Below are 54358 nucleotides of genomic sequence, written 5' to 3'. Positions count from 1 at the left end.
TCGAATGCTCCGCGATGAGCTTTGAGTTGCTGGGAGCGAGCTTCGACATTCATGGCGGCGGGATCGACCTTCAGTTTCCGCATCATGAGAACGAGATCGCCCAGAGCTGCTGTGCCCATCCGGAGGGTAGCTTTGCGCGTTACTGGCTTCACAACGAGATGCTTCAGGTGGAAGGCAAGAAGATGTCGAAATCCCTCGGCAACTTCTTCACGGTGCGCGACCTTCTGGAACAGGGCTGGCCCGGCGAAGTGATCCGTTTCGTCTACCTCGGAACCCATTACGGCAAGCCGATGGACTGGACGGCGGAGAAGGCGGAGCAGGCGCGGGCGACCCTGTCGCGCTGGCGTACGCTGACGCGGGGGGTGACCGCTGCGGCGGAACCGGCGCCAGAATTGCTGGCGGCGCTCGGAGACGATCTGAACACGGCGGGCGCGATCGCAGTGCTGCACGGATTGGCGACCGCAGGTGATGCGGCGGGGCTGAAGGCTTCGGCCGCGCTGATGGGTCTCCTTGAGGATAAGCACGACTGGACGCAGCGTGAGGTCGGCGCGGAAGTCTCGGCGCGGATTGATGCGTTGCTCCTGGAGCGGGCGGCCGCCCGGAAGGCGCGTGATTTCGCCCGCGCCGATGCGCTTCGCGATGGATTTCAGCGGGCCGGGCTCATCGTTCGCGACACCCCCCAGGGCGCAGAGTGGGAGGCGGGCCCGGATTTCGACCCCGCGGAGATACTGCGGCTGGAATGAAAGGCTCAGCCGGGCGGCGTCTGGTCGCCTGGCCCCAGCGGACGCTGCATCAGCACCGAGTCGAGCCAGCGACCGTGTTTGAACCCGATGGAGTGGAAGGTACCCGTGAGGGTGAAACCGAATCGCCGGTGCAGCGCGATGGATCCCGCATTCCCGCTGTCGCCGATGACCGCGATCATCTGCCGCCACGGGCCTTTCTCACAGTCCGAGATAAGGCGGGACAGGAGGGCGCTACCAACGCCCCGGCCCGCCAGACCCGGTGCGACATAGATCGAATCTTCAACCGTGTAGCGATAGGCGGGGCGTGGCCGATAAGTGCCGGCATAGGCGTAGCCAAGCACGCCGTCCGTCCCCTCTGCCACAAGATGCGGCAGACCGAGCATCAGAACACTTTCCCGCCGCCGCGCCATCTCCGTCAGGTCCGGCGGCTCCTCCTCAAAGCTCGCGACGCCATGCAGGACGTGGTGGGCATAGATACGCTGGATCGCGGAAAGGTCGCTCTCCGCGGAGGGGCGGATAAGGAGATCGTCTGTCATCGTCGTCAGCCGTTCCGGCGGAAGGACGCCGGGGATTTTCCTGTGCGCTGATAAAAGGCGCGGGTGAAGTAGGCGGGGGAACTGAAGCCGAGCGCCCGGGCAACCTCTACGACCGGCAGATGCTGTTCGGCAAGCAATCGGCGCGCTTCCACGATCAGCCTGTCCTGAAGCAGCGTATGCGCGGATCGCCCCGCCGCCGCCCGGCAGGCCCGTGACAGATGCGTCGGCGTCACGCCGAGATCATGCGCGAACTCAGCCACGTCGTGACGGGTATAGAGCATGCGGTCCAGAAGTTGCACGTAGTGCGACACGAGCCGCTTCTCGGGATCGTCACCATTCTGCTCCTGGCGGAGCGCCTGCCGCTCCATCCAGACGCAGATCAGGCCGAGCCAGCATTGCGCCGCCTGCTCCCGACCCGGGCGGAGGCCATCCAGCTCGCGAGCAAGATGGTCAATGAGCTGATTCAGCTCCATCTGTACGGGTGTCTCGCGCGCGCGGATATGCAGCGGCTCGAATGGCAGCGGAAGGCCATGGTTGCGCCCGAAAAAAACCGCAGAGCCGAAAACCTGGGGATGCGCTTCAAAACCGTGGACGGTTTCGGCGGGCAAAAAGATCGCATTGTGAGGCCCGTAGCCCCGGATCTCGCCGCCTGCCGACAAACGCCCCTGACCCCGTGTGAACCAGTAGAGGACCGGCTCCCCCCATGATCGCCGGGCGTCCGTATGCCACTTGCCCGCCTGAACGATGCGGGAGATGGGGGCGACGCGGAGAGTGGGAAGCACGGGCAGGCTGTTCATCGGCGCTCCTCCTGTAGCACCGATCTTACTCCGGCCCCGCCGCATACAAAGCGGCTTCGCATGCTACTGTCGTCAAGGTTGTCCTGCGTTGCCGCGCCGCTACGGTTGCTGGAGACGGTGCCAACCGCCCATCCGACGGCGGAACCAGGTACGTTGCCGCTTGGCATATTGGCGGGTCGCGGCCTTGGCCAACTCCCTGGCGGCATCCAGGGACATTTCTCCCTTGAGATATGCCAGCAATTCGGGGGCTCCGATCGCGCGAGAGGACGGGCGGCCGGGATCCCAGTACGGAAGCTCCGCCCGCACCTCCTCCAATGCCCCCGCGTCGATCATCATGTCGAAGCGTCTGTCGATCCGCTCGGCCAGCCAGTCCCGTTCTGCGTCGAGATGAAGCAGCGTTGCCGCACCGGGCGGGAGGAGGGGCGGGCCTGTCTCCGCCTGCCAAGCGGCAATGCCGCGCCCCGTCGCACGCCGAACCTCCCAAGCCCGCTGAACCCTTGCGCGATTCTGTAAATCGATCTTTTCAGCGCTTTCCGGGTCCAGTTGCCGGATCAGGGTCTCCAATGGCAGGCCATCTGCCTCCTCACGGACGTCGCCCGGGATGGGAGGTATCTCCGCAAGCCCCTCCGTCAGTGCTGTGAGATACAATCCGGTTCCACCGACGATGATCGGGCGCGCCTCCCCCTGCAGCAAGGGGGCCACGTCCCGCAGCCAATGGCCTACGGAATACTCCTCTTCGCGATCGATGTGGCCGTACAGGAGGTGGGGAATCCCTGCCTGCTCAGCTTCGCTCGGGCGGGCTGTAAGGACGCGCCAGTTGGCGTAAACCTGCAACGCATCGGCATTTACGATGATCCCGCCAAAGCTCTGCGCAAGCTCAATCGCCAGCGCCGACTTGCCGGAAGCGGTGCATCCTGCAATAAGAACCGGATTATTGTTTTTTATATCAATATATTGTGAGTGTTTATTCATCTTTTTTATCAGGAATGAGGGGTTTTTGCCTGTCGATGCGCTTCGGCGTTGAACCTTTCCGGCTTTTGAGACATTTTCCCCACTCGGGGAATAGTAGAAGTCGAAAGGAACCGCCGCATGAGCGATGCGCCGAACCCGTCGTCACAGGTCAAGTACAAGCGCGTCCTGCTCAAGATCTCCGGCGAGGCCCTGATGGGCGATCAGGGATATGGGCTTCACCCTCCCACTGTTGCGCGGATCGCCGCAGAGGTGAAGGCCGTCCACGATCTCGGGGTCGAGATATGCATGGTCATCGGCGGGGGCAATATCTTCCGCGGTCTTCAAGGTTCCGCCCAGGGAATGGAACGGACGACGGCGGACTACATGGGTATGCTCGCGACCGTAATGAACGCGCTCGCCATGCAGGCCGCGCTGGAGGCGCTCCGCATTCATACCCGTGTCATCTCCGCCATTCCGATGGATCAGGTCTGCGAGCCCTATATCCGCCGCCGGGCCGTCCGCCATCTGGAGAAGATGCGTGTTTGCATCTTTGCCGCAGGCACCGGCAATCCGTTCTTCACCACGGATACGGCGGGCGCGCTCCGCGCCGTGGAGATGGGCTGCGAGGCGATCTTCAAGGGCACGAAGGTGGACGGGATCTATGACAAGGATCCCAAGAAATTCGATGACGCAAAGCGCTACGATACAATTACTTACGATGAAGCGCTCATCAAGAACCTGAAAGTCATGGATGCCTCGGCGCTGGCTCTCGCCCGCGACAATGACCTGCCGATCATCGTGTTTTCACTGGATGAGCCGGGCGGTCTGGTGGGTATTCTCCGCGGTGAGGGGCGCTTTACCCTCGTACACGGCTGACGAAGGCTCTCGATGGCGGCTGGGCGCGGCATTCTCTCCGCGGCCGGCGCCGCGATCTTCTCTGTGCAATTCGCCTCGTTATCGCTATACCGGGCCAAAATGGCTGCGTCTTGAGCGGCGTGGCACGGAACTGGAGACCAATTTATCATGGCGGATGACATCACCGAAATCGATCTTGCGGACTTGGAGCGGCGCATGGATGGCGCCATGGCCTCGCTTCGCACCGAATTCGCCTCGCTTCGCACCGGACGCGCCTCGGCGACCATCGTGGAGCCGATTCAGGTCGATGCCTACGGGTCGATGACGCCGGTCAATCAGCTTGGCACGGTTAACGTACCGGAACCCCGCATGATCACGATCAACGTCTGGGACAAGGGGCTCGTCTCCAAGGTGGAGCGGGCGATCCGCGATTCCGGTCTTGGCATCAATCCGGTGGTGGACGGCACGATCATCCGTCTGCCGATCCCCGAACTGAACGAAGAGCGTCGTCGTGACCTGACCCGTGTCGCCGCGCAATATGCGGAACATGCGCGTGTCGCGATCCGCAACGTTCGCCGGGACGGCATGGATCAGATCAAGAAGGCCAAGGGCATGTCCGAGGATGACCAGAAGATGTGGTCGGACGAGGTGCAGGACCTGACGGACAAGTCCATTGCCGCGGTGGACAAGGCTCTGGAATCGAAACAGCAAGAGATCATGCAGGTCTGACCGATCTGAGAAGGCCAATGCAGAGCCATTCCGGGGACAGGATCGTGGCGGAAAGACCCAGCACAGACGCGCTTCACGTGGCGATCATCATGGATGGCAACGGCCGTTGGGCCGTGCGCAAGGGCTGGCCCCGGCTGATGGGGCACCGGCGCGGCGCAGAGCGGGTGAAGGAGATCGTGGCGGCTTGCCCCGATCTCGGCATCCGCTACCTCACCGTCTATGCCTTCTCCACCGAGAACTGGAAACGTTCGACGGAGGAAGTGCTGGGCCTGATGTCCATCTTCTCCCGCTATATCGAGAATGAGGCGGAGCGCATGAACGCGGGGGGAGTGCGCCTGCGGTTCATCGGCGATCGGTCGCGGCTGGACAGACGGTTGCAGCGGCTCATGGCCCGGATCGAGGAGCATACCTCAGACAACGACCAGCTCCATCTGACTGTCGCGATCAACTATGGCGGGCGCAATGAGTTGGCGCGCGCCACGCGCAAGGTCGCGGAGAAAGTCGCGCGGGGCGAACTCCGGGCGGAGGATGTCACGGAAGCCACGCTCGGGGCGGAGCTTGACACGGCGTTCCTTCCTGAACCAGACCTCGTGATCCGGACCAGCGGGGAGACGCGGGTTTCGAATTTTCTGCTGTGGCAGGCGGCTTACGCGGAATACGAATTCACCCCGACGCTCTGGCCGGATTTCACACCGCAGGAGCTTGGCTGCATCCTTGACCGCTATTCGCTGCGCGAGCGGCGGTTCGGCGCGCAGGCGGTCTGATGGCGGCGCAGTTCCAGGATCTCGCGCCCCGATTCATCTCGGGCGCGGTTCTCGCCCTTGTCGGGCTGATCGCCATGTGGATCGGCGGCTGGGTGTTCCTGCTTCTCGTGACGGTCCTGATCGGCCTGATGGTCTGGGAGCTGCAGCGCATCTGCACGCTTCCTGAAACAACACCGGTCGGCGTTCTGCTGGCCGTGCTTGCAGCGCTTGCGGTGTTCCTCTGGGGCGTACTGCCGATAGGCTTTGTCCTGCCCTTCGCGTTGCTTCCCGCGATGCTCGGCATCGGGAACCTGCCGCGGAACCGGACGATTTTCGCGGTCTATTCCTCCTTCATGATTGTCGCCGGTTTCGGGCTTCTGCATCTGCGGCAGGACTACGGCTTTGTCTGGATGTCATGGCTCGTGCTGGTGGTCGTGGGAACGGATGTCTTCGGATACTTTGCCGGCCGCATCATTGGCGGGCCGAAGTTCTGGCCCAAGGTCAGCCCGAAAAAGACATGGTCCGGCACGCTTGCGGGCTGGGCGGCTGCCGCGGCAATAGGCGCGATCTACGTTCTGGCAACCGGGGCGCGGTGGGAGCTCGTGGGCGTTTCGATCGCCATTTCGATGGCGTCTCAGCTTGGGGATGTCGCGGAAAGCGCAGTGAAGCGACGGATGGGGGTGAAGGATGCGTCCAACATCATCCCCGGCCACGGCGGCGTCATGGACCGGTTCGACGCTATGCTCGGCGCTTCGGTCTTTCTCATGCTGGTGGAGCGGCTGGCGGATTTCAATCTGATCGTCTGGGGCCTCTGAATGCGGCGCGTCACGGTCTTCGGCTCGACCGGGTCCATCGGGGAGAGCACGCTCGATCTGCTGTCGCGGGAGCAGGATGTGCAGGTCATAGCCCTGACCGGCGGTCGCAACGTCGAGCGGCTGGCCGAACAGGCCCGCACTTTCCGTGCAGGGATTGCAGTGACCGCTTTCGATGATTGTCTGCCCGCCCTCCGGGACGCACTGCAGGGAAGTGGCGTCGAAGCTGCTTCGGGAAGCGCTGCGCTGCTCGAGGCGGCGGATCGTCCCGCCGATTGGGTGATGTCCGCCATTGTCGGAGCCGCGGGGCTCGCGCCAGGGTTGCATGCGCTTGGGCAGGGTAAGGTGCTTGCGCTGGCAAACAAGGAAAGCCTCGTATCCGCCGGTCCGCTGCTGTTGGGTAGCGCCGTCCGACACGGAGCGACGGTTCTGCCGGTGGACAGTGAGCATTCCGCGATCTTTCAGGCGCTCCGCGGTGAGGACCAGGCGACGGTGGAGCGCGTCATCATCACCGCCTCCGGCGGGCCGTTCCGTACCTGGAGCCGTGAGGCGATGGCTCGCGCCACCCCGGCGGAGGCAGGCCGCCATCCCAACTGGGACATGGGCCAGCGCATCACCATCGACAGCGCATCGCTCTTCAACAAGGCGATGGAAGTCATCGAAACCCGTGAGTTCTTCGGGTTTTCCCCCCATCAGATCGAAGTTCTCGTTCACCCGCAATCCGCCGTTCATGCGCTGGTCGGTTTCGTCGATGGCGCGCTCATGGCGCATCTCGGTGCGCCCGACATGCGCCATGCCATAGGCCATGCGCTGCACTGGCCGGAGCGGCGGGTGCTGCCGGTCGAGCGGCTTGATCTGGCGCGCCTCGGGCGGCTCGACTTCGAGGCGCCGGATGAAGGCCGGTTTCCGGCGCTGCGTCTCGCCCGCGATGTGATGAGGGCGGGCGGTTTGGCGGGCGCCGTGTTCACGGCGGCCAAGGAAACCGCTCTCGATCATTTCATCGCCGGGCGGATCGGCTTTCTCGACATGGCGGGCGTGGTGGAGGAAAGTCTGACACGCCTCGCCGCTCAGCCGGACTTCGGGCGGCCCGCCGACAATCTGGACGCCGTTCTGGCGATGGACGGTCTCGCGCGCCGCACAGCGGCAGAGATCGCCGCGATGCGCGGCCTGACCACGACGGGAGCTTGAGGCTTGGAGACTATCGGACTGATCCCCTCCTTCGGGAGTTTCGCGGCAACGATCATCGCCTTTGTCGTGGCATTGTCGATCATCGTCGCGGTGCATGAATATGGCCACTACATCGTCGGCCGCTGGACGGGGATCAAGGCGGATGTGTTTTCGCTGGGATTTGGCCCGGTGCTGTTCTCCCGCGTGGACAAGCACGGCACGCGCTGGCAGGTCGCGGCGTTGCCGCTCGGGGGCTATGTGAAATTTCGGGGCGACGCCGACCCGGCTTCCGCTGGCGTGGATCAACGCGCTCTGGCCGGGCTAAGTTCAAAGGAGCGTCGCGCGACCATGCATGGTGCCCCGCTCTGGGCACGGGCGATGACGGTTGCCGCCGGGCCGGTGTTCAACTTCGTGCTCTCCATCGCGATCTTTGCCGGGTTCTTCATGTTCCAGGGCATTGCGGCGGAGCAGCCGGTGGTTGGCCAGCTGCGCAGTCTCCCGGGGCCAAGCCAGCAGATTCGTGAAGGCGACGTCATCCTGTCGGTGGGCGGCGTCCGGACGCCGGACACCTCCGCCTTCGTGCTGGCTGCGGAGTCGCTGCAACCTGCGGAGCGGGTGCCCTATCTCGTCCGTCGCGGCGGCGAGGAGATGACGGTGCAGGGGCCGTTTCCCTTTCCGCCGGTCGTTGACGGGGTACAGCCGCAATCCGCCGCGGATGCCGCCGGATTGCAGCCCGGGGACGTGATCCTTTCTGTCGACGGCACGCCGATAAACGCTTTCCGGCAGCTTCGTGAAGCGGCCGGTGCTTCCGAAGGAAAGCCGATGACGCTGGGGGTCTGGCGCAACGGCGAGGTTTCAGATGTCACGCTTACCCCGCGCAGCGCCGATCTTCCCGCAGCGGGCGGCGGGTTCGAGACGCGGTGGATGATCGGCCTGACCGGCGGGCCGGGCTTCATGCCCGACATGCGCCACCCCGGGCCTTTCGAGGCGATGAGCCTTGGCGCACAACAGACATGGTCGGTCGTCGCCACCAGCCTCTCCGGTCTGTGGCACATGCTGACGGGGGCGATCAGCTCCTGCAACCTGCGCGGCCCCATCGGAATCGCCGAAACATCAGGCGCGGCGGCGAGTCAGGGCCTGGCAAGTTTCATCTGGTTCATCGCTGTCCTCTCCACGGCGGTTGGCATGATGAACCTCTTCCCGGTCCCGGTGCTGGACGGCGGGCATCTGGTTTTCCACGCATGGGAGGCAGTGACGGGACGTCCGCCTTCGGACCGGGCGCTCAGGATGCTCATGTCGCTGGGTCTGGCGATGCTGCTGACGCTCATGGTCTTTGCGCTCACCAACGACATCTTCTGCCCCTGAGGGAGCCCGGCACGATCCATGGGCCTTTTCTGCCACGCGCGGGGCGTCTGGGCGCGCGAGTGTTTTGACACGGACGCGCTTTCGGGCTAGTCAAAGTCAAACACAAAAAAGGGCAGAGCGGGGGCTTGCACATGGCGGAACGGAACGGGGCCCTCGGGGTGCGCCGCGATCGCTTGGGCGACCGGGCGCGAAGTGCGGCGATTTCGCTGTTTCTGGGGACGGCTGCGGCTTCGGCGCTGATGGTGCCGGCGGTCTATGCGCAGAGCTACAGCTTCTCCACCATCCGCGTGGTCGGCAATCAGTATGTCGATACGGCGACGATCTCTACCTATGCGGGCATCTCGCAGGGGCGTGCGGTTTCTGCCGGGCAGCTGAACGATGCCTATCAGCGGATCATGAATTCCGGGTTGTTCGAATCCGTCGATCTGGAGCCGCAGGGCTCCACGCTTGTCGTGCGGGTCACGGAATACCCGATGATCAACAGGATCGCCTTCGAGGGGAACCAGCGGATCAAGGATGAGCAGATCGCCGCCGCCGTACAGTCCAAGGCGCGGCATGTGTACTCACCCAGCCAGGCGGAGCAGGATGCCGCCGCCATCACCGACCTCTACCGCAACGCCGGGCGCGTCGCCGCGATTGTCGAGCCGAAGATCATCCGGCGGAGCGACAACCGCGTCGATCTCGTGTTCGAAGTCCGCGAAGGCGGCGTGGTGGAGATCGAGCGGATCAGCTTCAGCGGCAACCGTTCGTTCTCCGAAGGGCGGCTCCGGCAGGTTCTGGCCACGAAACAGGCCGGGCTGCTGCGGCGGCTCATCTCGTCCGACAGCTATGTCGAAGACCGGGTGGAGTTCGACAAGCAGCTCCTTACCGACTTCTATCGGTCGAGGGGCTTTGCCGATTTTCAGGTTCTCTCCGCGACATCGGAATTCTCCCGCGACCGGAACGCCTTCTTCCTGAACTTCAACCTGCGGGAGGGGCCGCGCTACACGGTGGGCCGCGTCTCCGTGGGGACCGATCTGCCTGATATCTCCGTGCCGGAGTTTCAGGAGGCGCTGCGCATGTCCTCCGGCGGTTACTACAACCCGACGGAGATCGACGCGAACATCACCCGGCTGGAGCGGCTCGCGCTGCAGAAGGGCATGAATTTCGTTCGGGTTGAGCCTCGGCTGACCCGCGATCCGCAGAACGGCATCGTGAATGTCGAGTTCTTCGTGAACCGCGGCCCACGGGTGTTCGTCGAGCGGATCGACATCGAGGGCAATCAGACGACGCTGGATCGCGTGGTCCGGCGGCAGTTCCGCGTGGTGGAAGGCGACCCCTACAACCCGCGTGAGATCCGCCAGACCGCGGAGCGTATCCGGGCGCTCGGCTACTTCTCCGATGTGCAGGCGAACGCGCGGCCGGGCAGCACGCCTGAGCAGGTGATCGTCGATGTCGATGTGGAGGAGCAGCCGACCGGCTCCCTCTCCTTTGGCGTGAGCTACGGCGTCGATTCCGGTGCTGGATTCTCCGTCGGCCTTTCGGAGTCGAACTTCCTCGGACGCGGGCAGACGGTCGCGCTCAACCTCAGCTCGGGAACGGAGGATACCAATACCTCCTTCACCTTCATCGAGCCGTTCTTCCTCGACCGCGATCTGCGGCTGCGGTTCAATCTCTATTACAACCGCGGCTCTACCTCGAACCGGATCCACTACAACACGCAGCGCGCCGGCATCGTGCCGTCGATCGAATTCCCGATCAGCGAGCAGGGGCGGCTCGAACTGCGCTACCGGCTCTCGCGCGACAAGCTGACGAACGTGCCTTATGGCGATCCGGCGGCGAATGGCGATCCGACGATCAACAACACCGGTTCGTCCATGATCCTCCACCGGGAGGAAGCCGAAGGTGCGCTCATCACCAGCGCGGTCGGCTATACCTATAAGTTCGACAACCGCACCACCGGCCTCACGCCGAACCGCGGTGTCTATTTTCAGTTCGGGCAGGATTTCCTGGGCGTCGGCGGCGATGTAAAGGCGATCACGACCACGGCGTTGCTCGGCGCGGAAATGAAGGTGATGAACGAGGATGTGACCCTCCGCGCGGAAGTGGAAGGCGGCAATATCCACATGCTCAGCGGGCAGGACAGCCGGGTGACGGATCGCTTCTTCCTGCGCGGGAAGATGCGGGGCTTCGAATCCTCCGGTCTCGGGCCGCGCGACCTCAGCGTCTCGAATGAGGACGCGCTTGGCGGGAATATCTTCGCCGTCGCGCGGCTGGAGGCGGAGTTCCCGCTTGGCCTGCCGCAGGAATATGGCATCTCCGGTGGCCTGTTCTGGGATGTCGGCTCGGTCTGGAGCCTCGACGACACACAGGGTGGCCCCTACTACGGCTCTTGCCCGATCGCGAGTTGCGAGGTGGATGACAGCCTGAACTGGCGCTCCGCTGTTGGCTTCTCCGTGTTCTGGACGAGCCCGCTTGGCCCGCTGCGGTTCAACTTCTCCAAGGCGCTGCTCAAGGAGGATTACGACCGGGAGCAGAACTTCGACTTCACGGTTTCCACCCGGTTCTGACAGGAAATGCGCGCGCGGCCGATCGTCTGCCTGATTTCCGCCATGCTCTGGGGCGGTGGTGCGGCAGGGCAGGAGGCCGTGCCCGCTCCGCTCGTTCCGAACGTCTGGCCCGTGCCGCATCCGCCGGCCGCCGTCACCCCGATCCTGACCGTGGATCAGGAGCGGCTGTTTTCCGACAGCGCCTTTGGAAAAGCCGGGCAGCAGGCCCTGGAGAACGAGTCGCGCGCACTCGCGGCCGAGAATCGCCGGATCGAAACCGAACTGGTGGGGGAGGAGCGCGCCCTGACCGACCTGCGCAATACGCTTCCCGTAGATGATTTTCGCAAACGCGCTCAAGCTTTCGACGAGAAGGTTGTCCGGATCCGGCAGGAACAGGATGCCAAATCGCGCGAGCTTGGCCGTCGGACCGAGGAGGACCGGAAGCGCCTTCTGCAGACAGCCGTGCCGATCCTCGCACAGCTTGTCGCGGAGCGGGGGGCGGTCGCTGTTCTCGATGTGCGGGCGGTTCTCATTGCCTCGAGCCAGATCGATATTACCGATGACGCGATCACGCGGCTGGACAAGGTGCTGGGCGAGGATAACGACGCGGCGGGGGCGCCGCCGGCAGCCGTGGACGGCACGCCTGCAACGCCCTGATCTGGCAGTCCCGGCGGCTTGTCAGCGCCGGGGGGAGTTGCTAGTCAGGCACCGACAGCCCGAGGAGGTTTCCGATGCCCGACACCGAGGCCGCCGAGGCCAAGACCCCTGCGCCCAAGACTCGCCCCGTCATTCTGGAGGGGCCGGCTCCCGACGCGGATATCCAGCTTGTTCAGCGGCTGATCCCGCACCGCTATCCCTTCCTGCTCATCGACAAGGTGGTGCAGATCGAGCTTAACCGCCGCGCCGTAGGCGTACGGAACGTGTCGATCAGCGAGCCGGTGTTTCAGGGACACTTCCCGGGCGTTCCGGTATTTCCCGGCGTGATGATCGTGGAGGCGATGGCGCAGACATCCTGCGTGCTGGTGAGCCTGACGATGGACCTGCTGGACAAGAACGCGCTGGTCTACTTCATGTCCGTGGAGCAGGCGAAATTCCGTCGCAAGGTGGTTCCGGGCGACGTGATGGAGCTGGAAGTCGTCGTGAAGCGCGGCGGCGGCAAGGTATGGAAGTTCGATGGCACCGCGCGCGTCGATGGAGAAATTGCCGCACAGGCCGAATTCACCGCGATGATCGACCTCAGCCGGGCTCCCGCATGAGCATCGCCGCCTCCGCCATCATTCATCCGAGCGCGGTTGTGGAAGAGGGGGCCGTCATCGGCCCCGATTGCCACATCGGCCCGTTCTGCACCGTGGGTGCGGAGGTGACACTGGGCCGGGGCGTCGTGCTGAAGAGCCATGCCGTGCTTACCGGCTGGACGGAGATCGGCGATGAGACCGTCGTTTTCCCCTTTGCCTGCATCGGGGAGATTCCGCAGGATCTGAAGTTCCGGGGCGAGCGGACGCGGCTGATCGTAGGCCGGCGCAATCGCATTCGCGAAGGTGTGACGATGAACACCGGAACGGCGGGTGGCGGCGGCGTGACGCGCGTCGGCGATGACAACCTGTTCATGACAGGGGCGCATATCGGCCACGATTGTGAGATCGGACACCGCACCGTGATGGCGAATCAGGTGGCCATCGCCGGTCATTGCCATATCGGCGACGACGTCATCATCGGCGGGCTTTCCGGCGTGCATCAGTGGGTTCGGGTCGGGCAGGGCGCCATCATCGGCGCGGTGACCATGGTGACCAATGACGTCATCCCCTACGGTCTGGTTCAGGGTCCGCGGGGGGAGCTTGACGGGCTGAACCTCGTGGGGCTGAAGCGGCGCGGCGTGGAGCGGGCGGAGATTTCCGCGCTCCGGTCCGCCTATCAGGTGCTGGCGTCCGGCGAAGGCGCCTTTCTGGACCGCGCCCGGAAGCTCGCTGCGGAAACAGAGAGCAATCATGTGCGGGAGGTGGTGGATTTCATCCTCGGCCAGACTGACCGTTCCTTCCTGACGCCGCGATGAGCAGGGTCGCGATCATCGCGGGCACCGGTCGTCTGCCGGCGCTTCTCGCCGACACGCTGGAGGCGCGGGAGGCCGAGTTTGTGCTTGCCGGCCTGCCTGGCGTCAGCGTGGAGGGGCGGGCGGTGGAACCCTTCCGGTTCGAGCGCCTCGTGCCCTTCATGGACCGTCTGCACGAACTTGACGTTGACCGGCTTATCTTCGCGGGCGGGCTTCGCCGTCCCAAGCTGGAACCCGATCAGTTTGATAGCCGCACGATGCAGCTCATTCCCCGCGTGGCCGCCGCGATGCAGGGGGGAGATGATACCATCCTGCGCGAGGTGCTGGCGATCTTTGAGGAGGATGGGTTCAGGGTCGTCGGCGCGGATGAGATCGCGCCCGAACTGGTGCCTGAAGCGGGCGTCCTGACAGCCGCGCGGCCCTCGCAAGGCGATGAACGGGATGTCGTCCGCGCGGCGGAAATCGTTCGTGCCATCGGGGCGGCGGATGTAGGGCAGGGTGCCGTTGTCGCGCAGGGCCTGTGCCTCGCGGCGGAGTCACTTCCCGGAACCGATGCGATGCTCGACTGGGTTGCCGGGATGCAGGGTCTTCGCCCCGATCCGGGCGGCGCGCGCGGTGTGCTCTACAAGGCGCCGAAGCCGGGGCAGGAGCGGCGCATGGACCTGCCCGCCATTGGCCCGCGCACGGTGGAAAAGGCAGTCGCGGCAGGGCTTGCCGGCGTCGCCTTCGAGGCAGGCGGCGTCCTGCTTGTTGACCGGGCGGAGATGGTGTCCATCGCCGACGCCGCCGGCCTGTTCCTTTGGGCGCGGCAGCCGTGAAAGCCTATCTCGTCGCCGGGGAGCCGTCGGGAGATAGGCTCGGCGCGGCGCTGATGGGGGGGCTGAGAACCCTTGTTCCCGACATCGAATTCATGGGGGTCGGCGGCCCCGGAATGGCGGCGGAGGGATTGGAGAGCCTCTTTCCCATGGAGGAACTCTCCGTCATGGGGCTGATGGAAGTTCTGCCGAAGTATCGTCACCTCGTCCGCCGCAAGGATCAGGTCGTGGCCGATGTTCTGCAGCATCGGCCGGACGTCCTCATCACCATTGATGCGCCGGATTTCTGCCTCCGCGTTGCCGCAGGAGTGAAGGAAGTTCGGCCAGAGCTGCGCACGGTGCATTACGTGGCGCCTTCCGTCTGGGCCTGGCGTCCGGGGCGGGCGGCACGGATGGCGCGGATGATAGATCATGTCCTTGCCATCCTGCCCTTCGAGCCGCCCTATATGGAAGCCGCCGGGATGAGCTGCGATTTCGTCGGGCATCCGGTCGTGGCAGAGCCGCAGGCCACGCCGGAGGAGGCGTTGCGCTTCCGCCTTGCTCACGATATCGCGCCGGAGGAGCCGCTGCTCCTTGTCCTGCCGGGGTCCCGGAGGGGGGAAGTGGAGCGCCTTGCCCCGATTTTCGGCGCGACGATCGCTGCCTTGCCGCAGCGACCGCGCGTCGTGCTGCCCACCGTCCGGGGCGTGGTCGATCTGGTGGCCGAGGCAACCGCCGCTTGGCCCGTCAAGCCATTGATCGTGCCTCCCGATGCGCCGGAGATGAAGCGGGCGGCCTTTGGCGCGGCGGATGCGGCCCTTGCGGCCTCGGGTACCGTGTCGCTCGAACTGGCGGCAGCGGGCGTGCCCATGGTCATCGCCTATCGGTTCAATGCGCTCACATGGATGCTGATCCGCAGGCTGGTAAGGATAGATACCGCGACGCTGGTCAATCTGGTAAGCGATACGCGCGCCGTCCCCGAGTTCATCGGCGAGAACTGCCGGCCCGAGAAGATAGCGCCTGCACTGGCCGAACTGCTTTCAGGCGGGCCGCTTCGCGCGGCGGAGGCGGCGGCGATGGCCAAGACGATGGACCGTCTCGGCCGCGGGGGCGAGCCACCGGGCTTGCGCGCCGCCAGATCGGTCCTCCGCGTGACGCCGGCCTTGCTGACAAGAGCCTAGCGGCCGCGCCAGATCCAACCGCCGCCCAGCACTCGGCTGCCTTCCGGCGCGTAGAACACGCAGGCCTGCCCGGGGGAGACACCTTCTTCGGGGTTCAGAAGCTCGACTTCCGCTTCCGTCTCCGACAGCGGACGCAGGATCGCTTCGCGCGGCGGACGGGTCGACCGGACCTTCACCGCCACATGCCATTCGGGCTGAGAGGTAAAGGGCGCGTCACCCAGCCAGTTGATCTCCCGAAGCGGAACACGGCGAGTCGCCAGAGCGGCACGGGGGCCGACAATCACGCGACGGTTGTTCGGATCGAGCCGAATGACGTACAGCGGCTCACCCGTGCCGCCGATGCCCAGCCCACGCCGTTGCCCGACCGTATAGTGGATCACCCCGCGATGTTCGCCCAGCACATTACCGTCGGCATCCACCACCTCTCCCGGATCGGCGGCACCCGGGCGCAGCTTTTCGATGACCGCGGCATAGTTCCCGTCGGGCACGAAACAGATGTCCTGGCTATCGGGCTTGTCTGCCACCGGCAGGCCATAGCGTGCGGCAAGCGCCCTCGTCTCCGCCTTCGACGCCAGATGGCCGAGCGGGAAACGCAGGTAGTCGAGCTGTTCCGCTGTCGTGGAGAACAGAAAGTAGGACTGGTCGCGGGCCGGATCCGCCGCACGGTGCAGCTCTGCACCCCGAAGGCCCATCTTGCGCTGGATATAGTGGCCGGTCGCCATGCAATCGGCCTCAAGGTCCTTCGCGGTTTCGAGCAAGTCCTTGAACTTCACCCGCTCATTGCAACGGATACAGGGGACCGGCGTTGCACCGCCCAGATATGCATCGGCGAATTCGTCGATGACGGCTTCCCGGAAGGTGTTCTCATAATCGAGGACGTAATGGGGGAAACCCATTTCCTCTGCCACGCGACGCGCATCATGAATGTCGCGGCCCGCACAACAGGCCCCTTTCTTCGCAAGCGCCGCACCGTGGTCGTAAAGCTGAAGCGTCACGCCGACCACGTCATACCCTTCGGTCTTGAGCTGTGCCGCAACCACGGAACTGTCGACGCCGCCGGACATGGCGACGACGACGCGCGTTTCGGAAGGCGGCTTCGCAAAGCCGAGCGAGTTGACGGCAGTGTCTCTGGGCATGACTGACCTCTGGGATTGCGAAGCAATATAGGAAAATTCGACAAACTCACAACCCACTGCTTCACCTGTCCTTAAGACCCCTACTTCTAAATGGTCTCGCCGGCAGCAACGTCGGTGGAGAGGAAGTCGAGCATGTATCTTAAAAAAGTGGGCGGACGGCGTACCGTAACCCTTCCCGATGGCACCATTCTGTCACGCGCGGACCTGCCGCCTCCCGATACCCGGCGCTGGGTTGCAAGCCGGAAAGCCCTCGTGGTGCGCGCCGTCACATATGGGCTGCTGTCCCGGGAAGAAGCTATGGATCGCTACGCGCTGTCGGAGGAGGAACTGGATCTGTGGTCAAATGCAGTTGCCACCTACGGGGAAAGTGGCCTGAAAGTCACGACAATTCAGCGGTATAGACAACCATCGGTTGAATGATATCTATATTCATCCACGGTAACGTGTAATTAACCCTTCTACCGCAGGGTGAAACCGTTAAGCTAACCGGAGGGATGATAATGCGAATTCTGCTGGTGGAAGATGATCCCACCACTGCGCGCAGCATCGAACTGATGCTGAACCACGCGAACCTCAACGTCTATTGCACGGATATGGGGGAGGAGGGCATCGATCTCGCGAAGCTGTACGACTACGACCTGATTCTGCTGGATCTCAACCTGCCGGACATGAACGGTCATGAAGTCCTTCGCCAGCTTCGCATGGCAAGGATCTCCACGCCGATCCTGATCCTCTCCGGGTCTGACGACACGGATTCCAAGATCAAGGGTTTCGGCTTCGGCGCGGACGACTACATGACCAAGCCGTTTCATCGCGACGAGCTTATCGCCCGCATCCATGCGATCGTCCGCCGGTCCAAGGGGCACTCGCAACCGGTCATTCCGACCGGCAAGCTCAGCGTCAATCTGGACGCCAAGACGGTGGATGTCGCTGGCCGTCCGGTTCATCTTACCGGCAAGGAATATCAGATGCTGGAACTTCTGAGCCTGCGTAAAGGGACGACGCTGACCAAGGAGATGTTTCTCAATCACCTCTATGGAGGGATGGACGAACCGGAGCTGAAGATCATCGACGTCTTCATCTGCAAGCTGCGCAAGAAGCTGTCGGAGGCAACCGGCGGAGAGAACTACATCGAAACGGTGTGGGGACGGGGATATGTGCTGCGCGATCCCTTGGAAGACGCAATGCCGGCGAAGGCCAAAGCAGCGCTCAGCGCCTGAACCACGGTTTCATTCCTCCCTTTCCCGCCCCACATAGGAAGGGAAAGGGGAAGACCATGCAATATTCACTCCTCGACCTCGCGCCTATTGGCGAGGGGCAGAGTATCTCCCAAGCCTTTGCGAACAGCCGGGATCTTGCCCAGCACGCCGAGAAATGGGGCTACCACCGGTTCTGGCTTGCCGAGCACCACGGCATGCCGGGTATCGCCTCGGCCGCGACTGCCGTCGTCATCGGGAACGTCGCCGAAGCAACAGAGAGGATCCGTGTTGGAGCAGGCGGCATCATGCTGCCCAACCACTCGCCACTTGTGATCGCCGAGCAGTTCGGAACGCTGGCGGAGCTTTATCCAGGCCGCATTGATCTCGGCCTTGGACGGGCGCCCGGCACCGACATGGCGACTGCGCATGCCCTTCGGCGCAGTCACGACAATGGTGACGGTTTTCCGCAGGACGTGGTTGACCTCATCCGCTTCATGGGGGATGCGGATCCTGCAGCCCGTATCCGCGCGGTTCCGGGCGAGGGAACGCATGTCCCGGTTTGGATTCTTGGGTCTAGCCTCTTCGGCGCGCAACTGGCGGCATACTTGGGGTTGCCATATGCCTTCGCCTCGCATTTCGCCCCTGCGATGCTGGCCCAGGCTGCCGAGACATACCGCAGCAGTTTTCGCCCCTCTCCGCAGTTGGAGAAGCCGCATTTCATGATGGCGATAGGGGTCTTTGCGGCGGATACGGATGCGGCGGCGAAGTACCTGCGGACGTCGATGATACTGTCATTCGCCCGTCTGCGCACCGGTCAACCCGGTAAATTTCCGCCCCCGGTCAAGGATATCGAAAGTCTCGTGCCGGCATCTTTGCGGGCCTCCGTTGAAGAGGCGCTGTCCTGCTCCGCGACCGGTTCACCTGAGACCATCCGCCGGGAATTGAGCGCGCTGATAGAGCGCTATCGCCCCGATGAGGTCATGCTGACCGGACAGATACATGACCATGCCGCGCGTCTGCATTCTTTCGACCTGGCAGCAAAGGCCATGCAGGAGATAGGCGCAGAGGCTATGGTGTAGAGCCGTACGAAAAAGGGCCGGTCGTAACGACCGGCCCCCTTGCCTTGTGAGCGGCCCGCTTATTCGCGGTTGCCCATGAACTGCAGCAGGAACATGAACATGTTCAGGAAGTTCAGATAAAGGCTCAGCGCACCCATGATCGCGGATTTGCCCAGCCATTCGGTGTCGCCGGTGCTCGCCATCTGCACATAGGTGCTTTTGATGTTCTGCGTGTCATACGCCGTCAGACCAGCGAAGATCAGAACACCGATCACGGAGATCGCAAACATTACCGCGGGCGAGCCAAGGAAAATGTTCACGATGGACGCGACGATCAGGCCGATCAGACCCATCACCAGGAAAGTGCCCATGCCCGACAAGTCGCGCTTGGTCGTATAGCCGTAGAGGCTCAGGCCCGCAAAGGCGATCGCGGTGACAAGGAAGGTCTGCGCAATCGAAATGCCGGTATAGGCAGCAAAGATATAGCTGATCGACAGGCCCATGAGCGCCGCAAAGAGGAAGAACACCCCCTGCGCGGCGGATTGGCTAAGCCGGTTGATCATGGCGCTGAAGCCGAAAACGACGATCAGCGGGGCAAACATCACCACCCATTTCAGCGGCGAGCCGAAGATCTGTGCCAGCAGCGCCGGGTTGGAGCCGACGAACCAGGCCACGAGCGCCGTCACGCCGAGACCGGCGGACATAAGTCCGTAGACCTTGTTCATATGAGCGCGAAGACCCTCATCGATCTGCGCGGTTCGGACACCCGCCTGACCCATGCGGACCGAATTGTAGTCTGCCATCAATTCCTCCATATATTCAGCAATCTCCCCGGCTCCAGACAGAGGCCGGGTGATCTCCCCCAATTTCGGTATCGCGGCAATATCTTTCAAGCGGGTTAAGCCACCGGCCATTCAGGCCGGGGCTATCAATATCGGCTTGCTATCCCTTAGCGGCGCCAATGCGATGGCACATCCCATGCGCGCCGTTTCACTTCGCCGTCCGCCTCGTCACGGCTCAGACCGATATCGTCGAGAAGCCTGTCGTCCAGGGCGCCGAGATGCAACCGCTGACGGCGGAGGGATTGCGCGTCAAGAACGCGATCCGTAAGTGATTTCCGGGTGTTGCGAGCCGTTCCGGTGTTGCTGATGAAACGGCTTAAAGGAGCTGTGAATACACCGAACATGATCCGACCTCTTGTTTTGACCGGTACCTCGACCGGTCATCTACGATTTCTGCTGTCAGATATGAGGTCTGTCATGATATAATGAAAACGAATGTTTGTGCTGTATATCATCAAGGTGTGTGATGCTCAGAAATCTCGATCTTGTCGCCCTGCGTTCATTTGTCACGGTGGCGGAATCCGGTGGCGTGACACGGGCCGCCGGCCTTCTGAACCTGACGCAATCCGCCGTGTCGATGCAGATCCGGCGACTGGAGGATTCACTCGCGCTCCAGCTCTTCTGTCGCAGTGCACGACGGATGTCGCTTTCGGCGGAAGGGGAGCAGCTCCTCACCTATGCGCGGCGAATGCTTGAACTGAATGATGAAGCGCTCGCCCGGCTGACAGCGGATGTCTATGAAGGCGAACTGCGCATCGGTGTGCCGCATGACATCGTTTATCCGCAGATTCCGATGATCCTTCAGCGGTTCGCCGCGCTCTATCCCCGGATGAGGATCAATCTCGTCTCCTCCTTCACGACCACGCTGAAAGCCGCTTTCGGGCGGGGAGAGCTGGATTTCATCCTGACGACGGAAGAAAACGTGAGTGAGGACGGCGAGGTTCTGGCTGAGCGAGAGCTGGTGTGGATCGGCGCTCCGGGGGGAACGGCAGCGCAGAAACGCCCGCTGCGGCTGGCATTCGAGGAACGCTGCCGATTCCGGCCGCTGGCGATTGCAGCGCTTGATCGTGCCGACATACCGTGGGAGATGGCGTTCGATGGTCAATCGGAGCATGTGATGGAGGCGACGGCAGCGGCGGACCTGGCGGTCACGGTTCGGATCGACGGCGTGCTCCCGCATGGGTGCGCTCTCGTCCCGTCGGAGGCCAATCTGCCGGACCTGGGCTGGACGCAGATCTGCCTTTATCGGGCGGGCGGAGGCAACAAGGAGATTCGCGACGCGCTCGCGCAGGCGTTCCGTCAGGCCTATGGAGGGCAGGGGTTGCGCGAGCCTTTGCGGTTGCACGTTGCAGAATAGGAAATCAGCAGCAGAATTTTTGCTTTCTGCAAATGAGAAGCTTAAAATACTGCGGCTTTTCTTCTAAAATTTTTCAAAAGTGTGAGTGAGCCCGCATAAACTTGTTCACCTCAGAGTTGATAAAAGTTATAAAAGTAATTGCCGAAACTTTTTGTGGTTGCGGCATTCTGGTTGGCACGAAATTTGCTTATTTAGGTTATGGGCGCCTTTAGGTTTCCCGGTTAGTGAGGAGTGAGTGATGAAGCACCCCGTCGATGTGCATGTCGGCAAGCGCGTCCGCCATCGTCGTTGGATGGTTGGCATGACGCAGCAGCAGCTTGCGGATAAAGTCGGCATCAAGTTCCAGCAAATCCAGAAATATGAAACGGGAATGAACCGCATCAGCGCGTCCCGTCTATGGGATATCGCCGAGGCACTCGCGGTACCGGTCAGCTTCTTCTTTGAAGGGCTCGAATCGGATGCCCCCGATAGGGTGGCCGAGGGGGATATCCTCGCCGACAAGGAAGCGCTGGAACTCGTCCGCTCCTACTATGCTATCCCGGAAAACCAGCGCCGCCGGCTGTTTGAGCTCGCGCGTGTTCTCAGCGACGCGGCCTGAAAGCCCGCGGTTTCAAACGCTCTCCCGGCGCCGGCCCGCTTGACGGGCCGGATGCGGACCGCTACCGGCAGTCTATCCGCCGGAGCATATCATGACGATCGACGCAGAAACCCGCGCTTCCCTCATCACGACGGCGGATGCCTTGGCCGACGCGGCCCGCACGGCGACGCTGCGACATTTCCGCAGTCTCGGCCTCTCGGCAGAGAGCAAGGAGATCGCCCGGTTCGATCCTGTCACCGTCGCAGATCGGTTGGCGGAGCAGGAGATGCGCGCCATTCTTTCTCGCGAGCGTCCGCAGGATGGCATTCTCGGCGAGGAGTTCGGGCGGGAAGCGGGCAGCAGCGGCCTGACCTGGGTGCTCGATCCGATTGACGGCACGCGCGGCTACCTGTCCGGCACCCCGACCTGGGGCGTGCTGATCTCCGTCGCAGACGCAGACGGCCCGGTGTTCGGGCTGATCGACCAGCCTTATATCGGTGAGCGCTTCCGGGGTGGGCTTGGCATGTCGGAGATGGATGGCCCCCAAGGGCGGCGGGTGCTGAAGACCCGTCCCCCCCGCCCGCTCTCGGAAGCCATCCTGTTCTCGACATTCCCCGAAGTCGGCAGCCCGGAGGAAGGGGCGGCTTTCCGCCGAGTCTCGGAGGCTGCGCGGCTCACGCGCTACGGAATGGATTGCTACGCCTATGCGTTGGTTGCTGCCGGGCAGATCGATCTGGTGATCGAAGCGGGCCTGCAACCCTATGACGTGCAGGCCCCCATCGCAGTGATAGAGGCGGCGGGCGGCATCGTGACCGACTGGCGCGGAGGGGCAGCTCATGACGGCGGGCGGATCCTTGCCGCCGCCAATGCGGACATCCATGCCGAGGCAATGGCGCTGTTGAACGGCCAGTGATCACAGAGGGGCGGCCCGCTGATCAGGGAACAGGCGTCCAGACAACCATGTCGATCCGGGGGGCGCCCGTGGCCAGCATCACCAGCCGGTCGAAACCCAGCGCGATACCGCTCGCAGGCGGCATATGCGGCAAGGCTTCCAGAAAATCCTCATCCAGCGGATAGCGCTCCCCGTAGACACGTTGTTTCTCGTCCATTTCGGCGATGAAACGACGCCGCTGTTCGACGGCATCGGTCAGCTCCCCGAAGCCATTCGCCAGTTCGACCCCGCAGGCATAAAGCTCGAACCGCTCGGCCACGCGGGCGTCATCCGGCGTCCTGCGGGCCAGCGCGGCCTCCACCGCCGGATAGCGGTCGAGCACGGTCGGGCGGCCAAGGCCCAGCCGCGGCTCCACCCGTTCCACGAGAATGCGGGAGAGGAGGTCGGACCAGGTGTCATCCTCTGCAACCCGGGTGCCGATCCTGCGCGCGGCCGTGGCCATAGCCTCGCGGTCCGGCTGGCCATCGGGATGCAGCGTCGCCAGCAGGTCGATGCCGGCGTAACGGTCAAACGCCTCGGCGACGCTCAACCGCTCCAGGGGCGCAAAGGGATCGCAAGTCCGGTCGCGAAAGCGGAACGCCGATGCGCCTGTCGCCGCCGCGGCAAGACGCATGATCTCGGCGCAATCCGCCATCAACCGCTCATAGGGCGCGCCCGCACGATACCATTCGAGCATGGTGAATTCCGGGCTGTGCAGCGCGCCGCGCTCCCGGTTGCGCCAGACATGGGCGAAGGCGGCGATGCGCGTCTCGCCCGCCGCGAGCAGCTTCTTCATCGCAAATTCGGGGGAAGTGTGCAGATACATCTGGCGCGTTTCGCCCGCATTACCGATGGCCTGGGTGGCAAAGGCATGCAGATGTGCCTCGTTCCCCGGAGAGATTTGCAGAGCTGCGGGATCGACCTCCACGAAATCCTCCGCCGCGAACCAGCCTCGCAGGGCAGCCTGAATGCGGTTTCGGGCCAGAAGCACGGGGCGGCGGTCGGCGTGGCGGTCGGGGGTCCACCAGGGCGTATCGGTCATGGGCGGATGGTCCTGCGGCTTTCGGCTGGAATTTCCGGGCGGAATGCGCTAGGGCCTCCGGCCAAGTGGCGGCGGCTTACGCGACCCGCTGCCAAAGCTCAAGGACAAGCTCAAGGAAAACCCGTGAAAGTCATCGCCTCCTCGCTCCGCAAGGGCAATGTCGTCGAACTGGAGGGCCGGCTCTATGTCGTCCTCAAGGCCGAGAACTTCCATCCCGGCAAAGGCACGCCGACCACCTCCGTCGACATGCGCCGCATCTCCGATGGGGTGAAGGTTGCCGAACGCTGGCGCACGACGGAGATGGTGGAAAAGGCCACGGTGGACGAGCGGGAATACGACTTCCTCTATGAGGATGGCGAAGGTTTCCACTTCATGAACCCGGAGAACTACGAGCAGCTTACCGTCTCCGCCGATGTGGTGGGGGACGACAAGGTGTTCCTGACTGACGGGATCAAGGTCTATCTGCGGACCTTCGAAGGCGTCGCCATCGCCATGGAACTCCCGCAGAAGCTGGTCGTGGAGATCGCGGAGACCGAGCCGGTGGTGAAGGGGCAGACCGCCTCCTCCTCCTACAAACCTGCGCTGGCGACCAACGGCGTGCGCGTCATGGTACCCCCGCATATCGGCGCGGGCACCCGCATCGTCATCTCCACCGCCGACAACAGCTATGTGGAGCGCGCGAAGGACTGAGTCTTTCGACCGCTGGAAAGGTAAGGGCTGCCGGGAGAACCGGCAGCCCTTTTTCATGAAAGGCGGGGCCCTCCCGGGATCAGTGGTGCCTGAAAGGCTTTCTCAATGCGCAACGATGAACGTCGGCCGATCTCGCAGACCATGAGTGAATAGACAAAATCCTGGGGCCTACGCCGTTTCCGGCGTGTAGCCTGCCTCGCGTATGACATCAGCCGCCCGCGCCGCATCCCCGTTGACCGAAACCAGATGACGGGAGAGGTCGATGTCCACCCGCGCCTCCGGCATCGCCTGCGCGAAGGCCTTCTGGATCGTCGCGACGCAATGGCCGCAACTCATATCGTTGACGATGAAATCCTGCATGGATGCCTCCTGATCTTTCCCACGATATGGTCCTTCCAGTCAGGGGAAGGTCAAGAGGGCGCATGGATCACCCTTGCAGCGCGCCGATCACGGGAGCGGCCAGATCGCGGATCCAGCTTCTCGCCGCATCCACATTCTCCACATAGGTGGCGATATAGGGCGCGAGCGCGGGCATATCCCCGGCCAGCCCAGGTCCGACGATATAAAGCGCGACAAGACAAGCGACGAGAAGGAGTCCGCAGGCAAAGCCGATGCGGAAGCGCCGGCGGCCTTGCTCGCCTTCCTCTTCGTTGGCGAAGTCCTCCAAGGCCTGGTTCACCGGCATGTCGACGGGGCCGGGAGCCGGCTCCCAGTTGCGGGGTCGGGCAGGAGCCGCCACGGGGTGCGCAGACTTGGCGGGGGGGCCGCAGCGGTGTCACGCTGTGCGGTTGTCTGCGGTTGTACCGGGGCCGCTGCGGCCGGAGGAACGGGGGACGCCGCTTCCGGCACCGCAGGCTCGACCGTCGCCGGCGGGGTTTCGCTTTGGCGATTCGGGCTGCGCCTTGCTTCCGCTTCGCGCGCGGCCTCCTCCCGCAGGACGTTCAGCACGTCCGCATCCACCGGCCTTCGGGGAAGGGCGGCGGGGGCCGCATCCTCTCGCGCCTGGAACCAGCCGTGGCCACATGCCGCGCATTGCACCTCCCGCCCCTGCGGGGGGATCGCCGTATCGGAAATTTCGTACTGCGCACCGCAGTTCGCGCAAATCAGCCGCATCTGCCCTCGACCCGCGTCTCGCGGTGGATCCTAACTTTCCGCTGTTGTAACAAGGCGCCGGCGTCAATCCAAGCCCGGCTCTACCGGTGGATGAAACGTCCAGAGCGGTCGTAGAAACCGCGCCGGCACGGGGCCGGGCAGCATCGGAGAAGTCGTTGATCGAATTTCAGAACGTCGCCTACAGCTATGGCGGAGGGGAGTTGCTGGCCGACATGTCGCTGCGCCTTGCTCCCGGATCGTTCCACTTCCTGACCGGGCCTTCCGGTGCGGGCAAGACCACGTTCCTCAAGCTGTGTTACGGGGAACTCGTGCCGACCAGCGGCGCGCTGCGCATCTTTGGCGAGGACGTCGTCGGCCTGCCACGCGATGCCGTCGCCGACATGCGCCAGCGGATCGGCGTCGTGCATCAGGACTGCCAGTTCCTCGATCACCTGCCGCTGGCGGAGAATATTGAACTGCCGCTTACAGTTGCCGGGCGGGGCGATGAGGCGGAAGCCTATCTTCAGGAACTGCTGGCCTGGGTCGGCCTTTCCCGTCAGGCGGAGGCGTTGCCGCCCGAGCTTTCCGGCGGGGAACGGCAGCGTGCGGCGCTGGCGCGGGCGATCATCACCTCTCCTGACGTCATTCTGGCCGATGAGCCTACGGGCAACGTAGACTGGGAGATGGCGCAGCGTCTGATCTCGCTGCTCATCGAGCTGAACCGGATGGGCAAGGCCGTGGTGATCGCCACGCATGACATGAACCTGATCCGCTGGGCCAAGGGACGGGTGGCGGCGCGCGTGCTCCGCATCCGTGGCCGCAGGGTGCAACTTGCGGGGGTAGACCTGTGAACGCGGTGACAGCCTACCTTTCCTCGCTCGCGGCTCTTCTCCAGCCGGATGGTGCCTCCGACCGCGTTGTCCCCCCCTCGGGCAATCCGGCGAAGCTCACGCTGTTCACTGCGGCTGCCATGGCCTTCCTCGCTGTCTTCGCGCTGGCGCTTTCCACTGCAGCGGGGCGCATCGCCTCTGACTGGTCCTCTGCACTGGACGGGGCGATCACGCTGCGTATTTCCGCCCCGGAGGAGGAGATGGCGCGCCAGACGGATACCGCGCTTTCCGTCCTCGCATCCACTCCGGCGGTATCGGGGGCGCGGGCGCTTTCGGCGGATGAGGCGCGGGCCCTGCTGGAGCCGTGGTTTGGCGCCGACCTGCCAGTGGAGGAGCTGCCGATTCCCCAGCTCATCGAGGCCCGCACAGCCAGCGGTTTCGACGTAGACGCGCTTCGCCTCCGGTTGAGCGCGGAAGTCCCCGGCGCGGTGGTGGACGACCATAGCCGCTGGCGTGCACCGCTCGTCTCGGCGGCGAACCGGCTGCGCTTTCTGGGCATTGCCTCCGTGCTGGTCATCGGAGCGACAACGGCGGCCATGATCGCGCTGGCTGTGGGCGCGGCGCTTTCGGCCAATGCCCAGACGATCCGCGTGCTCCGGCTGGTGGGCGCGCGGGACAGCTATATCGCGCAGGCTTTCGTACGCCGCTTTACCTTGCGCGCGCTTGGCGGCGCGGCGGTGGGCACGGTGATCGCGCTGCTCGCTCTCGCGCTTCTGCCGTCGGGGGAGGATGCGGTGCTGAAAGGGCTGGGCTTCCGGGGCGCGGGCTGGCTCTTGCCGCTGCTCGTCCCGCTGGCCGCAGCGGCGGTGGCGCTCGCCGCAACCCGGACAGCGGCCCTGAGGACATTGCGCGGCTTCCAGTGATGCGACGGTACCTCCCCCTCCAGTATGTCCTCTCGTTCGTGTTCATCGTCCAGATGTACGTGATGATGGCCGTGTTGGCGGTGGTGTTCATGCCCGCCGTCCTGCTCCGGCGCGAGACCGCCTATACCGCCTGCCGGACCTATTGCCGCTGGGTGCGCTGGTCGGCGCGCTGGATCGTCGGGCTGTCCTCCGAAATCCGGGGCGATGTGCCCGAGGACGAGGTCATCATTGCCTCCAAGCATCAGTCGTTCTTCGACATCATCCTGATCGTCTCTGCCGTGCCGCGGCCGAAGTTCGTGATGAAGAAAGAGCTGCTCTGGGCCCCGATTGTCGGCTTCTACGCCAAGCGTATCGGCTGTGTCGCGGTCGATCGCAGCAAGCGGGGGCGGGCGCTGCGCGAGATGGTTGCGGAGGTAGCGGCGGGACGGTCCATGCCCGGACAGCTCATCATCTTTCCGCAAGGCACCCGCGTCGCTCCCGGAGCTACAGAGCGCTACAAGGGAGGAGCCGCCGCGCTCTATCTGGAACTCGGCCAGGACTGCGTCCCTGCGGCGACGAATGTCGGCGTGTTCTGGCCGCGGCACGGGCTGCTCAGGCGGCCCGGTCACGCGGTGATGGAATTTCTACCGCGCATTGCGCCCGGTCTTGAACATCACGCTTTTCTGGAAACACTGGAGGACAGGGTCGAAACCGCCTCGGATGCGCTGATGCGGGAGGCCGGATTCCCGGTGCAGGAGGCGCTGCCATGAAAACCATTTCCGACATAACGGAGCTGGAGGCGCTTTACGGCACACCTGCGCCCGCCGCCGCCCGCAAGGTAACGGCTGGCCTGACACCTGAGTATCGCCGCTGGATGGCGGCGTCGCGGTTCTGCCTCGTGGCGACGGTCGGGCCGGAGGGAACGGACTGCTCTCCACGCGGGGACGATGGGCCGGTCGTCAGGATTGCCGAGGACAGGACACTGTTCCTGCCGGACTGGAAGGGCAATGACAGGATCGACACGCTGCGAAATGTCGTGCGCGATCCCCGCGTCTCGCTGCTCTTCATGGTGCCTGGATCGAATAACGTCCTTCGCGTGAACGGGCTTGGCGCGGTCACGGCGGATGACGATCTGCGTGAGAGTTTCGCGCGAAAGGGGTTGCTTCCGCGGAGCATCATGGTGGTCGAGACGCAGGAGGTCTACTTCCAATGCGCGCGGGCGCTGATGCGATCTCGCCTGTGGACAGCGGGGGATGAGGCGGCAGGCCTGCCGACGCCGGGAGAGATGCTCGTGGCCGCAACCGCCGGGCAGGTGGGTGGCCCGGAGTATGACCGGACATGGCCGGAGCGCGCGGCGAAGACGATGTGGTGACCGGTGAGCAGGCATGTTCGCGCGCCCATTGGCATTCGAACATGCGCCCCCGTTTCAGACCATGCCGATCAGGCAGCCAGCGTCTTTGACCCCATGTCCAGGAACTTCCGCCGCCGCTCCCGGATGAGATCCTCGCGGCCCAGGCCGTCAAGCTCGCCCAGCATCGCCGCTATAGCGTTGCCCACGCCCTCGATCGCGGCGGCCGGGTCGCGTTGCGCGCCGCCAAGCGGCTCCTTGACGATCCGGTCGATGACGCCGAGCTTGTGAAGATCCTGGGCGGTGAGCCGCAGGGCCTCCGCCGCCTCCCGCATCTTCTCCGCATCCTTCCAAAGAATGGAGGCGCAGCCCTCGGGAGAGATCACCGAATAGACGGAATGTTCCAGCATGGCGAGCCGGTTTGCCGTGGCAAAGGCGACCGCGCCGCCCGAACCACCCTCACCGATCACCACGCAAATCAGCGGCACGCCGATCTTGAGGCACTTCTCCGTGGACCGTGCGATGGCTTCCGCCTGTCCGCGTTCCTCTGCACCCTTGCCGGGATAGGCGCCGGGCGTGTCCACGAGCGCAACCACCGGCAACCGGAACCGGTCCGCCAGATCCATCAGCCGGATCGCCTTCCGATAGCCCTCCGGCCGCGCCATGCCGAAGTTGCGGTCGATCCGGGTGGAGGTGTCATGCCCCTTTTCCTGACCGATCACGACCACGGGGCGGTCGTTGAACCGCGCAAGTCCGCCCATCACGGCGTGATCGTCAGCAAAGCCGCGATCACCGGCCAGTGGCATCCAGTCGCTGAACAGCGCCTCGATATAGTCCTTGCAATGCGGCCGGTCCGGGTGGCGCGCAACAAGACACTTCTGCCATGGCGTCAGCCCCTTGTAGAGGTCGCGCAGCAGTGTCTCGGCTTTCTTGTCGAGGGCGGCGGCCTCCTTCTCGACATTCGTCTCCGGATTGGCGCGCGCCATGTTCCGAAGTTCCTCCGCCTTGCCCTCGATCTCGGCCAGAGGCTTTTCGAATTCGAGATAGGTCATCCTGTGCTCCGCTTGGGTTTGACGGCTATATGGACCGAGGCCGGGCCGAATGCAACTTTTCGCCCGGGTGCTACCGGGGACGGGCGGCCTTCTCGGCGATGCCGGAAGTGCCTTCGCGCCGTTCCAGCTCGGCCATGACGGCGGAGAGCGGCACATCGCGGGCGGTCAGCATGACAAGCATGTGATAGAGGACATCCGCTGCCTCCGATGCGAGCCGCTCGCGGTCACCGCGCACGGCCTCGATGATGGCCTCCACCGCTTCCTCGCCGAATTTCTCCGCACATTTCTCCGGCCCGCGGGAGAGGAGCTTCGCCGTCCACGAGCTTTCGGGATCGGCCCCCTTGCGGGCCTCCACGGTGGCGGCCAGACGTTCGAGCGCGGTCATGCGAGCCTCATCGGAATACCGGCGGCGGCCATGTGCTCCTTGGCCTCGCGGATCGTGTAGGTGCCGAAGTGGAAGATCGAGGCGGCGAGCACCGCGGAGGCATGGCCTTCCGTTACCCCTTCCACCAGATGGTCGAGCGTGCCGACACCGCCGGAGGCGATCACGGGGATGGAGACGGCATCGGCCACGGCGCGGGTCAGCGGCAGGTTGAAGCCCGAGCGCGTCCCATCCCGGTCCATCGAGGTAAGCAGAATCTCACCCGCTCCGCGTTCGGCCACCGTGCGGGCAAACTCCACGGCGTCGATGCCCGTGGACCTGCGGCCGCCATGGGTGAAGATCTCCCAGCGGCCCGGTTCCACCGTCTTGGCGTCGATGGCGACCACGATGCACTGGCTGCCGAAATGGTCCGCCGCGCGCGCCACCACGTCCGGGTCGGCCACTGCGGCGGAGTTGAACGACACCTTGTCCGCACCCGCCAGCAGCAGCGCGCGTACATCCGCGGACGTCCGCACACCACCGCCCACCGTGAGGGGCATGAAGCATCGCTCCGCCGTCCGGGTCACGAGGTCATACATCGTACCGCGGTTTTCATGCGTCGCGTGGATGTCGAGAAAGCACAGCTCATCCGCGCCCGCCGCGTCATAGGCTTCTGCCGCGGCGACGGGATCGCCCGCATCCACCAGATCGACGAAGTTGACGCCCTTCACCACGCGGCCGTCGGCCACGTCCAGACAGGGGATGATGCGGGTCTTGAGCATGCTTGAAATCCTTCCCCGCGCGTCTTAGCGCAAAGCCGCGTCCGGGCCAATGGGCGGCTGCAGCGGGAAGCGCAAACTGGGGAAAGGCCCGGTTGCGGAGATGCGCGCAGCTTGCGATGCTGCCCCGCAAAGGGAGCATGTGATGCACTGGCTTTTGATCTATGACTACGTGGATGATTATCTGGAGCGACGGGAAGCGCTGCGGGCGGATCATCTGGCCCATGCGCGCGCAGCCGTGGCGCGGGGAGAGCTGGCCCTGGGCGGCGCCTTTGCGGATGAACCGCCCGGTGCGGTCATCATCTTTCGCGCCCCCTCGCGGGACGTTGTCGAGAGTTTCGCCAGAACCGATCCCTATGTGGTGGGCGGCCTGGTGAAGGGCTGGACCGTACGCCAATGGACGACCGTCGTGGGCGAGGGGGCGCTAACCCCCCTCTGATCAGTCCTTGAGCGCGGCCAGCGCCGCGCCAAGATCAATGGCGCCGTCGTAAAGCGCACGACCGGAGATTGCGCCATTCAGCGGCGCCCCGGAGCCTTTCAGAGCGATGAGATCGGCGATGGAGGAGACGCCGCCCGAAGCGATCACCGGGATCGAAACCGCCAGCGCCAGCGCGGCAGTGGCAGCGACATTCGGCCCCTGCATCGCCCCGTCGCGGTCGATGTCGGTGTAAATGATCGCGGCTACGCCCGCATCCTCAAACGAGCGGGCGAGATCGGTGGCCTGGACCTCCGTCTCCTCCGCCCAGCCACGGGTCGCAACCCGGCCGCCGCGTGCGTCGATCCCCACGGCAACCTTGCCCGGAAACGCCCGTGCCGCTTCGCGCACAAGCTCAGGATTCTCGACGGCCACGGTCCCGAGGATCACGCGCGCGAGCCCGCGATCCAGCCAGCGCTCGATGGTGGCCATGTCGCGGATACCGCCGCCGAGCTGCGCGGGAACGTCAACCGCTGCCAGTATCGATTCCACCGCCTCGGCGTTGACCGGATGGCCTGCAAAGGCACCGTTGAGATCGACCAGATGCAGCCATTCGCACCCAGCGGCGACAAAGGCCCGCGCCTGTGCGGCCGGATCGTCGGAAAAGACCGTCGCCTGCTCCATCGCACCCTTGTAGAGGCGCACACATTGCCCGTCCTTGAGATCAATCGCCGGATAAAGGATCATCTGCGCCCTTTCGAGAAACTCCGCCCGCCTGATAGCTGGAAGCCACCCTGACGGGAAGAGGCGAAGGCTGTGCCCCTGAAAACGGCCTCGTGCCCTTGACCCGACGTTCAGGCTTGCGCGGTTCTGAAGTCGTGGCAGCATTCCGCCGGAGGAGAGGGAGGATGATGATGGAAAAAGCTCACCATGGTGGGGCGGGATCGGGTGCTTTTGGCGGAAACCCGCGAGCATCGCTTGCTGGCAAGTCCCCGCTGGGAGGCCGTTGTGCGAACTGGCGCGCCGGCCTTGCGGTAATCGGCCTGTGCCTGATGACAGGCGGGGCAGCCTTCGCCGCGGATCCGGCGCAAGGCGCATGGCTCACCCAGCCGGATGACAATGGCCATTTCGGACGGGTAGAGATCGCGCCTTGCGGCGACAGGCTTTGTGGCACGCTTACCGAGGCATTCGGGGCGGATGGCAAATCGGTGCCCTCCGACCGGATCGGGAAGCGGATTGTCTGGGACATGCAGCCGGCGGGCGGCGGTCGCTATGAGAACGGCCAGATCTTTGCTCCGGATCGCGGCAAGACCTATGCATCCAAAATGACGATGGCGGGGGACAAGCTGACCGTTTCGGGCTGTGTGCTGATCCTCTGCCGCAGTCAGGTATGGTCGCGGGCGAAGTGACGGGGGTTGCCGAGCCGATGTGCCTCATCTGGCTTTGCCCCTGACACGCCTTTCGTCAGACTTCGCTGGCACGGAAGGTCAGCTCTCCCGATGAAATAAGGTCGCGGATGCGGGTGACCACCGCATTCTGCGCCTTTTCGCTTTGTTTCAGCGCGCTCTCTGGGAGGAGCGCGATTTCCTCGGCCAATCCTGCGGCAAGGCGCTGGGAAATGTTTTTCAGAATGAAGGTGGAGGCAGCGGCTTCTGGCTTACGCGTTCCAGCGAGTGCGAGGAGTAGTTCGGTCTGATCCATCCCTCGGACAATCCGGGCGATATCCCGCGGCTCGATACGCTCTGGAATGTCGGCATAGGTGAAGATCGCGCGCCTGACCCGCCCGGCAAGCTCCGCGTCCTCCTCCTCCAGCCCCTTCAGCACATCCTCCCGCATCTCGTTGCCGGAGGAATTCAGGATGGCCCCGATCCGCTCGACCGGACCTTCGTCGAAGGCGGCGCGGGCCTGGGCTTCGATCGGTCCCGCGAGCGTGATCCCGATGCGAGCAACCATTTCTGGCGCAATCCCTCCCGTCAGGGACATGGAATAGGCCAGCCGCCGCGCGCGATCACCCGGCAGCTTGCCGAGCAGGGTAGCGGCCCGCCCCGTGGGCAGCTTCGAGATGAGCACTGCGCCGACCTCCGCGCTCTCGCGCTCCAGCAGCGCCAGCAGCGGCTCGTCCGCCTGGGCCAGCACGAGATCCCAGGGATCGTTTACCTCGCCGGTTCGCGCAAGGCGGCGAAGACGGGTAATGGCGGGTGTGCTGAGTTGATCCGACAGCAGGTTCAACGCCCCCTCCAGCCCACCGGGAAAGGCGAGACCCACGGCCTCCAGCTCCGCCACGAACTCCTCGATCACCGAGACCAGCGTCTCCCTGTCCACAAGCCGGAGCCGCGCGAGCTCCCGCGTAAGGGATTCCTGCATTCCGACGGGCAGGCTGGAAAGGGGTACCTCCGCCCCTTCCGCCAGAAGGAGCCGCACCATGATCGCGGCTTTCTGCGGCCCGGAGAGGGATTTGCGTGCAGGGGCGGGTGGAACGGGAGAAATGGCGAGGGCGGCAGCGGACATCGGATCTCCTACAGGCTGGAAGACCTCACTCTGCCACGGGCGGGTTAATGGCGGATTAGCGTCGCGCGCGGATCGTCACGGCCCGGCGGGAACAGGTTTGTTTCGCAACTCCGCCGCCAGTTTCCGCTTGAGCCTGTCGATGTCCGGTGCGGTCCAGCCAGGGGGCTCCGTCAGCGCGACCCAGCCATCCACGTAATGCTCCGGCGCATAGACATGCCCGTAGCCCATGGGCGTGGTGGTCGCCGTCATCATGTCCAGCACGAGCTGCAGGAACGTCACGATCGGATACCAGCGGAGCTTTGGCGACACGTCCGGCCCCCGATCGGCAAGCCATTCGGGAGAAGTATAGGCATAGGAGGGGCTGAAAAAGGTAATCGGATCGGACGCATACTGAAGGTAGATGATGCGGATCAGCCCCCATGGTGCCGTCGCTTCGTTAAGATGGTTCGTCTGGTTGGTGAACCGCACGAGCGCGCCTTCCCCGACCCTTGGCAGCCAGGCGGGACTTCCCGGGTTGCGGTCGTTCGTCATCTGCCGCCACGTGGGGGTCTGGAAGGGCGGACCGGCCCAGAATGCACCCTGAAACGGATCGTCGATCACCGTCAGGAGATTGGCCGAAAGGTCTGAGTTCAACGCGCCGAGGCTCAGGCCATGCAGGTAAAGCCGGGGGCGGGCATCGCGCGGCAGGCGGTGCCAGTAGTCGTAGATCAGGTCGAATACGGCGCGCGCGGTTTCATCGCCGATATCCGGATCCACCAGCAGCGCGAGCCAGCTTGGCAGGTGCGAATACTGAACGGTGACCGTCGCGACATCGCCGTTTTCGAGATACTCCAGCGATCGCTGGCTGGCCGGATCCAGCCAGCCGGTGCCCGTCGGCGTCGCGATGACCAGAACGGAACGTTCAAAGCCGCCCACGCGGATCAGCTCCTCAAGCGCGAGCTGCGCCCGCTCCCGCACCGTCTCGGCGGAGGCGACCCCGACATAGACGCGTATGGGTTCCAGCGCCGGACGGCCCGTGAATGCAGCGATATCCCCTTGCGTCGGTGGTGACGTGATGACCTCCCGCCCCGCACGGCCCAGCGTCTTCCACGCGATGAGAGAGGCGGGGCTGCCTGTCTTGCCCGGTTCCTCCGGCGGGCGGATCCCGTCTTCCACCAGCGTGTCGAACTGCCGGTAGGAGGCGTCCAGCGCGCCAACCGCCTGACTGACGAGCACACCGTTGCCGATCATCCAGAAGATCGCGGAGACCACCACCAGCGCCAGGATGTTCGACACCCGCCGGGGCACATGACTGCTGAGATAGCCCGACACCCACCGGATCATCAGAGCGAAAAGCCGACCGATGAGCACGAGGATGAGGAAGACCGCCAACGCGATACAACCCACCGTATAGGGCCGCGACGTCTCCACCGGGGAGAGGCCCATGAGCAGGCGGATGGAATTCTGCCATTCGGAAGCGTTCCAGAGGAAAAAGAGCGCAATCCCGCCGCAGGCGACGCTCGCCGCGATCTTGAGCGCCAGCACATCCCAGCCGGTCCGGTTCGTCGGAAGCTCAAGATAGTCCCAGAGCCAGCGGAGGAACACACCGAACCCGTATCCCAGCGCCGCGGACATGCCGGTCAGCACGCCTTGGAAAACAGGATTTCGCGGGATGAGACTGGGAGCGAAGGAGGCCGCGAGAAACAGGGTTCCCAGCAGCACACCGAGACCGGAGAAGCTGAGGGCAAACTGAGATATATGCCGGTGCATGGCCGCCCGCTGAGTGCTGTCTGGCGCAGTCTAAACGCTCGCGGTCGGTTCGGGCAAGCGGCGGAGAAGGCGCTTTCGCCAAATGCCGACTACGGGGAACGAACGGGGTCGTCGCAGCGTTGGGCGGGATCATTTCGGCGGGAGAGGCCCATGGCACCGCGCGCGCTTTGGAAGGGCTTTCTGAAGATAGATGAGCTGGTGTGTCCCGTGGCGCTTCACGCGGCGGCCTCCACAGCGGAGCGTATGTCTTTCCATATCATCAATCGCAAGACCGGCGACCGGGTCCGGCGCGAAATGGTGGATGAGGAGACTGGCAAGCCCGTTCCGCGGGAGGATCAGGTCAAGGGATATCGGACGGAGGAGAACCGCTACATCCTGCTCGACCCGGAGGAGGTGGCGAGCGCGGTCCCGAAGTCGGACAAGACGCTGGATGTTTCCGGGTTTCTGGCCTGCGACGCGATTGAAACGGAATATTTCGACAAACCCTATTACCTGACACCGGCGGATAGCGGCGCGCGCGCGGCATATGGGCTGATCCATGCCGGCCTGGTGCGGGAGTCGGCAGCAGCGATTGCCGATGCCGTCCTGTTCCGCAAGGAGCGGGCCTTGCTCATCCGACCGCATGACGGTGGCCTCGTTGCTCATACGCTCAAATTCGACTATGAGGTGAGAAGCGCCGCAGATGCCTTTGACACCATTGGAGATTATGACATAGGCGGCGAAATGCTGGATCTCGCGAAACACATCATCGAGACGAAGCGCGGCGCGTTCGATCCGGAAAAGTTCGAGGACCATTACGATGCCGCTCTGGCAGCGCTGGTGCAGGCCAAGATCGCGGGGCGCGCGTTGCCCAAACCCAAGCCCCGGAAGGAGGAGAAGGTGGTCAGCCTGATGGAAGCACTTCGCCTCAGCGCGGGTGGAAAACCCAAGCCGAAAGCCGCTCCCAGAAAATCGTCCAAGAAGCCCGCACAGAAGAAGAGCGCCTGACGGATGGCGCTGGAAACATACAATGCCAAGCGGGATTTCAGCCGGACCGCCGAGCCTCAGGGCAAGGCCCTGGCAGGTGAAGGTGGCCTTTACGTCATCCAGAAGCACGACGCGCGGCGATTGCATTACGATCTGCGGCTCGAGCTTGACGGTGTCCTGAAAAGCTGGGCCGTGACGCGCGGACCGAGCCTTGACCCGGCGGAGAAGCGCTTGGCGGTCGAGGTGGAGGATCACCCGCTCGATTACGCGACGTTCGAGGGCACCATCCCGAAGGGTCAATACGGCGGAGGCAGCGTCATCGTCTGGGACAAGGGGCATTGGCGGCCGGATTTCGACCCGCATGCCGGTTTGAAGAAGGGCCATCTGGAATTCGAACTGGACGGGGAGAAGTTGCGAGGTCGCTGGCATCTCATCCGCATGAAACCCAGACGGGGCGAGAAGCGGGTCAACTGGCTGCTCATCAAGGCGGAGGACGATGAGGCGAGGGAGGCGGGAGACATCCTGAAGGAGGAGCCGCGTTCCGTTGCAAGCGGCCGGACGGTGGAGGAGGTGGGCAAGGGGGCGCGCGCGCCCACAAAGGCTTCACAAGGCGGCGTCGCCGGCAAGGCGAAGAAAACAGCCGCGCCGCGCGAGGCTGGCGCGACCGAGACCCGGCAGGACAAATCGGAAAACACCGCAGATAGACCGATCACCCGGGTGCGCACGACAAAGGCCGAGCAGGGTGAGCGGGAAAAGCTGCCGGATTTCATCGAACCCATGCTTGCGACACTTGCAAGGCACCCTCCGTCCAGCGGGGACTGGCTGCACGAGATCAAGTTCGACGGCTATCGGCTGTTGGCCCGATTGGAGAAGGGGAACGTGCGCCTGCTCACGCGGAGCGGGCTGGACTGGACGGAGCGGTTTGCCGGGCCGCTGACGGAGGCGCTGGAAGGGTTGGACGCCCGCGCGGCGCTCATCGACGGTGAATTGGTGGTGGAGAAGCCCTCCGGGGCCTCGGATTTCGGGGCCCTGCAGGCCGATTTGTCGGCCGGGCGGGCAGACAGGTTCGTCTACTATGCTTTCGACCTTCTGCATCTGGACGGCTATGGCCTGCGCTCCCTGCCTCTGGTGGACAGGAAGGCGGCGCTGGAGCGCCTCATTCCGGGTCAGGGCGCGGTTCGGTTCAGCGCGCATTTCGACGATGCCGGTGCAGATGTGCTTGCCCATGCGTGCGGGCTTAGCCTGGAGGGGATCATCTCCAAGCGGAGTGCATCCGCCTATGTATCGGGGCGCGGGCGGGACTGGCTGAAGGCGAAATGCGCGCTTCGTCAGGAATTCGTGATCGGCGGGTTCACCCAGTCCACCGCCACGCCGCAGGCCATTGGTTCGCTGGCCTTGGGAGTGCAGGAAGCGGGGACGCTGCGCTATGTCGGGCGCGTTGGGACGGGGTTTACGGCGGAGGTGGCCCATGACCTCTGGTCCCGCCTGACAGATCTGGAAACGCGCGACAACCCCTTCAGTACGCGGCTGGATTCAACCGCGCGGCGTGGGCTTCAGCATGTCCGACCCGAGCTTGTCGCGGAAGTCGAGTTCCGGGCATGGACATCGGACGGGCGCCTGCGCCACGCGTCGTTTCGCGGGCTGCGGGAGGATAAACCTGCGGGAGACATCGTGCGGGAGGAAGAAGCCGTGGAACGTCCCGAGAATGTAGAACTCACCCATCCCGACCGAATCTATTGGCCGGCAGAGGGTGTGACGAAAGCGGATCTGGCCGATTACTACACGCGGGTCTGGCCGCGGATCGCCCCCTTCGTCACCGGTCGCGCGCTGGCACTGCTGCGGTGCCCGGAGGGAATAGAGGGGCCGAGTTTCTTTCAGAAGCACGCATGGCGCGGCATCCCGGAGCAGGTCCGTCAGGTAAAAGATCCCAAGGCCCCGGAAGACCCCTTTGTCGCGATCGACGATCTCGATGGGCTGATCGCACTCGTGCAGTCCGCCGTCCTCGAGATTCACCCCTGGGGCTCGACGCTGCAGAGCTGGGAGAAGCCTGACATGATCGTCATGGACCTCGACCCCGGAGAGGGCATTACCTGGCCCGATATCGTGAGCGCGGCGGGCAAGGTGCGTGAGCGGCTGGAGGACGCGGGGCTTGCGGCCTTCGTCAAGACCTCCGGTGGCAAGGGGCTGCACGTGGTCGCGCCGCTGACGCCGAAAGCGACATGGCCCAGTGTGAAATCCTTCACCAAGTCTCTTGCGGAAGCGATGGCCGCGGACGAGCCGGACCATTTCGTGGCGACGATCAGCAAGGCCAAGCGCAAGGGCCGGATCCTGGTCGATTACCTGCGCAATCAGCGTGGGATGACGGCGGTTGCCCCTTATTCCACCCGTGCGCGCCCGGGGGCCGCGGTTTCGATGCCGGTACCATGGGAGGTGCTCCCCGAAATCGGCCCGCAGGATTTCACCGTGCTGAACATAGCAGAGCACCTTTCCAGCGATCCATGGGAGGCGTTCCGGGACTCGGCCAAACCACTGCCGTCGCGGCGGAGATGAGATGGACCGCGCGAAATGATGCAGCGCGGCCACGGTCCTGAGAGAGTGGCTCACCCGCTTTTCATAACGAAACCGCCCTCCTATAGTCGCTTCGCGCCAGGGTGAGCGCGACAGGACGGGAAGCGGGCGTGGCGCATTTCATCATTGTCGGAAACGAAAAAGGCGGCTCCGGCAAGTCCACGACCTGCATGCATGTGGCCACTGCTCTTACCCGGATGGGCCATCGCGTCGGCGCTTTGGACCTTGACCTCCGGCAGCGGAGCTTCGGACGCTATGTGGAAAATCGCGCGGCTTTCGTGCGGCGCTCGGGAATAGATCTTCCAACGCCGACCTACCGGATGCTCCCCTCTGACCAGCCGCCGGAGGGGCAGGACCATGCCGACTGGGCGATCTCCAGCGCCCTGGCGGAGCTTGAGCCGGTTTCGGATTTCATCCTCATCGACTGTCCTGGCTCCCACACCCGGTTGAGCCAGCTGGCCCATTCCATGGCCGACACGCTCATCACGCCGCTCAACGACAGTTTCGTGGATTTCGACCTGCTGGCCCGGACGGATCCCGATACCGGAAAGGTTACAGGCCCGTCGATCTACGCGGAAATGGTCTGGGCTGCGCGGCAGGCGCGTTCCGCCGCGCGGCTGCGGCCCATCGACTGGCTTGTGGTGCGCAACCGACTTGGCGCCCAGCAGATGCACAACAAGAAGAAGGTGGGCGAGGCGCTGGACCAGCTGTCACGCCGCATCGGCTTTCGTGTGGCTCCTGGCTTTTCCGAACGCGTGATCTTCCGGGAACTGTTCCCGCGCGGGTTGACCCTGCTGGATCTCAAGGACGTGGGGGTTGAGAACCTCAACATGTCCAATATCGCCGCGCGGCAGGAGTTGCGCGATCTGATGAAGGAACTGAATCTTCCAGGCGTGACGGTGGACTTCTGAAATGCCGCGATATCAGGCATTTCCAATGAACTCTGCCTGTCATCGGGGTGTCACTCAACCCGCTTATTGCGTTGCGCGGCTTTTGCGGCTTACCTGATTCCGCGCCGGGATCCGGGGCCAAGAAGGGATTGGCGCGAATTGCGCCCCGATAGGGAGTTTATTCATGTTCCGACACGCTCTGATCGCCGCCACGGCGGTTGCTGCGATTCTTGGCCCTGTTGCCGCTTCGGCGCAGTCACTCGACGCGCTCATCGAGGGGGCGAAGAAGGAGGGCATGCTGACCACCATCGCCCTGCCGCATGACTGGTGCGGCTACGGCGAGGTGATCGCCGGCTTCAAGGCCAAATATCCCTTCCTGACCATCAACGAACTGAACCCGGACGCAGGCTCCGCCGATGAGCTCGAAGCGATCCGCGCCAACAAGGACAACAAGGGCCCGCAGGCGCCCGATGTCATCGACGTGGGATTCTCCTTCGGCCCGCAGGCGAAGGAAGAAGGGCTGATCATGCCCTACAAGGTTTCCAGCTGGGAGACGATCCCGGAGGCAGCCAAGGATGCGGACGGCTACTGGTACGGTGATTACTACGGCGTGCTTTCCTTCATGGTGAACAAAGACCTGATCGACGAAGTGCCGAAGGACTGGTCGGACCTGCTGAAGTCCGACTACGCCAATTCGGTCGCGCTGGCGGGGGATCCGCGCGCCTCCAACCAGGCGATTCTGGCAGTGCTTGCGGCTGGCATGGCCACGGGTGCCGAAGCCGGAGAGGCGGCGGGCAAGGCCGGGCTGAACTACTTCGCCGAGATGAACAAGGCCGGGAACTTCGTCCCGGTGATCGGCAAGGCAGGAACGCTGGCCCAGGGAGCGACGCCCATCGTCATCTACTGGGATTACAACGCGCTCTCCGCCCGCGACACGCTGAACGGCAACCCCCCGGTGGAGGTCGTCGTGCCCGCATCCGGCGTTCTCGCGGGGGTGTATGTGCAGGCGATCTCCGCCTATGCGCCGCATCCGAACGCCGCCAAGCTGTGGATGGAGTATCTCTATTCCGATGAGGGTCAGCTTGGCTGGCTCAAGGGTTACTGCCACCCGATCCGGTTCAACGATCTCGCCTCCCGCGGGGTGATCCCGAAGGAGATGATGGACGCGCTGCCCCCTGCAGCCGCCTATGAGAAGGCGGTCTTCCCGTCGTTGGAGGAGCAGGAGGCGAACAAGGCGGCCGTCACCGCTGGCTGGGACAGCGTCGTCGGCGCGAACGTCCAGTAACAGGGTAGGCGGGACCGGCCGCTCCGGTCCCGCTTTCCACAGACCCATGGCCTCCGCCTCCGACAGCCCCGCTCTGCCCGCCGAACGCGCGCGTCCCGCCCTTCTCTGGGTTGGTGTCGTGCCGTTCTTCTTGTTCGCCCTGCTGTTTCTGCTGTTGCCGACGCTGAACATCGTGCTCGGGGCGTTTCGCGACAGCAACGGGGCCTTCACGCTCGACAACCTGAAGAACCTCTCGCAGCCGTCGATCGTCGCCTCCTACTGGATTTCTATCCGGGTGAGCCTTGCCTCGGCGTTTCTGGGCTGCGTGATCGGGTTCGGCATCGCCGCGGCCTTGACGATGGGGGATCTGCCGGGCTGGCTTCGTGGGCCGGTCCTGACATTCTCCGGGGTGGCCTCCAACTTCGCGGGTGTGCCGCTGGCCTTTGCTTTTCTGGCGACGCTGGGCCGGCTCGGGCTGGTCACCGTGTTCCTGCGGGAATGGTTCGGCGTGAACCTCTATGCGCTCGGCTTCAACCTGCTGAGCTTCTGGGGGCTGACGCTCACCTACCTGTTCTTTCAGATCCCGCTGATGATCCTCATCATCACACCGGCCCTTGACGGGCTGAAGAAGGAGTGGCGGGAGGCCGCTTCCATCCTCGGTGCGACCGGCTGGCAATACTGGCGCATCGTGGCATTCCCGATCCTGTGGCCGTCGCTGCTCGGCACGTTCGCGCTGCTGTTCGCCAATGCCTTCGGCGCGGTGGCGACAGCCTATGCGCTGACCGGCTCCTCGCTCTCCATCGTCCCGATCCTGTTGTTCGCGCAGATCAGGGGGGATGTGCTGCAGGATCCGCATCTCGGCTACGCTTTGGCGTTCGGCATGATTGTGATCACGGGTATCGCTAATCTCATCTATATGGTCCTGCGCGTGCGGGCCGAGAGGTGGCAGAAATGACGCGGCTGTGGTCCTGGCTCGCGCTCATCGTCGGGCTGCTCTACTTCTTCGTGCCGCTGATCGCGACCGTCGAGTTCTCGCTGAGGATGGAGCGGGGGCGGTATTCGTTCCGGGCCTACGAAGTCGTCCTCTCCGATCCGCGTTTTCAGCAGACGTTTCTCTACTCTACGGTGATGGCGTTCTGCACCATTCTCATGGGTGTTCTGATCGTCGTGCCGACCGCCTACTGGGTGCGGCTGAAGCTGCCGCGTCTGCGCCCCGTGGTGGAGTTCGTGACGCTTCTGCCGCTGGTCATTCCGCCCATTGTCGTCGTCTTCGGCTATATCCGGCTTTACAATACCTCCTCGCTCCTTCCGCTGACGGGATCGCTGACGGGGACGAATTTCCTGCTGCTCATGGGCTATACGGTTCTGGCTCTCCCCTACATGTATCGCGCCGTCGATACCGGACTGCGGTCCATCGACGTCGCCACGCTGACGGAGGCTGCCCAGTCGCTCGGGGCGGGTTGGATCACGATTCTCTGGCGGGTCATCCTGCCCAATGTGCTGGTGGCCGTGCTCTCCGGCGCCTTCCTCACCTTTGCCATCGTCATCGGGGAGTTCGTGCTGGCGGCCCTGTTGAACCGCCCGGCCTTCGGGCCCTACATGCAGCTTCTGGGCGCCAACCGCGCCTATGAGCCGGCGGCGCTCGCCGTTATCGCCTTTGGCATCACATGGGCCTGTATGGGGCTCATCCAGCTCGTCACCCGCTTCTCACGGCATACCCGGATCAAACGCTGACATGGCCTTTCTTGACCTCGTCCATATCGAAAAAGCCTTCGGCACGACCCGCGTGGTGAAGGATTTTAACCTGACCGTGGCGAAGGGGGAATTCGTTTCCTTCCTCGGTCCCTCCGGCTGCGGAAAGACCACGACGCTACGGATGATCGCGGGATTCGAGACGCCGACATCAGGCTCCATCCGCATCGACGGCCGGGAGGTGACGGGGCTGAAGCCCAACCAACGCAACATCGGCATGGTGTTTCAAAGCTATGCGCTGTTTCCCAACCTCACCGTGGATCAGAACGTGGAATTCGGGATGCGCGTGGCCGGGGTGGACCGCACGACGCGGCGGACAAGGGTAAAGGAGATGCTGGGGATCGTGGGTCTCGCCGATTTCGGTGCGCGATATCCGTTCCAGCTTTCCGGAGGGCAACAGCAACGCGTGGCGTTGGCCCGAGCGCTGGCGGTTCAGCCGCAGGTGCTCTTGCTGGACGAGCCGCTCTCCGCGCTGGACGCAAAGATCCGCATCTCGCTCCGCGAGGAAATCCGCGCGATTCAGCGCAGGCTGGGTATAACCACCATTTATGTCACCCACGATCAGGAGGAGGCCCTCTCCATGTCTGACCGCGTGGTGGTGATGAACCAGGGCCGCGCAGAGCAGGTGGCCCAGCCGTTCGAGATCTACAATCGGCCAGCGACCCGCTTCGTCGCCTCTTTCGTCGGCACGCTCAACACGTTCGAGGCGGAAGTGGAAGAGCCGGCAACCGGTACCGTGCGGCTGGGGGAGGAGCGGGTCACGCTGGGTCGCGTGCTTCCCACGGGCCGGGTCACATTGGCGCTCCGCCCGGAAATGCTGAAGCTTGGCGGCGGGGAAGGGCGCGTCACCCTGCCGGCCACGGTGCGGGAGGTGCATTTCCTCGGCTCGGTCATTCGCATGCGGGCGGATGTGGCGGGCACGCCGGTCGCCTTTGACACGTTCAACATGTCGGACTCCCCGCCGCCGGAAATCGGCGCGGTGGTCCGGCTGGGCATCCGCCCGACCGACATTCTGGTGCTCGGCGACTAAATCGGTAGCCGGAAGGAGAAACTGGTCATTCCAGCCCGGCTGTTTACGTCAATATCGCTGCCATGCGCTCGGGCGATCTCGCGCGCGATGTGCAGGCCCAGCCCGAAACCTTCCCGGCTCGAATTCCGGTGGCGTCGGAAAAACGGCTCAAAGATCTGCGTCATGAGGGCGTCGGATATCGGGTCTCCGCCGTTGGTCACCGAGATCCGGTAGGCTCCGGCCTCCTCGATCCCGCTAAGACCGATCGGCGTTTCCATGTTTCCATGAAGAATGGCGTTGGCGAGAAGGTTTGACAGCAGCTGCCCCATGCGGCGGGCATCGCAGGTAACCTTCGCCTCCGCCACCGCGACATCGAAGCTGCGCTCTGGGTGTGCCAGCCGCAGTTCATCCAGCGTCTGCATCATCACCACGTCGATCCGTACAGGCTGCAGGTCAAGCATCATGCCCTCCCCAAGCCGCGACCGGGTGAAGTCCGTCACATCGTCCAGCATTCGCGACATACGGACGACGCTGCCCTCCATCAGGGCCATCAGTTCCGCCGCCTTGTCCGCCGGAAGATTGCGCCGAAGCATCCGCATTCCCGCGGAAAGCGAGGCAAGGGGATTGCGGAGGTCATGGCCGAGAATTGCGATGAATTGCTCGCGGAAGGCATTGATCTCCTGTTGCTGACGGAGGCTGTCCTCCGCCACCTTGAGCTTGTCCCGCTCGGAAAGGTGAAAGGCTATAAGCTCGGCGAAGAGGGAAAACGCGCCTTGAATAGCCGTGGTATGCAGCGGACGGGCGTGCCGATCCATGGCACAGAGCGTTCCGAAGAACCTGCCATCGGGCAGCATGATCGGGTAGGAAACATAGCTTTCCACGCCGTCGAACGCCGGGCGGTGACGGGTATCGCTCGGCTCCATCCGCTCGATGATGATGGGGTGGCACACTTCTTCCGCGTCTGAGGACAGCGGGTCCAGCCTAATTTCCATGCCGGTCGCAATGCCGAAACCCGCCTCATCCCGCGCGCGACAAACGATCCAGCGTTCCCCGGAAACATAGGTCACGGCGGCAAACCCCATGCCGCTCACCTGACAGATGACATCGAGGATCAGCGGCAAGGTGTCGATTTCCGCGACGAATTGCGCGACGGTATCTGTACGGAATGGCAAGTGATGGACCTCCCCCGCCGATCAGGGCTCCCGGTTTGGGGAGTACGAAAGGTCATCCAGGCGGGAAACGCAACCATCCGCAAATGGAAACGGCGCGCCCACGGGGGACCGCGGCGCGCCGATTGTCAGGCAGATCGCAAATCTCAGAAGCCGAGACCGGCGTATTTGTTCTTGAACTTGGACACGCGCCCGCCGGTGTCCATCAGCTTGGCGGAGCCGCCGGTCCAGGCCGGGTGGGCGAGCGGGTCGATGTCCAGAGCCATCTGATCGCCTTCCTTGCCCCAGGTGGACCGGGTCTGGAAGACGGTACCATCGGTCATCTTGACGTCGATGAGGTGATATTCGGGGTGAATGCCCTTTTTCATCGCGACGATCCTCAGGCTTTGGGTTTGTAGTTGGTGACTTCCGCGATACGCGCGGATTTGCCGCGACGGTCACGGAGGTAGTAGAGTTTCGCCCGGCGGACACGGCCGCGGCGCACCACTTCGATCGACTCGATGTTGGTCGAGTAGAGCGGGAAGACGCGCTCGACACCTTCGCCGAAGGAAATCTTGCGGACGGTGAACGACGCCGAGACACCGCCGCCCTTGCGGGAGATGACGACGCCTTCGTAGTTCTGGACGCGCGAGCGCGTGCCTTCCGTCACCTTGAAGCCGACGCGCACGGTGTCGCCAGCCTTGAAATCCGGAATGGTCTTTCCGAGGCTCTCGATATGTTCGGCCTCGATCTGCGCGAGAAGATTCATCGCGTATCTCCTGGTTCCGCGGTTTTTCCGCGTTGGTGAGTGCCGCCCGAGAGCTCTCGGTCTTCCATCGGGTCCCCGCCCTTGGCGTCAGGCTTGTCCGCCATCCGCGTGAGGTGAGCCCGCCAGAGATCGGGTCTGCGTTCCTTGGTCAGCCTTTCGGCCATGTCCCTGCGCCAGGCGGCAATCTTCGCATGATTGCCCGACAGGAGAATGTCGGGTATCGCGCGGCCTTCCCAGACAGGGGGCTTCGTGTACTGCGGATGTTCAAGAAGTCCATCCGAAAAGGATTCCTCTTCGGTGGACTGCTGATTCCCGAGCACGCGGGGTATAAGCCGAACGGTCGCATCGATCAAGGCCTGAGCAGCGATCTCACCGCCCGTAAGGACGAAATCGCCAAGGCTGACCTCCTCCACCCCGTAGTGTTCGAGGACACGCTCATCCACCCCCTCGAAACGGCCGCAGAGAAGGGTGATGCCGTCGGCTTCGGAAAACCGACGCGCGGTCGCCTGATCGAAGGGACGGCCGCGGGGGGAGAGATAGACGACCGGCCAACGTGCCCGATCCCTTGGCGCGCCGATGGCTGCCTGATCCAGCGCCTTCGATACCACGTCTGCCCGGAGCACCATGCCCGCGCCGCCGCCGGCGGGCGTGTCGTCCACATTGCGGTGACGCCCCTCGCCGAAGGGACGCAGGTCGATGGTCTCCAGCGCCCAGAGGCCCATATCCAGTGCCTTCCCGGTAAGGGAGAGCCCCAGTGTGCCGGGAAAGGCATTCGGAAAGAGCGTAATGATCCGCGCTGTCCATGCGCCCTTCAGGCGGGGGCTGCCGCTCATCAGTTCTCGCGGCTGGACGGAGGCAGAGATGGCGAGGCGGCCGTGGGATTTGGGGGGCGCGTCGCTCATCCGGCATCCTCCGGCGGATCGACGACGATCCGGCCAGCGGCAAGGTCCACCGTGGGAACGACGGCACGGGTAAAGGGCAGGAGCATCAGACGCGGCCCCGCTACCTCAAGGATGTCCCCCGCACCATGGTTGTAGATCGCGCGCACCCGGCCAAGCTCTGTACCGCCGGTATCGACGACAGTGAGGCCGATCAGGTCGGTATGGTAGAATTCGTCGTCGGGGAGGGAGGGCAGCCGGTCCCGATCGGTGAACAGCTCCACCCCCTTCATCGCATCCGCCTCCTCCTTGGTGGAGATGCCGGAGAGGCGCGCGGCGAGGCCGTTCGGGATTGCGCGCGTGATCGTGACGGAAAAGCTGCGCTTTCCGTCCTCGGTCCAGAGGGGGGGCATAGAGGGTGATGTCAGAGGGGTCTGAGGTATAGCTCTTCAGCCGCACCTCACCCCGGACGCCGAAGGCGCCGGCGATCGCACCCACGCAAATCCTGTCGCTCATGCGTTTATCCCGGCCTGCTAGGAATGCGGAGTGTGCGCCCTTCCGGGCACACACGGGAGATGCTCCGGCTTTCCCCTGCGGGGAAAACCGGCTGCTGGCTCACTCGGCCGCGGCTTCGGCTTTCGCGGCACGCTCCTTCGCGCGCTCCGTGGCCTTCTTGCCGGGTTGCGCGGCTTTCGGGTTGTTGCGGACCGACTTCTCGCGGTGGCCAGCGGCTTCGAGGAAGCGGGCAACGCGGTCGGTCGGTTGCGCGCCCTGGCCCAGCCAGTAGGTGACGCGCTCCATGTCCATCTTCACGCGGTCTTCGGAATCCTTCGGCAGCATCGGGTGATAGGTGCCGAGTTTCTCGATGAAGCGGCCGTCGCGCGGCATGCGGCTGTCGGAGGCGACAATCGCGTAATACGGACGTTTCTTGGAGCCCCCACGGGCGAGGCGGATCTTCATAGCCATGTCATGTCTCCTGTATCTGGCTGTTCGGCGGGTTGCCCCGCCATCCGTTGTCTGTGCCTTGTGCGCAGGGCGTCACTTGGCGGTTTGCAGCTTCTCGTGGTGACGGATCACTTCCGAGATGATGAAATTGAGGAAGGAGCGGGCGAACTCCGGGTCGAGGTCGGCTTCGCCGGCGAGCCATTCCAGCCGCTCGATCTGCCGGGATTCCCGCACCGGATCGGAGGGGGGAAGAGCATGCTCCGCCTTCAGCCGCCCGACCGCCTGGGTGTGTTTGAACCGCTCCGCCAGCGTGTAGACCAGGATCGCGTCCAGCCGGTCGATGGAGTCGCGATGATTGCGGAGAAGTTCGGCCGCACGGGCCGTCGCGTCGGTCATTGCAGGCGCTCCGGTGCTGGGTGGCGATAGGCGATGCAGGGGTCTGCGTCGCGGAGGATGACGCTCGGATCCGGCTGTGCGCCCAGCCGTTCGGCAAGGCGGAGCGAGCGGGCGTTTTCCGGGCTGATATAGCTGACAGCCGTCGTCCAGCCGAGCGTGCGATAGGCCCAGTCGCGCGTCGCCTCGACGGCTTCGCGGGCATAGCCCTTGCCCTCCAGCGCCGGATCCCACAGCATCCAGCCGATCTCCGCCTCCGGCCAGCCTTCCGGGAACCACGGGCCAGCCATGCCGACGGCGTTGTCCTCCGCCCCTGTCAGGGTGATTGCAAAGCTGCCGTAGCCGCGGAGCGTCCAGTGGCCGATGACCCGCGCCAGTACTTTCCAGGCATCCTCGGCATCAAGCGGTCCGCCGACGAAGCGGGAGCGGTCACTGGCGAAGAAGGCGGAGAAATTCTCCACATCGCGCGCATCGAGGCCGCGCAGCACCAGCCGCTCCGTGCGGAGAACCGGTGGTATGGCCATGCCTCCATGACGCGCGAAGAACTTCATTTCTTCTTACCGATCCCCGAGAGGCCGGCAGGCAGTGTCAGCCCCCTCGGCATGCCCGGCGCAGCGGGCATCTGGTTCTGAAGAGCTTTCAGTGCGGCCGGATCCATGCCCTTGGCCAGCGCCTCCGGGTCGCCCTTGCCGAACATCTTCATGGCCTGCTTGAGCATGCCGCCTTTGCCCATCTTGCCCATTTTCTTCATGACGTCAGCGGTCTGCCGATGCATCTTGAGAAGTTTGTTGAGGTCAGAGACATCCATGCCGGCGCCCGCGGCGATACGCTTCTTGCGGCTGGCCTGAAGCAGGTCAGGGTTGGCGCGCTCCCGCTTGGTCATGGACTGGATCAGGGCGATCTGACGGCGGATCATCCGGTCGTCGACGCCCGCTTCCTCCATCTGCTTGGACATCTTGCCCATGCCCGGCATCATGGACATCATGCCCTGCATGCCGCCCATCTTGAGCATCTGGTCAAGCTGCATCCGCAGGTCGTTCATGTTGAACTGACCCTTCTGGAAGCGCTTCATCATCCGTTCGGCCTGTTCGGCCTCGAACGTCTCCTGCGCCTTTTCGACCAGAGCGACGATATCGCCCATGCCGAGGATGCGGCCCGCGACGCGATCGGCGTCGAAGGTTTCCAGCGCATCCATCTTCTCGCCGAGACCGACGAAGCGGATGGGCTTGCCGGTAACGGCGCGCATGGAAAGGGCAGCACCACCCCGCCCGTCGCCATCCATCCGGGTAAGCACCACGCCGGTGATGCCGACCTTGCCGTCGAATTCGGTGGCGACATTCACCGCGTCCTGGCCCGTCAGTCCATCGACCACAAGCAGCGTTTCACGGGGCTGCGCCACATCGCGGACGGCCTGGACTTCGTCCATCAACACTTCGTCGATGTGCAGCCGTCCGGCCGTGTCGAGGATATAGACGTCATAGCCGCCGAGCGATGCCTGCGTCTTCGCCCGCTTCGCGATCTGCACCGCGGTTTCGCCCTTGACGATGGGGAGCGTGTCCACACCGATCTGCTGGCCGAGGATCGCAAGTTGCTCCATGGCCGCGGGCCGGTTGGTGTCGAGGGAGGCGAGCAGGACGCGCTTGCCGTTCCTGTCCTTCAGCCGTCTGGCGATCTTGGCGGTCGTGGTGGTCTTGCCCGACCCCTGAAGGCCCACCATCAGGATCGGGGCGGGCGGGTTGTCGATCTTCAGCGAGCCGGGATCGCCCTCGCCCTTGAGCACATTTACAAGCTCGTCATGGACGATCTTGACGACCTGCTGCCCCGGAGAGACAGATTTCGTGACATGCTGTCCCGCGGCCTTCTGCTGGACTGCCTTGACGAAATCCCGCGCGACGGGAAGCGAGACGTCTGCCTCCAGCAGGGCCACGCGGACCTCGCGGAGCGCGGTCGCCACGTCCTCCTCGGTCAGCGCGCCCTGACGGGTGAGCCGCTCGAAGACGCCGCCAAGGCGTTCGGACAGGTTCTCGAACATGCGCGATCCTCCTCGGACCAGTTTCCGGCTGTGACCGGGTATTCCAAAACGACAACGGCACCCGTGGGCGCAACGCGCTGACGGATGGCGATCCCCGGCCTTTGCAGGGGACCGGAAGACACAATGCTCCCGGAATTGCGCGACCGATACGGGTTGGAGGCCGCGATGTCAACACAAAGCCGGCGCATCCGTGGATGGCCGGCTTTGCTCAGTCGATTATAACAGGATCAGTCGTTCGCGTAGTCCGGCACCACGATCGCCGTCGGGTTCTGCGCGCCGCGCGTCACGCTGGCGTCATGGTTGAGGATGAGTTCCATGCGCTCGGTGTCGTTGTTGCGTTTCGCATCGTGAAGCTGGATCAGTTCATTGGTGCTGAACTGCGTCGCATCGACACCCAGTTCGGCAGCAAGCTGGGCTTTGCCCGCGTTGACGCCCTGAGCCATGACGGGAGCGGCGAGGCCGAGGAGGGCGACAGTCATGATGGTCTTGGCAAACATGTCTCTATTCCTTGTTAGTCGCTGCCGATGCAGCATTTCTGGGGAGTTTGGGCGCAATGCCCCGGTTGAAACTCAGTGGCGCGTATCTGCGTAACCCGGCACTGTCAGCGCGGTGGGCGTGTTGGCGTCGCGTGTCACGCCTGCTTCCCTGTCCATGATGCGGTTCCAGAGCTGGTCATCGTGGTTACGTTTGGCGGTATCGAGTTGAATGAGTTCGATCAGCGTGAACTCCGACGGGTTCACGCCGAGTTCCGCCGCCATCTGCGCCTTGCCGGGATTGACGCTCTCCGCAGCGACGGGAGCGGCAAGGCCAAGCAAGGCGACGGTCATGATGGTTTTGGCGAGCATTTCCAGTTTTCCTTCGACATGGAGCCGTGTGGTGAGCGGCTCCCGATCTGCCGGCCGTTTCTTGCGCCGGTAGGGGGGATATGGGTTATGCCTTTCAGAGAGTGAAGGCCGAATTCTGCAAAAGTCTGTGCATTTATGCACATGACCTGTGAGCATATGAGGGGCTTGAAAAAGGGAACTATTTCGACATTCGCGTTGCGCCGGATTGCGTGACCGACCGTGATCACCCGGCATCACTCCAACATGCGCCGCCGACGGCCATATTGAGTAACGACACGCCGCGTGCCAGTGTCGACCGGAAAGCGTTCAAAGAGCTTCCATGGCCACCGACAACTGGAGCGAGATCAGGACGGCGTATTTCGTCGCACGTCTGGGCACTGTCAGCGCTGCGGCGGATGCGTTGGGCGTGCACCATGCGACCGTGATCCGCCATATCGAAGCGCTGGAGAAGCGGCTCGGAACCCGCCTCTTCCACCGTCATGCCCGGGGCTATACCCCCACGGAGGCGGGGGAGGATCTGCTGCAGGTGGGGCAGGCGACGGATGAGCAGCTTACTCATCTGCTCAATCGCATCCGCGGCAGGGGAGAGGAAGTCTCCGGCGATCTGCTGATCTCCAGCGTACCCGGCCTTGCCGATCTCGTGGTGCCGGCCATTGGTCGGTTTCAGGCGCTTCATCCGGCGATCCGGGTGCACTATGCCTCGGAGCTGCGGAAGGTCCGGCTGGAATACGGCGAGGCGCATGTGGCGCTTCGGGCAGGATCCGTGCCGGACGAACCCGACAATGTGGTCTCTCCGCTGATGGACTATCGTTTCGCGCTCTATGCGACGCGGGAGTTCATCGACGCGAACGGCTGCCCGGAGAAACCGGAGGATCTGGCGTCCTTTCGCATCGTCGGCGCATCGGGCGAGGCGTTGCGGGCGCCCTATAACCGTTGGCTGACCGATTATGTGCCGGAGCAGAAGTTCTGCTTCGTCTCGCCGGTGGGGCCGGCGCTGAAGGCGGCGGTTCTCGCGGGAATCGGCATCGGCTTCATGCGTGCCGGCTCGCACGAGACGCGGGAGCAACTCGTGGAGATCTTTCCGGGGATGGAGGAGCCGCGCTGGAGCTCCAAGGCTTATATCGTCACCCATGTGGATACGCATCGCACGGCAAAGGTGCAGCAGTTCGTGACCTTCCTGCGGCGGGACGCGCGCAACTGGACGTGAGGGGTTCCGCGGGAGTGGCGTGGACAATCGCGGCCGCCCGCCTATAAAAGCCCGTGAACGAGGAGCGAAGCGATGCGCAAGGCCACCATTACGCGCCGGACGGCTGAAACCGACATCACCGTCAGCGTCGATCTAGACGGGAGCGGGGTCTATGACAACCAGACCGGGGTCGGGTTCTTCGATCACATGCTGGACCAGCTCGCGCGGCATGCGCTGATCGACATGACCGTGCGGACCAAGGGCGATCTGCATATCGATGACCATCACACGGTGGAGGATACCGGCATCGCCATCGGGCAGGCGCTGGCGCAGGCGCTCGGCGACAAGCGGGGCATCCGCCGCTACGGCTCCTGCCACCTGCCGATGGATGACGCGCAGGTCCGCGCGGCGCTGGATCTGTCGGGGCGGCCCTACCTGGTATGGAATGTCGATCTGCCGACCCAGAAGATCGGCACATTCGATACGGAGCTGGTGCGGGAGTTCTTTCAGGCGCTCTCCACCCACGGCGGGATTACCCTGCATGTGGACGGGCTGCACGGGCTGAACAGCCACCACATTGCGGAGGCGGCATTCAAGGCGGTCGCCCGTGCGCTTCGCGAGGCGGTGGAGATCGACCCGCGGAAGGCGGATGCGATCCCTTCCACCAAGGGTGCGCTCTGATGCTGGTGGCGCTGGTCGATTATGATTCCGGCAATCTTCATTCGGCCGAGAAGGCGTTTCAGCGCATGGCGGCGGAAGTCGGGCGCATCACCGTCACAGTGACCTCGGACCCGGACGTGGTCGCGCGGGCGGACCGGATTGTGCTGCCTGGCGATGGGGCATTTCCCGCCTGCCGCGAGGCGCTGGAATCGCATGACGGCCTTTTTGACGCAATTTCGGAGGCGGTTCGTGACGGAGGACGGCCGTTCCTCGGTATCTGCGTGGGAATGCAGATGCTGGCGACACGCGGGCTGGAATACGAACCCACGCCCGGTTTCGACTGGATCTCCGGCGAGGTGCGCAAGATCGCCCCCGCCGATCCCGCGCTGAAGGTGCCCCACATGGGCTGGAACGAGCTTCGGCTGGAGCAGTCCCATCCGGTGCTGGACGGGATCGGGAGCGGCGAGCATGTCTATTTCGTCCACTCCTATCAGCTGCATGTCACGGATCCGGCGGATCGGCTGGCCTCGGCGGATTACGGCGGGCCGGTTACGGCGATCGTGGGACGGGACAATGTGATCGGCACTCAGTTCCATCCGGAAAAGAGCCAGGAGACGGGGCTAAGGCTCATCCAGAATTTCCTCGACTGGAGACCCTGAGGATGGCGCAGCGGCTGGTGGACACGCTTCACCGGATCGGCGTCGAGATGGCCCAGGTGCAGGAGCGGGGTCGCGTCGCCGACTATATCCCGGAGCTTGCCTGCATCGACCCGAAGCGCTTCGGCATGGCGGTGGTGACGGCGGACGGACGGGAGATGCAGACCGGCGACGCCGATACCAGCTTCTCCATCCAGTCTGTGTCAAAGGTCTTCACGCTGGCGCTCGCGCTTGGCAAGCTGGGCGATCAGCTCTGGCAGCGGGTCGGCCGTGAGCCTTCGGGCCAGGCATTCAACTCCATCCTGCAGTTGGAGCTTGAAAAGGGGCGCCCGCGCAATCCTTTCATCAATGCCGGCGCGCTCGTGACGACCGATGCGGTATTGGCCGGCGCAACCCCGCGCGAAGCACTGGGGTCCATCCTGCGCTTCATCCGCGCTGCGGCGGAGGATGAGAATATCCATATCGACGCCAGTGTCGCCCGGTCGGAGCAGAAAACCGGTCACGGCAATTATGCGCTCGCCCATTACATCGCCTCGCATGACAATCTGCTCCATTCGCCGGAGCTGGTCTGCGGCACCTATTTCCACCAGTGCGCCATCGCGAGACGTGCCGCCAGCTTGCCCGTGCCGGACGGTTCCTGATGAGCGCCGGGCAGGGGCCGCGGCTGGTTTCGGCGGGTCGTGTCCGCCGGATCAACGCGCTGATGATGACCTGTGGCCAGTATGACGGGTCGGGCGATTTCGCCTATCGCGTCGGCCTGCCGGCGAAGAGCGGCGTGGGCGGGGGCCTGCTGGTGATCGCGCCGGGGCGGGCATCCATCGCGGTCTGGTCTCCGGGGCTGGATGAACAGGGAAACACGCTGATCGGGACGCTCGCAGTGGAGCGTCTGGCGCGGGCGATGGGCTGGTCGGTCTTTGGGTGATCGCCGGCAGAAAGCCGCTGTGCAAGAATCCAGCGCCTTCCGTTTCCCAAGCGGCTCGTGAAAGCTATCCTTCCCGCAGTATCGGCTGCGGAGAGATGAGCGAATTGACGAAATGAGCGAGTTGACCGGCCCCCCTCCAGGTGGCCTGCGGCGCCCCCTATGGCGGCGTTGGCTGGTGCCGCTTGGCCTTGCGGGCGGGGTGGCGGTGCTGCTGGCGGCAGGGGGGCTTGCGCTTCGGGACAGACCCCTTCACGCGCCGCGCTGGGTGGCGGATCGGGTGGAGACGGCAATCAATGACGCGTTGGCGGGGCACGGAAGGCTCGCGCTCGGCGCGGTAGATCTTGTGCTCGATCATGGTT

Annotated in this window: 63 protein-coding genes and 2 pseudogenes (2 of these 65 running past the window's edge); 38 read left to right on the top strand and 27 right to left on the bottom strand. The window is 64.1% G+C overall.

Annotation, left to right across the window (positions count from 1 at the left end; all coding sequences use genetic code 11):
- Positions 1 to 743: the 3' portion of a cysteine--tRNA ligase gene (cysS, locus tag CN97_RS14575; RefSeq protein WP_035712870.1), read on the top strand. 628 nt of this gene lie to the left of the window's left edge; 743 of the gene's 1371 nt are visible here — the last part of the coding sequence; its start codon lies off the left edge, out of view; the stop codon is at positions 741 to 743.
- Positions 744 to 748: 5 nt separating this feature from the next.
- Here cysS and CN97_RS14570 read toward each other — a convergent pair whose 3' ends face one another.
- From CN97_RS14570 to miaA, 3 genes are all read right to left on the bottom strand, one after another.
- Positions 749 to 1279 carry a GNAT family N-acetyltransferase gene (locus CN97_RS14570; RefSeq protein ID WP_035712869.1) on the bottom strand — a complete coding sequence of 177 codons (531 nt, stop codon included), beginning with the start codon at positions 1277 to 1279 and terminating at the stop codon, positions 749 to 751.
- 5 nt (positions 1280 to 1284) lie between these two features.
- Complete coding sequence (locus tag CN97_RS14565) at positions 1285 to 2076, bottom strand: helix-turn-helix transcriptional regulator (protein WP_035712867.1); 792 nt, start codon at positions 2074 to 2076, stop codon at positions 1285 to 1287.
- Positions 2077 to 2175: 99 nt separating this feature from the next.
- Complete coding sequence (gene miaA, locus CN97_RS14560; protein ID WP_035712866.1) at positions 2176 to 3048, bottom strand: tRNA (adenosine(37)-N6)-dimethylallyltransferase MiaA; 873 nt, start codon at positions 3046 to 3048, stop codon at positions 2176 to 2178.
- Between the two features lie 117 nt (positions 3049 to 3165).
- Between miaA and pyrH the strand changes: the two genes are divergently transcribed.
- The 12 genes from pyrH (at position 3166) to lpxB (ending at position 15248) form a co-directional block, all read left to right on the top strand.
- Positions 3166 to 3903 carry a UMP kinase gene (gene pyrH / locus CN97_RS14555; RefSeq protein WP_035712865.1) on the top strand — a complete coding sequence of 246 codons (738 nt, stop codon included), beginning with the start codon at positions 3166 to 3168 and terminating at the stop codon, positions 3901 to 3903.
- Between the two features lie 147 nt (positions 3904 to 4050).
- The gene (frr, locus tag CN97_RS14550; protein WP_035712864.1) at positions 4051 to 4611 is read left to right on the top strand and encodes a ribosome recycling factor; all 561 of its coding nucleotides are present in this window, start codon (positions 4051 to 4053) and stop codon (positions 4609 to 4611) included.
- A 17-nt stretch (positions 4612 to 4628) separates the two neighbouring features.
- Positions 4629 to 5375: a polyprenyl diphosphate synthase gene (uppS, locus tag CN97_RS14545; RefSeq protein ID WP_051911274.1), complete on the top strand. Its 747-nt coding sequence runs from the start codon at positions 4629 to 4631 to the stop codon at positions 5373 to 5375.
- Positions 5375 to 6169 carry a phosphatidate cytidylyltransferase gene (locus tag CN97_RS14540; protein WP_035712862.1) on the top strand — a complete coding sequence of 265 codons (795 nt, stop codon included), beginning with the start codon at positions 5375 to 5377 and terminating at the stop codon, positions 6167 to 6169. Before uppS ends, CN97_RS14540 begins: the two co-directional genes overlap by 1 nt.
- Entirely contained in the window at positions 6170 to 7354 is a 1185-nt protein-coding gene (gene dxr, locus CN97_RS14535; protein ID WP_035712861.1) for a 1-deoxy-D-xylulose-5-phosphate reductoisomerase, read from the top strand. It begins immediately after the preceding gene.
- Positions 7355 to 7357: 3 nt separating this feature from the next.
- Complete coding sequence (gene rseP, locus CN97_RS14530) at positions 7358 to 8698, top strand: RIP metalloprotease RseP (protein ID WP_035712859.1); 1341 nt, start codon at positions 7358 to 7360, stop codon at positions 8696 to 8698.
- Positions 8699 to 8829: 131 nt separating this feature from the next.
- Complete coding sequence (bamA, locus tag CN97_RS14525; protein ID WP_051911273.1) at positions 8830 to 11247, top strand: outer membrane protein assembly factor BamA; 2418 nt, start codon at positions 8830 to 8832, stop codon at positions 11245 to 11247.
- Between the two features lie 6 nt (positions 11248 to 11253).
- A complete protein-coding gene (locus tag CN97_RS14520) occupies positions 11254 to 11883 on the top strand; it encodes an OmpH family outer membrane protein (protein ID WP_051911272.1) in 630 nt (209 codons plus the stop codon).
- Between the two features lie 74 nt (positions 11884 to 11957).
- The gene (fabZ, locus tag CN97_RS14515; protein WP_084684186.1) at positions 11958 to 12482 is read left to right on the top strand and encodes a 3-hydroxyacyl-ACP dehydratase FabZ; all 525 of its coding nucleotides are present in this window, start codon (positions 11958 to 11960) and stop codon (positions 12480 to 12482) included.
- Complete coding sequence (lpxA, locus tag CN97_RS14510) at positions 12479 to 13276, top strand: acyl-ACP--UDP-N-acetylglucosamine O-acyltransferase (protein WP_035712858.1); 798 nt, start codon at positions 12479 to 12481, stop codon at positions 13274 to 13276. The genes fabZ and lpxA overlap by 4 nt, the downstream gene beginning before the upstream one ends.
- Positions 13273 to 14091 carry an LpxI family protein gene (locus CN97_RS14505; protein WP_035712857.1) on the top strand — a complete coding sequence of 273 codons (819 nt, stop codon included), beginning with the start codon at positions 13273 to 13275 and terminating at the stop codon, positions 14089 to 14091. Before lpxA ends, CN97_RS14505 begins: the two co-directional genes overlap by 4 nt.
- On the top strand, positions 14088 to 15248 hold the full coding sequence (gene lpxB / locus CN97_RS14500; protein ID WP_035712964.1) for a lipid-A-disaccharide synthase: 1161 nt from the start codon (positions 14088 to 14090) through the stop codon (positions 15246 to 15248). The genes CN97_RS14505 and lpxB overlap by 4 nt, the downstream gene beginning before the upstream one ends.
- Here lpxB and mnmA read toward each other — a convergent pair.
- Complete coding sequence (gene mnmA / locus CN97_RS14495; RefSeq protein ID WP_035712856.1) at positions 15245 to 16384, bottom strand: tRNA 2-thiouridine(34) synthase MnmA; 1140 nt, start codon at positions 16382 to 16384, stop codon at positions 15245 to 15247. The two genes, lpxB and mnmA, sit on opposite strands and share 4 nt — an antisense overlap.
- Positions 16385 to 16516: 132 nt before the next feature.
- Between mnmA and sciP the strand changes: the two genes are divergently transcribed.
- The 3 genes from sciP (at position 16517) to CN97_RS14480 (ending at position 18662) form a co-directional block, all read left to right on the top strand.
- Complete coding sequence (gene sciP, locus CN97_RS14490) at positions 16517 to 16804, top strand: CtrA inhibitor SciP (RefSeq protein WP_035712855.1); 288 nt, start codon at positions 16517 to 16519, stop codon at positions 16802 to 16804.
- A gap of 80 nt (positions 16805 to 16884) precedes the next feature.
- Complete coding sequence (ctrA, locus tag CN97_RS14485; RefSeq protein WP_035712854.1) at positions 16885 to 17604, top strand: response regulator transcription factor CtrA; 720 nt, start codon at positions 16885 to 16887, stop codon at positions 17602 to 17604.
- A 56-nt stretch (positions 17605 to 17660) separates the two neighbouring features.
- Positions 17661 to 18662, top strand: coding sequence for an LLM class flavin-dependent oxidoreductase (locus CN97_RS14480; RefSeq protein ID WP_035712852.1), 1002 nt, complete (start codon positions 17661 to 17663; stop codon positions 18660 to 18662).
- A 59-nt stretch (positions 18663 to 18721) separates the two neighbouring features.
- On the opposite strand, the gene CN97_RS14475 is transcribed toward CN97_RS14480, so the two are convergent.
- Both CN97_RS14475 and CN97_RS14470 read right to left on the bottom strand, forming a co-directional pair.
- Positions 18722 to 19444, bottom strand: coding sequence for a Bax inhibitor-1/YccA family protein (locus CN97_RS14475; protein WP_035712962.1), 723 nt, complete (start codon positions 19442 to 19444; stop codon positions 18722 to 18724).
- Between the two features lie 146 nt (positions 19445 to 19590).
- Positions 19591 to 19827: a DUF1127 domain-containing protein gene (locus CN97_RS14470; RefSeq protein WP_084684185.1), complete on the bottom strand. Its 237-nt coding sequence runs from the start codon at positions 19825 to 19827 to the stop codon at positions 19591 to 19593.
- A gap of 122 nt (positions 19828 to 19949) precedes the next feature.
- Between CN97_RS14470 and CN97_RS14465 the strand changes: the two genes are divergently transcribed.
- From CN97_RS14465 to CN97_RS14455, 3 genes are all read left to right on the top strand, one after another.
- Positions 19950 to 20840, top strand: coding sequence for a LysR family transcriptional regulator (locus CN97_RS14465; RefSeq protein WP_035712850.1), 891 nt, complete (start codon positions 19950 to 19952; stop codon positions 20838 to 20840).
- A gap of 238 nt (positions 20841 to 21078) precedes the next feature.
- Positions 21079 to 21438 carry a helix-turn-helix domain-containing protein gene (locus tag CN97_RS14460; RefSeq protein WP_035712849.1) on the top strand — a complete coding sequence of 120 codons (360 nt, stop codon included), beginning with the start codon at positions 21079 to 21081 and terminating at the stop codon, positions 21436 to 21438.
- A gap of 91 nt (positions 21439 to 21529) precedes the next feature.
- Positions 21530 to 22330, top strand: a complete 801-nt coding sequence (locus tag CN97_RS14455; RefSeq protein WP_035712848.1) for an inositol monophosphatase family protein — start codon at positions 21530 to 21532, stop codon at positions 22328 to 22330.
- A gap of 22 nt (positions 22331 to 22352) precedes the next feature.
- On the opposite strand, the gene epmA is transcribed toward CN97_RS14455, so the two are convergent.
- Positions 22353 to 23390, bottom strand: coding sequence for an EF-P lysine aminoacylase EpmA (gene epmA / locus CN97_RS14450; protein ID WP_035712847.1), 1038 nt, complete (start codon positions 23388 to 23390; stop codon positions 22353 to 22355).
- Positions 23391 to 23513: 123 nt separating this feature from the next.
- Here epmA and efp point away from each other — a divergent pair, with 123 nt between their 5' ends.
- Positions 23514 to 24080, top strand: a complete 567-nt coding sequence (gene efp, locus CN97_RS14445) for an elongation factor P (protein ID WP_035712845.1) — start codon at positions 23514 to 23516, stop codon at positions 24078 to 24080.
- Between the two features lie 168 nt (positions 24081 to 24248).
- Here efp and CN97_RS14440 read toward each other — a convergent pair whose 3' ends face one another.
- From CN97_RS14440 to CN97_RS20735, 3 genes are all read right to left on the bottom strand, one after another.
- On the bottom strand, positions 24249 to 24440 hold the full coding sequence (locus CN97_RS14440; RefSeq protein WP_035712844.1) for a heavy-metal-associated domain-containing protein: 192 nt from the start codon (positions 24438 to 24440) through the stop codon (positions 24249 to 24251).
- A 67-nt stretch (positions 24441 to 24507) separates the two neighbouring features.
- Complete coding sequence (locus CN97_RS14435; protein WP_035712842.1) at positions 24508 to 24765, bottom strand: hypothetical protein; 258 nt, start codon at positions 24763 to 24765, stop codon at positions 24508 to 24510.
- Complete coding sequence (locus CN97_RS20735; RefSeq protein ID WP_088217549.1) at positions 24756 to 25193, bottom strand: zinc-ribbon domain-containing protein; 438 nt, start codon at positions 25191 to 25193, stop codon at positions 24756 to 24758. Before CN97_RS20735 ends, CN97_RS14435 begins: the two co-directional genes overlap by 10 nt.
- A 155-nt stretch (positions 25194 to 25348) precedes the next feature.
- Between CN97_RS20735 and CN97_RS14430 the strand changes: the two genes are divergently transcribed.
- Genes CN97_RS14430 through CN97_RS14415 form a run of 4 tightly spaced genes read left to right on the top strand, consistent with a single transcriptional unit; the run spans position 25349 to position 28276 of the window.
- Positions 25349 to 26023 (top strand): cell division ATP-binding protein FtsE, encoded by a 675-nt coding sequence (locus tag CN97_RS14430; protein WP_035712840.1) that lies wholly within the window; start codon positions 25349 to 25351, stop codon positions 26021 to 26023.
- Between the two features lie 5 nt (positions 26024 to 26028).
- The gene (locus CN97_RS14425; protein WP_035712960.1) at positions 26029 to 26925 is read left to right on the top strand and encodes a cell division protein FtsX; all 897 of its coding nucleotides are present in this window, start codon (positions 26029 to 26031) and stop codon (positions 26923 to 26925) included.
- Entirely contained in the window at positions 26925 to 27674 is a 750-nt protein-coding gene (locus CN97_RS14420; protein WP_035712838.1) for a lysophospholipid acyltransferase family protein, read from the top strand. Before CN97_RS14425 ends, CN97_RS14420 begins: the two co-directional genes overlap by 1 nt.
- Positions 27671 to 28276, top strand: coding sequence for a pyridoxamine 5'-phosphate oxidase family protein (locus CN97_RS14415; protein WP_035712836.1), 606 nt, complete (start codon positions 27671 to 27673; stop codon positions 28274 to 28276). The genes CN97_RS14420 and CN97_RS14415 overlap by 4 nt, the downstream gene beginning before the upstream one ends.
- Positions 28277 to 28344: 68 nt before the next feature.
- On the opposite strand, the gene CN97_RS14410 is transcribed toward CN97_RS14415, so the two are convergent.
- The 3 genes from CN97_RS14410 to hisF form a co-directional block, all read right to left on the bottom strand.
- On the bottom strand, positions 28345 to 29304 hold the full coding sequence (locus CN97_RS14410) for an acetyl-CoA carboxylase carboxyltransferase subunit alpha (protein WP_035712834.1): 960 nt from the start codon (positions 29302 to 29304) through the stop codon (positions 28345 to 28347).
- Between the two features lie 70 nt (positions 29305 to 29374).
- Positions 29375 to 29689 (bottom strand): phosphoribosyl-ATP diphosphatase, encoded by a 315-nt coding sequence (locus tag CN97_RS14405; protein ID WP_035712832.1) that lies wholly within the window; start codon positions 29687 to 29689, stop codon positions 29375 to 29377.
- Positions 29686 to 30447, bottom strand: a complete 762-nt coding sequence (hisF, locus tag CN97_RS14400) for an imidazole glycerol phosphate synthase subunit HisF (protein WP_035712831.1) — start codon at positions 30445 to 30447, stop codon at positions 29686 to 29688. Before hisF ends, CN97_RS14405 begins: the two co-directional genes overlap by 4 nt.
- Positions 30448 to 30589: 142 nt before the next feature.
- Between hisF and CN97_RS14395 the strand changes: the two genes are divergently transcribed.
- Positions 30590 to 30883, top strand: coding sequence for a YciI-like protein (locus CN97_RS14395; protein WP_035712959.1), 294 nt, complete (start codon positions 30590 to 30592; stop codon positions 30881 to 30883).
- On the opposite strand, the gene hisA is transcribed toward CN97_RS14395, so the two are convergent.
- The gene (gene hisA / locus CN97_RS14390; RefSeq protein WP_035712829.1) at positions 30884 to 31606 is read right to left on the bottom strand and encodes a 1-(5-phosphoribosyl)-5-[(5-phosphoribosylamino)methylideneamino]imidazole-4-carboxamide isomerase; all 723 of its coding nucleotides are present in this window, start codon (positions 31604 to 31606) and stop codon (positions 30884 to 30886) included.
- Positions 31607 to 31773: 167 nt separating this feature from the next.
- On the opposite strand from hisA, the gene CN97_RS14385 reads away from it, so the two are divergent.
- The gene (locus CN97_RS14385; protein ID WP_248700099.1) at positions 31774 to 32268 is read left to right on the top strand and encodes a DUF2147 domain-containing protein; all 495 of its coding nucleotides are present in this window, start codon (positions 31774 to 31776) and stop codon (positions 32266 to 32268) included.
- A gap of 55 nt (positions 32269 to 32323) precedes the next feature.
- On the opposite strand, the gene CN97_RS14380 is transcribed toward CN97_RS14385, so the two are convergent.
- Both CN97_RS14380 and CN97_RS14375 read right to left on the bottom strand, forming a co-directional pair.
- Positions 32324 to 33367 carry a FliG C-terminal domain-containing protein gene (locus tag CN97_RS14380; RefSeq protein WP_035712828.1) on the bottom strand — a complete coding sequence of 348 codons (1044 nt, stop codon included), beginning with the start codon at positions 33365 to 33367 and terminating at the stop codon, positions 32324 to 32326.
- Positions 33368 to 33442: 75 nt separating this feature from the next.
- Complete coding sequence (locus CN97_RS14375) at positions 33443 to 35116, bottom strand: alpha/beta hydrolase (protein ID WP_051911271.1); 1674 nt, start codon at positions 35114 to 35116, stop codon at positions 33443 to 33445.
- Positions 35117 to 35266: 150 nt separating this feature from the next.
- Here CN97_RS14375 and ku point away from each other — a divergent pair, with 150 nt between their 5' ends.
- The 7 genes from ku (at position 35267) to CN97_RS14340 (ending at position 43586) form a co-directional block, all read left to right on the top strand.
- The gene (gene ku / locus CN97_RS14370) at positions 35267 to 36103 is read left to right on the top strand and encodes a non-homologous end joining protein Ku (RefSeq protein WP_035712827.1); all 837 of its coding nucleotides are present in this window, start codon (positions 35267 to 35269) and stop codon (positions 36101 to 36103) included.
- Positions 36104 to 36106: 3 nt separating this feature from the next.
- The gene (gene ligD, locus CN97_RS14365) at positions 36107 to 38632 is read left to right on the top strand and encodes a DNA ligase D (RefSeq protein WP_035712826.1); all 2526 of its coding nucleotides are present in this window, start codon (positions 36107 to 36109) and stop codon (positions 38630 to 38632) included.
- 128 nt (positions 38633 to 38760) lie between these two features.
- A complete protein-coding gene (locus CN97_RS14360; RefSeq protein WP_035712825.1) occupies positions 38761 to 39561 on the top strand; it encodes a division plane positioning ATPase MipZ in 801 nt (266 codons plus the stop codon).
- A gap of 163 nt (positions 39562 to 39724) precedes the next feature.
- On the top strand, positions 39725 to 40825 hold the full coding sequence (locus CN97_RS14355; protein ID WP_051911270.1) for an ABC transporter substrate-binding protein: 1101 nt from the start codon (positions 39725 to 39727) through the stop codon (positions 40823 to 40825).
- Positions 40826 to 40871: 46 nt separating this feature from the next.
- Positions 40872 to 41759, top strand: a complete 888-nt coding sequence (locus CN97_RS14350) for an ABC transporter permease (protein ID WP_051911269.1) — start codon at positions 40872 to 40874, stop codon at positions 41757 to 41759.
- Entirely contained in the window at positions 41756 to 42538 is a 783-nt protein-coding gene (locus tag CN97_RS14345; RefSeq protein WP_035712824.1) for an ABC transporter permease, read from the top strand. Before CN97_RS14350 ends, CN97_RS14345 begins: the two co-directional genes overlap by 4 nt.
- 1 nt (position 42539) lies before the next feature.
- Complete coding sequence (locus CN97_RS14340; RefSeq protein ID WP_035712822.1) at positions 42540 to 43586, top strand: ABC transporter ATP-binding protein; 1047 nt, start codon at positions 42540 to 42542, stop codon at positions 43584 to 43586.
- Here CN97_RS14340 and CN97_RS14335 read toward each other — a convergent pair.
- The 11 genes and pseudogenes from CN97_RS14335 to CN97_RS14285 all read right to left on the bottom strand — a co-directional run bounded on the left by CN97_RS14335 (position 43583) and on the right by CN97_RS14285 (position 50575).
- Positions 43583 to 44737 (bottom strand): sensor histidine kinase, encoded by a 1155-nt coding sequence (locus CN97_RS14335; protein WP_035712821.1) that lies wholly within the window; start codon positions 44735 to 44737, stop codon positions 43583 to 43585. The genes CN97_RS14340 and CN97_RS14335 overlap by 4 nt on opposite strands.
- Before the next feature lie 143 nt (positions 44738 to 44880).
- Positions 44881 to 45102, bottom strand: coding sequence for a 50S ribosomal protein L31 (gene rpmE, locus CN97_RS14330; RefSeq protein ID WP_035712819.1), 222 nt, complete (start codon positions 45100 to 45102; stop codon positions 44881 to 44883).
- Between the two features lie 11 nt (positions 45103 to 45113).
- Positions 45114 to 45482 (bottom strand): 50S ribosomal protein L19, encoded by a 369-nt coding sequence (gene rplS / locus CN97_RS14325; protein WP_035712817.1) that lies wholly within the window; start codon positions 45480 to 45482, stop codon positions 45114 to 45116.
- Positions 45479 to 46384 (bottom strand): tRNA (guanosine(37)-N1)-methyltransferase TrmD, encoded by a 906-nt coding sequence (trmD, locus tag CN97_RS14320; RefSeq protein WP_035712814.1) that lies wholly within the window; start codon positions 46382 to 46384, stop codon positions 45479 to 45481. The genes rplS and trmD overlap by 4 nt, the downstream gene beginning before the upstream one ends.
- Positions 46381 to 46876 (bottom strand): annotated as a pseudogene (gene rimM, locus CN97_RS14315) (ribosome maturation factor RimM). Before rimM ends, trmD begins: the two are co-directional and overlap by 4 nt.
- Positions 46877 to 46975: 99 nt before the next feature.
- Positions 46976 to 47326, bottom strand: a complete 351-nt coding sequence (gene rpsP / locus CN97_RS14310) for a 30S ribosomal protein S16 (RefSeq protein ID WP_035712812.1) — start codon at positions 47324 to 47326, stop codon at positions 46976 to 46978.
- Between the two features lie 72 nt (positions 47327 to 47398).
- The gene (locus CN97_RS14305) at positions 47399 to 47701 is read right to left on the bottom strand and encodes a chorismate mutase (RefSeq protein ID WP_035712810.1); all 303 of its coding nucleotides are present in this window, start codon (positions 47699 to 47701) and stop codon (positions 47399 to 47401) included.
- Positions 47698 to 48222, bottom strand: a complete 525-nt coding sequence (locus CN97_RS14300) for a GNAT family N-acetyltransferase (protein ID WP_035712951.1) — start codon at positions 48220 to 48222, stop codon at positions 47698 to 47700. Before CN97_RS14300 ends, CN97_RS14305 begins: the two co-directional genes overlap by 4 nt.
- A gap of 23 nt (positions 48223 to 48245) precedes the next feature.
- Entirely contained in the window at positions 48246 to 49730 is a 1485-nt protein-coding gene (gene ffh / locus CN97_RS14295) for a signal recognition particle protein (protein WP_035712807.1), read from the bottom strand.
- A gap of 227 nt (positions 49731 to 49957) precedes the next feature.
- Entirely contained in the window at positions 49958 to 50227 is a 270-nt protein-coding gene (locus tag CN97_RS14290) for a hypothetical protein (RefSeq protein ID WP_035712805.1), read from the bottom strand.
- 72 nt (positions 50228 to 50299) lie between these two features.
- Positions 50300 to 50575, bottom strand: a complete 276-nt coding sequence (locus CN97_RS14285; RefSeq protein WP_035712803.1) for a hypothetical protein — start codon at positions 50573 to 50575, stop codon at positions 50300 to 50302.
- A gap of 319 nt (positions 50576 to 50894) precedes the next feature.
- Between CN97_RS14285 and CN97_RS14280 the strand changes: the two genes are divergently transcribed.
- From CN97_RS14280 to CN97_RS14260, 5 genes and pseudogenes are all read left to right on the top strand, one after another.
- A complete protein-coding gene (locus tag CN97_RS14280) occupies positions 50895 to 51782 on the top strand; it encodes a LysR family transcriptional regulator (protein ID WP_035712801.1) in 888 nt (295 codons plus the stop codon).
- 72 nt (positions 51783 to 51854) lie between these two features.
- Positions 51855 to 52442 carry an imidazoleglycerol-phosphate dehydratase HisB gene (gene hisB, locus CN97_RS14275; RefSeq protein ID WP_035712799.1) on the top strand — a complete coding sequence of 196 codons (588 nt, stop codon included), beginning with the start codon at positions 51855 to 51857 and terminating at the stop codon, positions 52440 to 52442.
- Positions 52442 to 53080, top strand: a complete 639-nt coding sequence (hisH, locus tag CN97_RS14270; RefSeq protein ID WP_035712797.1) for an imidazole glycerol phosphate synthase subunit HisH — start codon at positions 52442 to 52444, stop codon at positions 53078 to 53080. Before hisB ends, hisH begins: the two co-directional genes overlap by 1 nt.
- Before the next feature lie 2 nt (positions 53081 to 53082).
- Positions 53083 to 53999: pseudogene (locus CN97_RS14265) on the top strand (glutaminase).
- Positions 54000 to 54111: 112 nt separating this feature from the next.
- On the top strand, positions 54112 to 54358 hold the 5' portion of the coding sequence (locus CN97_RS14260) for a YhdP family protein (RefSeq protein WP_035712795.1). Its footprint extends 3056 nt past the window's final position; the window shows 247 of its 3303 coding nt (coding positions 1-247); it begins with the start codon at positions 54112 to 54114; its stop codon lies off the right edge, out of view.

Source organism: Haematobacter massiliensis (assembly GCF_000740795.1).
GTDB lineage: Bacteria > Pseudomonadota > Alphaproteobacteria > Rhodobacterales > Rhodobacteraceae > Haematobacter > Haematobacter massiliensis.
Note: the sequence above shows the minus strand (reverse complement) of the source record. Positions and strands in the feature narration are given on the sequence as shown.

Bases quoted from the DNA above. Each gene is read 5' to 3' on its own strand.
- CN97_RS14570 (WP_035712869.1), bottom strand. From the start codon at position 1,279: ATGACAGACGATCTCCTTATCCGCCCCTCCGCGGAGAGCGACCTTTCC.
- CN97_RS14565 (WP_035712867.1), bottom strand. From the start codon at position 2,076: ATGAACAGCCTGCCCGTGCTTCCCACTCTCCGCGTCGCCCCCATCTCC.
- miaA (WP_035712866.1), bottom strand. From the start codon at position 3,048: ATGAATAAACACTCACAATATATTGATATAAAAAACAATAATCCGGTT.
- pyrH (WP_035712865.1), top strand. From the start codon at position 3,166: ATGAGCGATGCGCCGAACCCGTCGTCACAGGTCAAGTACAAGCGCGTC.
- frr (WP_035712864.1), top strand. From the start codon at position 4,051: ATGGCGGATGACATCACCGAAATCGATCTTGCGGACTTGGAGCGGCGC.
- uppS (WP_051911274.1), top strand. From the start codon at position 4,629: ATGCAGAGCCATTCCGGGGACAGGATCGTGGCGGAAAGACCCAGCACA.
- CN97_RS14540 (WP_035712862.1), top strand. From the start codon at position 5,375: ATGGCGGCGCAGTTCCAGGATCTCGCGCCCCGATTCATCTCGGGCGCG.
- dxr (WP_035712861.1), top strand. From the start codon at position 6,170: ATGCGGCGCGTCACGGTCTTCGGCTCGACCGGGTCCATCGGGGAGAGC.
- bamA (WP_051911273.1), top strand. From the start codon at position 8,830: ATGGCGGAACGGAACGGGGCCCTCGGGGTGCGCCGCGATCGCTTGGGC.
- CN97_RS14520 (WP_051911272.1), top strand. From the start codon at position 11,254: ATGCGCGCGCGGCCGATCGTCTGCCTGATTTCCGCCATGCTCTGGGGC.
- fabZ (WP_084684186.1), top strand. From the start codon at position 11,958: ATGCCCGACACCGAGGCCGCCGAGGCCAAGACCCCTGCGCCCAAGACT.
- lpxA (WP_035712858.1), top strand. From the start codon at position 12,479: ATGAGCATCGCCGCCTCCGCCATCATTCATCCGAGCGCGGTTGTGGAA.
- CN97_RS14505 (WP_035712857.1), top strand. From the start codon at position 13,273: ATGAGCAGGGTCGCGATCATCGCGGGCACCGGTCGTCTGCCGGCGCTT.
- mnmA (WP_035712856.1), bottom strand. From the start codon at position 16,384: ATGCCCAGAGACACTGCCGTCAACTCGCTCGGCTTTGCGAAGCCGCCT.
- sciP (WP_035712855.1), top strand. From the start codon at position 16,517: ATGTATCTTAAAAAAGTGGGCGGACGGCGTACCGTAACCCTTCCCGAT.
- ctrA (WP_035712854.1), top strand. From the start codon at position 16,885: ATGCGAATTCTGCTGGTGGAAGATGATCCCACCACTGCGCGCAGCATC.
- CN97_RS14480 (WP_035712852.1), top strand. From the start codon at position 17,661: ATGCAATATTCACTCCTCGACCTCGCGCCTATTGGCGAGGGGCAGAGT.
- CN97_RS14475 (WP_035712962.1), bottom strand. From the start codon at position 19,444: ATGGCAGACTACAATTCGGTCCGCATGGGTCAGGCGGGTGTCCGAACC.
- CN97_RS14470 (WP_084684185.1), bottom strand. From the start codon at position 19,827: ATGTTCGGTGTATTCACAGCTCCTTTAAGCCGTTTCATCAGCAACACC.
- CN97_RS14465 (WP_035712850.1), top strand. From the start codon at position 19,950: ATGCTCAGAAATCTCGATCTTGTCGCCCTGCGTTCATTTGTCACGGTG.
- CN97_RS14460 (WP_035712849.1), top strand. From the start codon at position 21,079: ATGAAGCACCCCGTCGATGTGCATGTCGGCAAGCGCGTCCGCCATCGT.
- CN97_RS14455 (WP_035712848.1), top strand. From the start codon at position 21,530: ATGACGATCGACGCAGAAACCCGCGCTTCCCTCATCACGACGGCGGAT.
- epmA (WP_035712847.1), bottom strand. From the start codon at position 23,390: ATGACCGATACGCCCTGGTGGACCCCCGACCGCCACGCCGACCGCCGC.
- CN97_RS14440 (WP_035712844.1), bottom strand. From the start codon at position 24,440: ATGCAGGATTTCATCGTCAACGATATGAGTTGCGGCCATTGCGTCGCG.
- CN97_RS14435 (WP_035712842.1), bottom strand. From the start codon at position 24,765: ATGCCGGTGAACCAGGCCTTGGAGGACTTCGCCAACGAAGAGGAAGGC.
- CN97_RS20735 (WP_088217549.1), bottom strand. From the start codon at position 25,193: ATGCGGCTGATTTGCGCGAACTGCGGTGCGCAGTACGAAATTTCCGAT.
- CN97_RS14420 (WP_035712838.1), top strand. From the start codon at position 26,925: ATGCGACGGTACCTCCCCCTCCAGTATGTCCTCTCGTTCGTGTTCATC.
- CN97_RS14415 (WP_035712836.1), top strand. From the start codon at position 27,671: ATGAAAACCATTTCCGACATAACGGAGCTGGAGGCGCTTTACGGCACA.
- CN97_RS14410 (WP_035712834.1), bottom strand. From the start codon at position 29,304: ATGACCTATCTCGAATTCGAAAAGCCTCTGGCCGAGATCGAGGGCAAG.
- CN97_RS14405 (WP_035712832.1), bottom strand. From the start codon at position 29,689: ATGACCGCGCTCGAACGTCTGGCCGCCACCGTGGAGGCCCGCAAGGGG.
- hisF (WP_035712831.1), bottom strand. From the start codon at position 30,447: ATGCTCAAGACCCGCATCATCCCCTGTCTGGACGTGGCCGACGGCCGC.
- CN97_RS14395 (WP_035712959.1), top strand. From the start codon at position 30,590: ATGCACTGGCTTTTGATCTATGACTACGTGGATGATTATCTGGAGCGA.
- hisA (WP_035712829.1), bottom strand. From the start codon at position 31,606: ATGATCCTTTATCCGGCGATTGATCTCAAGGACGGGCAATGTGTGCGC.
- CN97_RS14385 (WP_248700099.1), top strand. From the start codon at position 31,774: ATGGAAAAAGCTCACCATGGTGGGGCGGGATCGGGTGCTTTTGGCGGA.
- CN97_RS14380 (WP_035712828.1), bottom strand. From the start codon at position 33,367: ATGTCCGCTGCCGCCCTCGCCATTTCTCCCGTTCCACCCGCCCCTGCA.
- CN97_RS14375 (WP_051911271.1), bottom strand. From the start codon at position 35,116: ATGCACCGGCATATATCTCAGTTTGCCCTCAGCTTCTCCGGTCTCGGT.
- ku (WP_035712827.1), top strand. From the start codon at position 35,267: ATGGCACCGCGCGCGCTTTGGAAGGGCTTTCTGAAGATAGATGAGCTG.
- ligD (WP_035712826.1), top strand. From the start codon at position 36,107: ATGGCGCTGGAAACATACAATGCCAAGCGGGATTTCAGCCGGACCGCC.
- CN97_RS14355 (WP_051911270.1), top strand. From the start codon at position 39,725: ATGTTCCGACACGCTCTGATCGCCGCCACGGCGGTTGCTGCGATTCTT.
- CN97_RS14350 (WP_051911269.1), top strand. From the start codon at position 40,872: ATGGCCTCCGCCTCCGACAGCCCCGCTCTGCCCGCCGAACGCGCGCGT.
- CN97_RS14345 (WP_035712824.1), top strand. From the start codon at position 41,756: ATGACGCGGCTGTGGTCCTGGCTCGCGCTCATCGTCGGGCTGCTCTAC.
- CN97_RS14340 (WP_035712822.1), top strand. From the start codon at position 42,540: ATGGCCTTTCTTGACCTCGTCCATATCGAAAAAGCCTTCGGCACGACC.
- rpmE (WP_035712819.1), bottom strand. From the start codon at position 45,102: ATGAAAAAGGGCATTCACCCCGAATATCACCTCATCGACGTCAAGATG.
- rplS (WP_035712817.1), bottom strand. From the start codon at position 45,482: ATGAATCTTCTCGCGCAGATCGAGGCCGAACATATCGAGAGCCTCGGA.
- trmD (WP_035712814.1), bottom strand. From the start codon at position 46,384: ATGAGCGACGCGCCCCCCAAATCCCACGGCCGCCTCGCCATCTCTGCC.
- rpsP (WP_035712812.1), bottom strand. From the start codon at position 47,326: ATGGCTATGAAGATCCGCCTCGCCCGTGGGGGCTCCAAGAAACGTCCG.
- CN97_RS14305 (WP_035712810.1), bottom strand. From the start codon at position 47,701: ATGACCGACGCGACGGCCCGTGCGGCCGAACTTCTCCGCAATCATCGC.
- CN97_RS14300 (WP_035712951.1), bottom strand. From the start codon at position 48,222: ATGGCCATACCACCGGTTCTCCGCACGGAGCGGCTGGTGCTGCGCGGC.
- ffh (WP_035712807.1), bottom strand. From the start codon at position 49,730: ATGTTCGAGAACCTGTCCGAACGCCTTGGCGGCGTCTTCGAGCGGCTC.
- CN97_RS14290 (WP_035712805.1), bottom strand. From the start codon at position 50,227: ATGTTTGCCAAGACCATCATGACTGTCGCCCTCCTCGGCCTCGCCGCT.
- CN97_RS14285 (WP_035712803.1), bottom strand. From the start codon at position 50,575: ATGCTCGCCAAAACCATCATGACCGTCGCCTTGCTTGGCCTTGCCGCT.
- CN97_RS14280 (WP_035712801.1), top strand. From the start codon at position 50,895: ATGGCCACCGACAACTGGAGCGAGATCAGGACGGCGTATTTCGTCGCA.
- hisB (WP_035712799.1), top strand. From the start codon at position 51,855: ATGCGCAAGGCCACCATTACGCGCCGGACGGCTGAAACCGACATCACC.
- hisH (WP_035712797.1), top strand. From the start codon at position 52,442: ATGCTGGTGGCGCTGGTCGATTATGATTCCGGCAATCTTCATTCGGCC.